At 65.8% G+C, this 56,438-nt stretch carries 51 protein-coding genes (2 of these 51 cut by a window edge); 19 read left to right on the plus strand and 32 right to left on the minus strand.

Features of this window, described 5'->3' with window-relative positions; translation table 11 throughout:
* From AC5Y3Z_RS17325 to AC5Y3Z_RS17345, 5 genes are all read right to left on the minus strand, one after another.
* Positions 1-305, minus strand: partial view of a hypothetical protein gene (locus AC5Y3Z_RS17325; protein WP_500001816.1) — the beginning only. The gene continues 1,750 nt to the left of window position 1, outside the view; 305 of the gene's 2,055 nt are visible here — the first part of the coding sequence; the start codon lies at positions 303-305; the stop codon falls past the left edge of the window.
* A complete protein-coding gene (locus AC5Y3Z_RS17330; protein WP_499919635.1) occupies positions 302-3,295 on the minus strand; it encodes an ATP-binding protein in 2,994 nt (997 codons plus the stop codon). The genes AC5Y3Z_RS17325 and AC5Y3Z_RS17330 overlap by 4 nt, the downstream gene beginning before the upstream one ends.
* Before the next feature lie 94 nt (positions 3,296-3,389).
* Positions 3,390-3,677, minus strand: a complete 288-nt coding sequence (locus AC5Y3Z_RS17335; protein WP_054585968.1) for a hypothetical protein — start codon at positions 3,675-3,677, stop codon at positions 3,390-3,392.
* Positions 3,678-3,715: 38 nt separating this feature from the next.
* The gene (locus AC5Y3Z_RS17340) at positions 3,716-4,645 is read right to left on the minus strand and encodes a conjugal transfer protein (protein WP_463828161.1); all 930 of its coding nucleotides are present in this window, start codon (positions 4,643-4,645) and stop codon (positions 3,716-3,718) included.
* A 14-nt stretch (positions 4,646-4,659) separates the two neighbouring features.
* Complete coding sequence (locus AC5Y3Z_RS17345) at positions 4,660-5,943, minus strand: hypothetical protein (protein ID WP_463828162.1); 1,284 nt, start codon at positions 5,941-5,943, stop codon at positions 4,660-4,662.
* A gap of 250 nt (positions 5,944-6,193) precedes the next feature.
* On the opposite strand from AC5Y3Z_RS17345, the gene AC5Y3Z_RS17350 reads away from it, so the two are divergent.
* The 8 genes from AC5Y3Z_RS17350 to AC5Y3Z_RS17385 all read left to right on the plus strand — a co-directional run bounded on the left by AC5Y3Z_RS17350 (position 6,194) and on the right by AC5Y3Z_RS17385 (position 10,340).
* Entirely contained in the window at positions 6,194-6,628 is a 435-nt protein-coding gene (locus AC5Y3Z_RS17350) for a hypothetical protein (protein ID WP_463828163.1), read from the plus strand.
* Between the two features lie 214 nt (positions 6,629-6,842).
* Positions 6,843-7,271: a hypothetical protein gene (locus AC5Y3Z_RS17355; protein WP_463828164.1), complete on the plus strand. Its 429-nt coding sequence runs from the start codon at positions 6,843-6,845 to the stop codon at positions 7,269-7,271.
* Positions 7,271-8,677: a type IV secretory system conjugative DNA transfer family protein gene (locus tag AC5Y3Z_RS17360; protein WP_463828165.1), complete on the plus strand. Its 1,407-nt coding sequence runs from the start codon at positions 7,271-7,273 to the stop codon at positions 8,675-8,677. Before AC5Y3Z_RS17355 ends, AC5Y3Z_RS17360 begins: the two co-directional genes overlap by 1 nt.
* Positions 8,674-8,940: a hypothetical protein gene (locus tag AC5Y3Z_RS17365; protein ID WP_463828166.1), complete on the plus strand. Its 267-nt coding sequence runs from the start codon at positions 8,674-8,676 to the stop codon at positions 8,938-8,940. Before AC5Y3Z_RS17360 ends, AC5Y3Z_RS17365 begins: the two co-directional genes overlap by 4 nt.
* Positions 8,937-9,131 (plus strand): hypothetical protein, encoded by a 195-nt coding sequence (locus AC5Y3Z_RS17370; protein WP_463828167.1) that lies wholly within the window; start codon positions 8,937-8,939, stop codon positions 9,129-9,131. Before AC5Y3Z_RS17365 ends, AC5Y3Z_RS17370 begins: the two co-directional genes overlap by 4 nt.
* Before the next feature lie 44 nt (positions 9,132-9,175).
* Positions 9,176-9,523: a hypothetical protein gene (locus AC5Y3Z_RS17375; RefSeq protein ID WP_463828168.1), complete on the plus strand. Its 348-nt coding sequence runs from the start codon at positions 9,176-9,178 to the stop codon at positions 9,521-9,523.
* On the plus strand, positions 9,520-10,209 hold the full coding sequence (locus AC5Y3Z_RS17380) for a hypothetical protein (protein WP_463828169.1): 690 nt from the start codon (positions 9,520-9,522) through the stop codon (positions 10,207-10,209). The genes AC5Y3Z_RS17375 and AC5Y3Z_RS17380 overlap by 4 nt, the downstream gene beginning before the upstream one ends.
* Positions 10,209-10,340 carry a hypothetical protein gene (locus AC5Y3Z_RS17385; protein ID WP_306255950.1) on the plus strand — a complete coding sequence of 44 codons (132 nt, stop codon included), beginning with the start codon at positions 10,209-10,211 and terminating at the stop codon, positions 10,338-10,340. Before AC5Y3Z_RS17380 ends, AC5Y3Z_RS17385 begins: the two co-directional genes overlap by 1 nt.
* A 4-nt stretch (positions 10,341-10,344) precedes the next feature.
* Here AC5Y3Z_RS17385 and AC5Y3Z_RS17390 read toward each other — a convergent pair whose 3' ends face one another.
* The 4 genes from AC5Y3Z_RS17390 to mobF all read right to left on the minus strand — a co-directional run bounded on the left by AC5Y3Z_RS17390 (position 10,345) and on the right by mobF (position 18,535).
* The gene (locus tag AC5Y3Z_RS17390; RefSeq protein WP_500001817.1) at positions 10,345-11,097 is read right to left on the minus strand and encodes a hypothetical protein; all 753 of its coding nucleotides are present in this window, start codon (positions 11,095-11,097) and stop codon (positions 10,345-10,347) included.
* A 67-nt stretch (positions 11,098-11,164) separates the two neighbouring features.
* Positions 11,165-11,389 (minus strand): DUF2188 domain-containing protein, encoded by a 225-nt coding sequence (locus AC5Y3Z_RS17395; RefSeq protein ID WP_463828171.1) that lies wholly within the window; start codon positions 11,387-11,389, stop codon positions 11,165-11,167.
* 82 nt (positions 11,390-11,471) lie between these two features.
* Positions 11,472-12,473 (minus strand): alpha/beta hydrolase, encoded by a 1,002-nt coding sequence (locus tag AC5Y3Z_RS17400; RefSeq protein ID WP_463828172.1) that lies wholly within the window; start codon positions 12,471-12,473, stop codon positions 11,472-11,474.
* 221 nt (positions 12,474-12,694) lie between these two features.
* Complete coding sequence (gene mobF / locus AC5Y3Z_RS17405) at positions 12,695-18,535, minus strand: MobF family relaxase (protein WP_500001818.1); 5,841 nt, start codon at positions 18,533-18,535, stop codon at positions 12,695-12,697.
* 244 nt (positions 18,536-18,779) lie between these two features.
* Here mobF and AC5Y3Z_RS17410 point away from each other — a divergent pair, with 244 nt between their 5' ends.
* Both AC5Y3Z_RS17410 and AC5Y3Z_RS17415 read left to right on the plus strand, forming a co-directional pair.
* Entirely contained in the window at positions 18,780-19,310 is a 531-nt protein-coding gene (locus tag AC5Y3Z_RS17410) for a hypothetical protein (protein WP_463828174.1), read from the plus strand.
* A gap of 85 nt (positions 19,311-19,395) precedes the next feature.
* Positions 19,396-19,920 carry a hypothetical protein gene (locus AC5Y3Z_RS17415; protein WP_463828175.1) on the plus strand — a complete coding sequence of 175 codons (525 nt, stop codon included), beginning with the start codon at positions 19,396-19,398 and terminating at the stop codon, positions 19,918-19,920.
* Between the two features lie 77 nt (positions 19,921-19,997).
* On the opposite strand, the gene AC5Y3Z_RS17420 is transcribed toward AC5Y3Z_RS17415, so the two are convergent.
* The 9 genes from AC5Y3Z_RS17420 to AC5Y3Z_RS17460 form a co-directional block, all read right to left on the minus strand.
* Positions 19,998-20,534, minus strand: coding sequence for a hypothetical protein (locus tag AC5Y3Z_RS17420; protein ID WP_463828176.1), 537 nt, complete (start codon positions 20,532-20,534; stop codon positions 19,998-20,000).
* Positions 20,535-20,562: 28 nt separating this feature from the next.
* Complete coding sequence (locus tag AC5Y3Z_RS17425; protein ID WP_463828177.1) at positions 20,563-20,904, minus strand: hypothetical protein; 342 nt, start codon at positions 20,902-20,904, stop codon at positions 20,563-20,565.
* A 379-nt stretch (positions 20,905-21,283) separates the two neighbouring features.
* Positions 21,284-22,327, minus strand: coding sequence for a DUF932 domain-containing protein (locus AC5Y3Z_RS17430; RefSeq protein WP_463828178.1), 1,044 nt, complete (start codon positions 22,325-22,327; stop codon positions 21,284-21,286).
* Positions 22,328-22,750: 423 nt separating this feature from the next.
* Positions 22,751-23,062, minus strand: a complete 312-nt coding sequence (locus tag AC5Y3Z_RS17435; RefSeq protein ID WP_463828179.1) for a hypothetical protein — start codon at positions 23,060-23,062, stop codon at positions 22,751-22,753.
* A 90-nt stretch (positions 23,063-23,152) separates the two neighbouring features.
* On the minus strand, positions 23,153-23,638 hold the full coding sequence (locus AC5Y3Z_RS17440) for a hypothetical protein (RefSeq protein ID WP_463828180.1): 486 nt from the start codon (positions 23,636-23,638) through the stop codon (positions 23,153-23,155).
* Between the two features lie 392 nt (positions 23,639-24,030).
* On the minus strand, positions 24,031-24,999 hold the full coding sequence (locus tag AC5Y3Z_RS17445; RefSeq protein WP_463828181.1) for a DUF4192 domain-containing protein: 969 nt from the start codon (positions 24,997-24,999) through the stop codon (positions 24,031-24,033).
* A gap of 392 nt (positions 25,000-25,391) precedes the next feature.
* Positions 25,392-25,931, minus strand: a complete 540-nt coding sequence (locus tag AC5Y3Z_RS17450; RefSeq protein WP_463828182.1) for a hypothetical protein — start codon at positions 25,929-25,931, stop codon at positions 25,392-25,394.
* A gap of 389 nt (positions 25,932-26,320) precedes the next feature.
* Complete coding sequence (locus tag AC5Y3Z_RS17455; RefSeq protein WP_463828183.1) at positions 26,321-26,665, minus strand: hypothetical protein; 345 nt, start codon at positions 26,663-26,665, stop codon at positions 26,321-26,323.
* Between the two features lie 27 nt (positions 26,666-26,692).
* A complete protein-coding gene (locus AC5Y3Z_RS17460; RefSeq protein ID WP_463828184.1) occupies positions 26,693-27,034 on the minus strand; it encodes a hypothetical protein in 342 nt (113 codons plus the stop codon).
* A 335-nt stretch (positions 27,035-27,369) separates the two neighbouring features.
* On the opposite strand from AC5Y3Z_RS17460, the gene AC5Y3Z_RS17465 reads away from it, so the two are divergent.
* A complete protein-coding gene (locus AC5Y3Z_RS17465) occupies positions 27,370-27,687 on the plus strand; it encodes a helix-turn-helix domain-containing protein (protein WP_463828185.1) in 318 nt (105 codons plus the stop codon).
* A gap of 116 nt (positions 27,688-27,803) precedes the next feature.
* Positions 27,804-28,112 carry a hypothetical protein gene (locus AC5Y3Z_RS17470; RefSeq protein WP_463828186.1) on the plus strand — a complete coding sequence of 103 codons (309 nt, stop codon included), beginning with the start codon at positions 27,804-27,806 and terminating at the stop codon, positions 28,110-28,112.
* Between the two features lie 425 nt (positions 28,113-28,537).
* On the opposite strand, the gene AC5Y3Z_RS17475 is transcribed toward AC5Y3Z_RS17470, so the two are convergent.
* The 7 genes from AC5Y3Z_RS17475 to AC5Y3Z_RS17505 form a co-directional block, all read right to left on the minus strand.
* The gene (locus AC5Y3Z_RS17475; protein WP_463828187.1) at positions 28,538-29,212 is read right to left on the minus strand and encodes a chymotrypsin family serine protease; all 675 of its coding nucleotides are present in this window, start codon (positions 29,210-29,212) and stop codon (positions 28,538-28,540) included.
* Positions 29,213-29,218: 6 nt separating this feature from the next.
* The gene (locus AC5Y3Z_RS17480; RefSeq protein WP_463828188.1) at positions 29,219-29,401 is read right to left on the minus strand and encodes an amidohydrolase; all 183 of its coding nucleotides are present in this window, start codon (positions 29,399-29,401) and stop codon (positions 29,219-29,221) included.
* Positions 29,398-30,648 (minus strand): hypothetical protein, encoded by a 1,251-nt coding sequence (locus AC5Y3Z_RS17485; RefSeq protein WP_463828189.1) that lies wholly within the window; start codon positions 30,646-30,648, stop codon positions 29,398-29,400. The genes AC5Y3Z_RS17480 and AC5Y3Z_RS17485 overlap by 4 nt, the downstream gene beginning before the upstream one ends.
* Positions 30,645-30,941, minus strand: a complete 297-nt coding sequence (locus AC5Y3Z_RS17490) for a hypothetical protein (protein ID WP_306255929.1) — start codon at positions 30,939-30,941, stop codon at positions 30,645-30,647. Before AC5Y3Z_RS17490 ends, AC5Y3Z_RS17485 begins: the two co-directional genes overlap by 4 nt.
* A 28-nt stretch (positions 30,942-30,969) precedes the next feature.
* Entirely contained in the window at positions 30,970-31,197 is a 228-nt protein-coding gene (nrdH, locus tag AC5Y3Z_RS17495) for a glutaredoxin-like protein NrdH (protein ID WP_054586055.1), read from the minus strand.
* Positions 31,198-31,894: 697 nt separating this feature from the next.
* Positions 31,895-33,544 (minus strand): ParB/RepB/Spo0J family partition protein, encoded by a 1,650-nt coding sequence (locus tag AC5Y3Z_RS17500; RefSeq protein WP_463828190.1) that lies wholly within the window; start codon positions 33,542-33,544, stop codon positions 31,895-31,897.
* A 331-nt stretch (positions 33,545-33,875) separates the two neighbouring features.
* Positions 33,876-35,000 (minus strand): helix-turn-helix domain-containing protein, encoded by a 1,125-nt coding sequence (locus AC5Y3Z_RS17505; RefSeq protein WP_463828191.1) that lies wholly within the window; start codon positions 34,998-35,000, stop codon positions 33,876-33,878.
* 346 nt (positions 35,001-35,346) lie between these two features.
* On the opposite strand from AC5Y3Z_RS17505, the gene AC5Y3Z_RS17510 reads away from it, so the two are divergent.
* The 3 genes from AC5Y3Z_RS17510 to AC5Y3Z_RS17520 all read left to right on the plus strand — a co-directional run bounded on the left by AC5Y3Z_RS17510 (position 35,347) and on the right by AC5Y3Z_RS17520 (position 39,076).
* Positions 35,347-36,534 (plus strand): tyrosine-type recombinase/integrase, encoded by a 1,188-nt coding sequence (locus tag AC5Y3Z_RS17510; RefSeq protein ID WP_500001819.1) that lies wholly within the window; start codon positions 35,347-35,349, stop codon positions 36,532-36,534.
* Positions 36,531-36,857 (plus strand): helix-turn-helix domain-containing protein, encoded by a 327-nt coding sequence (locus tag AC5Y3Z_RS17515; RefSeq protein WP_463829069.1) that lies wholly within the window; start codon positions 36,531-36,533, stop codon positions 36,855-36,857. Before AC5Y3Z_RS17510 ends, AC5Y3Z_RS17515 begins: the two co-directional genes overlap by 4 nt.
* Before the next feature lie 1,055 nt (positions 36,858-37,912).
* A complete protein-coding gene (locus AC5Y3Z_RS17520; protein WP_463829070.1) occupies positions 37,913-39,076 on the plus strand; it encodes a site-specific integrase in 1,164 nt (387 codons plus the stop codon).
* A gap of 532 nt (positions 39,077-39,608) precedes the next feature.
* Here the strand turns inward: AC5Y3Z_RS17520 and AC5Y3Z_RS17525 are convergent.
* The 3 genes from AC5Y3Z_RS17525 to AC5Y3Z_RS17535 are packed head-to-tail and all read right to left on the minus strand — an operon-like array spanning position 39,609 to position 41,613.
* Entirely contained in the window at positions 39,609-40,787 is a 1,179-nt protein-coding gene (locus AC5Y3Z_RS17525) for an NAD(P)/FAD-dependent oxidoreductase (RefSeq protein WP_463829071.1), read from the minus strand.
* A 28-nt stretch (positions 40,788-40,815) separates the two neighbouring features.
* Complete coding sequence (locus AC5Y3Z_RS17530; protein WP_499918666.1) at positions 40,816-40,974, minus strand: DUF8730 family Cys-rich protein; 159 nt, start codon at positions 40,972-40,974, stop codon at positions 40,816-40,818.
* Between the two features lie 24 nt (positions 40,975-40,998).
* Entirely contained in the window at positions 40,999-41,613 is a 615-nt protein-coding gene (locus tag AC5Y3Z_RS17535; protein ID WP_463829072.1) for a mycothiol-dependent nitroreductase Rv2466c family protein, read from the minus strand.
* 834 nt (positions 41,614-42,447) lie between these two features.
* Between AC5Y3Z_RS17535 and AC5Y3Z_RS17540 the strand changes: the two genes are divergently transcribed.
* Positions 42,448-43,479, plus strand: coding sequence for a TQO small subunit DoxD (locus AC5Y3Z_RS17540; RefSeq protein WP_463829073.1), 1,032 nt, complete (start codon positions 42,448-42,450; stop codon positions 43,477-43,479).
* A 210-nt stretch (positions 43,480-43,689) separates the two neighbouring features.
* Here the strand turns inward: AC5Y3Z_RS17540 and ctaD are convergent, their stop codons facing one another.
* Positions 43,690-45,435 (minus strand): aa3-type cytochrome oxidase subunit I, encoded by a 1,746-nt coding sequence (ctaD, locus tag AC5Y3Z_RS17545; RefSeq protein WP_463829074.1) that lies wholly within the window; start codon positions 45,433-45,435, stop codon positions 43,690-43,692.
* A 794-nt stretch (positions 45,436-46,229) separates the two neighbouring features.
* On the opposite strand from ctaD, the gene AC5Y3Z_RS17550 reads away from it, so the two are divergent.
* From AC5Y3Z_RS17550 to AC5Y3Z_RS17560, 3 genes are all read left to right on the plus strand, one after another.
* Positions 46,230-46,661, plus strand: a complete 432-nt coding sequence (locus tag AC5Y3Z_RS17550) for an MmpS family transport accessory protein (RefSeq protein WP_463829075.1) — start codon at positions 46,230-46,232, stop codon at positions 46,659-46,661.
* Between the two features lie 29 nt (positions 46,662-46,690).
* Positions 46,691-49,543, plus strand: a complete 2,853-nt coding sequence (locus AC5Y3Z_RS17555) for an MMPL/RND family transporter (protein WP_463829076.1) — start codon at positions 46,691-46,693, stop codon at positions 49,541-49,543.
* 152 nt (positions 49,544-49,695) lie between these two features.
* Positions 49,696-49,944, plus strand: coding sequence for a metal-sensitive transcriptional regulator (locus AC5Y3Z_RS17560; protein ID WP_463829077.1), 249 nt, complete (start codon positions 49,696-49,698; stop codon positions 49,942-49,944).
* A 390-nt stretch (positions 49,945-50,334) separates the two neighbouring features.
* Here AC5Y3Z_RS17560 and AC5Y3Z_RS17565 read toward each other — a convergent pair whose 3' ends face one another.
* From AC5Y3Z_RS17565 to AC5Y3Z_RS17575, 3 genes are all read right to left on the minus strand, one after another.
* Entirely contained in the window at positions 50,335-50,772 is a 438-nt protein-coding gene (locus AC5Y3Z_RS17565) for a hypothetical protein (RefSeq protein ID WP_463828032.1), read from the minus strand.
* Between the two features lie 56 nt (positions 50,773-50,828).
* Positions 50,829-51,893, minus strand: a complete 1,065-nt coding sequence (locus AC5Y3Z_RS17570; protein WP_463828033.1) for a site-specific integrase — start codon at positions 51,891-51,893, stop codon at positions 50,829-50,831.
* Between the two features lie 211 nt (positions 51,894-52,104).
* Positions 52,105-56,438 carry the 3' portion of a phosphorylase family protein gene (locus AC5Y3Z_RS17575; protein WP_499918669.1) on the minus strand. It continues 223 nt past the right edge of the window, so 4,334 of the gene's 4,557 nt are visible here — the last part of the coding sequence; the start codon falls outside the window, past its right edge — the gene reads right to left on this strand; its stop codon occupies positions 52,105-52,107.

A 56,438-nucleotide genomic window follows, 5' to 3' on the forward strand; every position in this document is an offset into this window, starting at 1 on the left:
CTGGACGGGTCGGCGGACAGGCCGGGGCCGGCTTTGGTGATCGCTTCGCTGGTGGACACCACCGACAGGTAGTAGTTGCCGACGGGCACGCCGTAGCTGTCGGTGATGCCGGTCCAGTTCAGGGCTCCGCCGATGGTGGACGCCGCGGCCGGCGGCGCGGCCTCCACCGACCAGCTGGCCAGCCAGTGCAGGGTGAACCACACGGTGGCCGCGCGGCGCAGCCGGGGCCGGGTGGCCAGCTGGTAGCCGAGGTATTCGGCGGCGCGCCCGGCGACGGTGATCGGTGCGGCGGGTGTGGTGTTCATGCGGCTTGACCTGGGGTGGTGTCGTAGGCGCTGTGCACGTCCGCGTCGGGTTCGCTGGCGACCCAGATGGGGGATTTGCGGCGGAACTCGTCGACGAAGAATCCGTAGCCTTGCCGCTGGCCGCGGTGGGCGTCGCCGGGGGTGGTGGTGTTCTCGTCGTGGTTGTCGAAGGCCGTGGGGTCGCGCATTTCGTGGGCGGAGGGTTGGGCAAGGAAAAATTCTTCGATGTCGCCGTAGTCGTCGGCGCGGATGCCGACTTTGCCGGCGACTTGTCGTGCCAGGTCGTCGTTTTCGAACGGCATGATCAGTTGTTGGGTGATGAATTCGTCGCCCATCAGGGCGAGGTCTTTGATGGGGTTCTGGGTGATGATCAGCAACCCGGTGTAGTGCTTGCGAGCCCGGCGGCTGATCAGGTGGGCGTCGTCGGCGCCGGCGCGGCTGTTGAGCAGACCGGCGGCTTCCTCGAGGACGATGAGCCCGAAGCGTTGCGGGTCGGCGAAGAACGTGACCCGCGCCAGGCGCACCAGCATGCCGTAGATGGCGACCGAGGCCCGCTTGCGGTCTGACAGGTTGGCGGCCAGGTGGGGGGTGTTCATTTCCTCGGCGGTGGGTAGGTCCAGGCTGCCGGTGAGCCACACCGTGACATCCAGGGCGGTCAGGTCGGGCACGGGCAGGGTGTCATCGAAGATGGCGCGGGTGAAGTCGTAGGTGGCCCAGGATTGCAGGGCGGCCAGGACGGGGGCCAAGTCTTGGGCCAGTGTGACGACTGCTGGTAGGCGGGTGTCGGCGCCCTCGGGTGGGGCGATGGCCGCGAGATAGGTCATCAGGGCGGCGGTGCTGGTGATGTCGAGGCGCCCTCGGGCGCCGGGGGCCAGCAGGGTGCGCAGGCGGCGCACGGCGACGCTGCGGGGGTCCAGGCTCATCATCGGGATCATGTAGTCCAGCCAGTAGGCGCCGGCAACATGGTCTGGGAAGGTGCGCAGCGGGTCGCAGCTGAACTGATCCCCGGCCATGTCGATGACGGCTTTGTTGGGGACGTCGGCGAGGGCTCTTTCCCATTCGGTGCCGGGGTCAATGATGAATGCTTGTGCACCGCGCTGGATTTCGGCGCGGGTGATGCGTTTGGCGGCATAGGATTTGCCGTAGCCCAGGGCGCCGCTGCAGACCAGGCACGGGTTGCGGTTGCGGCGCGCGGTGCCGGGCAGGTCAAGCAGGACCGCGCTGCCCATCGCGTTGTGCCGGGTGAATCCGAGCAGCATTCCGGCGCTGTTGCCGACCATCGAAGAGGTGATCGGCACGAAGCGTGACCATTTGCCGGTGGTGGTGGGTTCGCTGAACTGGTCGGCGCCGGTTTTGTGGTGGGGTACGCCGGGGTTGAAGGCGGCCCATAGCCGGGTTTGGGCGCCGCGGTAGTGGCGGATGGCGATTTGACCGGAGCCGGTGAGTTCTTCGCGCAGCCGTTTGACGCTGTAGTCCAGGGTGGCTTGGTCGGGGGCGCCGACGGCGATCAGGAAGGCGGCTTGCAGGGGCCGTTCGTCGATGTTGGCATCGAGCTGGCGGCGGTATTCGGCGAGTTGGTTTGCGGTGGTGAGCAGTTGAGCGTCGCCGTTGGCGACGTCGCGGCGCTGGGTGAACTGGTCGTCGAGGTTGCCTTTGGCGCGGTCGTTGCGCACCGATTCCATTTCGCGGCTGAGCGTGACGAGATTGACGGCGAAGTCGAAGACCGCACCGGTGTCCAGGTCGTCGAGGGCTTGCAGGAATTCTGATCCGGGGAACACGATGCCGGCTATGGGCATGTCGACGACCGGCAGGATGGCTTGGTAGCTGTCGCGGTAGAGGCCATCGGGGCTGGCGACGCGCAGGGTTTTCACCGTCGACGGGATGCGGCGAACACCAGCGGCCCAGGCGCCGGCGGCGGCCAGGGCCACGGGGGCGGTGATCGCGGCCAGTGCGGGCAGTCCAGCCATTGCGCAGACCGCGGTGGCCACACCCAGGATCGCCGCGCCCAGGTGCAGCGGAAGTGGGCGGCCACGGTGGTGGTATTGGTCGCCGGTGTCGAAGACGGCCTTCGGAAGTGTGGTGCCCTCGAGGCGACTGATTGCGTGGTGGTGGCGCGGCATGGGGTTGTCGAACACCCCGCGCCAGGCGTTGTGCCGCCAGAACCAGTTGCTCATATCTTCAGTGGCCGGCAGGGGGGTGAATTCTTCGGGCAGGGCGGTGATGACGTCGTGGGCCACGCGCTGGTAGGCGGCCACCGAGTTGTCAGAGTCTTTGTCACGTCCGATCGCCCAGTCGCGCAGTTTGGCGGCGTGCCCCATGGGGCTGTGCCCGGCGCGGCCGGCATCGACGGGGATGGCCAGCCAGAAGATGCGGGTGCGGGGGTGTTGGTCGGCGAGGACGGGCGCCATCTGTTGGCAGGCGGTGATCCAGTGCGGTTTGTCGCGGTGCCCGGCGAGCATGGCGCGCAGCAGCTGGCGTTGGCTTTGGGGCACCGACAGGCCGTAGATCCATGTGCCGGCGGGGATTTCGCGGGCCAGGGTTTGGTGGCGGTCAGCGACGCCGGTGCGGCGTTTGGTCGATTGCAGGTAGTAGGGCAGGCCGGACAGCAGGTAGTGGGCGTAGACGCCGTGGCGGGTGAAGCTGAGGTTGCCGATGACGGTGTGCGGGGGGGCCAGCAGCGGGTCGCCGGTGCTTGTGGCTTGGCGCGGGCACACGGTGCGCCACAGGCTGTGCAGGCGAAAACCCAGGCTGGGCCGCCCGCGCGGTACCAGTGCGGCGCCACCGGCGGCCGTGGCGGTGATCAGTGCCCCGCCGATCAGGGTGGCGCGGGCGTGCCCGGTGTCGAGCATGGCTACGGTGAGCGCCACGGTCAGCACGGCGCCGCCGTAGAGGCTGATGGCCACCGGCAGCCGCAGCGGTTTGTTGAACAAGATGTTGGTGTACACGGGGATGTCGTGTACACCTTTGAACAGCTGCGCTGATTCGGTCACGGGAAGACTCCTGCCGGGTGCGGTGTGCTGGGCGGGGCCCAGCGGTCCGCCGAACGCCGGGATACGTGTCGGGTGTTGGGTAGGGGCCGCGGGTTTACTGGCCGAATTGGCCGGTGGTGATGCCGGTGCGGTCGGTGGTGCGTTTGGCCGAGGTGTAGATGGCGTAGCCCGAGCCCACGACGACGGCGACGACGACGGCGACCAGGGCCCAGGCGACGGTTTCGCCGATGCGTCCGCCGAAGAAGGCGCCGGCGGCGCGGGTGCCCCCGGCGAGCAGGATCAAGATGACCAGGACGCCGACACCGATGGTGTAGAGCGAGTGGCTGCCAGAGACCAGGTCGGTGGCCGCCAGCAGGGTCGGGGTGGTGGTAGCGAGAAACATTGGTCGATTTCCTTTCGTGGGTGGGGAATTGGGTCGTCTTAGCGCGGCGCGGCGGCCGCCGCGGTGGGGATGACGGGGGTCAGTTCGGCGTCGGCGGCGAGCAGCGGTGCGTAATCCAGGCCGGTGACGCTCCAGCGGCCGGCGGTGACTTTCAGCGCGATCGGGTAGTCGAGTTGCACGGGGGCGAATTGGGCGGTGACGGCGCTGACGGTGGCCAGCACGTGCAAGGTGGTGCCATCGGCGGGCACGGTGTCCTCGGGTGCGGAGTGGTTGGCAACGAGTTTGGTGACTTGGGCCGAGCGGTAGTCCGCGGCGGCCAGAAGTCCGGAGTCGGGGGTGACGTAGCGTTCCAGCCCTGGCGCGGCGGTGAGGAAGCTGGTCAGAAAACCGCTGATGGTGACGAAGGCCGGGGAGGTCGCGGCCAGGGCGCTGGGGTAGCCCAGGGGTGCGTCCGCGCCGACGCCGGGGCCGTTGATGCGGGCGGGAAGGGCGCTGGCCCGCACTCCGTAGCGGGTGTAGAGGACGGGCAGCCGGTAGTAGGTGGTGTGGGGTGTGGCGGCTTCGAAGGGCCGTTCGGCCACGGTGATGACCACGCTCCATTGCTGGGTGGTGTCGTTGTCGCTGACCAGGGTGACCGCCGAGACCGCGGGGGAGCTGACGAGGACGGCCGGGGTGGTGGGCAGGCGCAGCGGTTCGTGCAGGGACCAGCAGTCGTGCAGGGACTGCTGGCGGGCGGCGGTGGCGGTGAGCCAGCGGGTCACGCAGTCCTGGGCGTAGGAGCCGACCAGGGCGGTGCGGTTGACCGCGCTGCGGGCGGGCCCGTCGACGTCGATCGGGTCGTCGGTGATCCAGCCCCAGATGGTGGAGAGGGCCACGACGCTGCAGGCGCTCAAGCCCACGGCAGCCACGGCGCGGCGCACGCCGGTGCCGCCGGCCTCGAGTCGTTGACGCCAAGTATTGGTCAGCATGGCGGTGAGCCTTCCTATTGGGGCGGGTGGCCGAAGATCTTGATCGAGGAGATGGCAAACGAGTTGTCGGCGGGGTCGGTGCGGGCGGGCTCGCCGGTGAAGCCGGGGAGGACGGCGGGACTGCCCGTCGGTGGCGGCTCGGTAGCGGCCGGGCCGAGGACATCGCCGAACAGTCCGCCGGAACCGGGTGCGGGGCTGGTGGTGGGGGCGGCGTCGGCGGGAGCGCGGCCGGTTTCCTGGATGAGCAGGATGACGCGGGAGGCCAGCACGCCGGGCTCGGGCAGGGCTTTGGTGGCTTCGCCATGCACGCTGCCGGTGTCGTGGGAGATCGCGGTGGGTGGGCTGTCGTTAAAGCTCCATTGCACGCGGGTGGCCACACGGTGTTGGTGCCACTGGTCAACCCCGGAACTGTCGGCGCCGACCCAGCCCGGCGTCAGCGAGACGGCGGTGATGAGCATGCTGCGCCCGAGGTTGAGCACGACGAATTCGCCGGCGTTGCCGCCGGTCACGCACACCCAGGCCTGGGTGGGGTCAGGGCTGGCCGCGGCCTGGGCGGCCGTGGACCCGGGAAGGCAGCCCACCGAGGTCGCCGTAAACGGGATCGTCGCGTCATGCTCGCCGGCCCCGGCGGTGGTGGTGGGGGCGGCAACGACACTGAGGTGGGTGGTGGGCCCGCCGGCCTGGCCGGTCGCGGCGACGTGCGGCTCGGTGCGCATGGCCATCAGCGCTCCGCTGGCGACCAGGGCCGCGACCGCGGTGGCCCCGACGAAGCCGGCGGCGATCTTCTTGTTGTAACGCGCCGCAGCCGGGGCCGCGGTGTCTTGGGTGTCGCTCACCGCGAGGTCGTCGCCGGTGGGCTGCGCCGCGCGCGCGTCGGGGGTGTCGAGCGCGTCGGGCGCCGCGTCTGCGTCGGCGTCCCTTTTGTTGGGGTCGCTGTCGGTGTCGATGTCGTTGTCGGGCTCGGGTGAATCCAGATCGACGGGGGCCAGATCGACTGTGCTGGAATCGCTTTCCTGCGGCAGATCATCGACGTGGTCGTGCCCCGTGTGGGTGGTTGCGCCGGTACCGGTGGGCGATGAACCGCGCGGCGTCGCACCCGAGTCTGCAAAGCCGGTCGGAGTCTGGTCACCGGGGTCCTCGCCGGGTCCGGCGTCGTCGATGTCGGGCGGGTCGAGGACCCCGGGATCGTCAGGGTGCGCCAGGACACCGACTCCGGAGTCGTCAACCTCAAGATCACTGAGGAAGTCTTGAGACCGGCCCACGAAGTGGACATCGTCGTCGGTGGATGGCGCGGTCATCGCCGGTGCCCGATCGGCATCGTCTCGGCGCACGCCGAGGCGATCACTGTTGCTACAGCAAACTTTCGTGGGGCGATGCGCAGGACGCGAAGCCCCAGACGGCATCCGCACATCGTGGCGAAACCGACACCCCTTAGAACATTGCGCACCATCGGCCGTATCCCTTTCTTCTTGGCTCAGCCTAAGGGATGCACTAACTCATATTCGACAGTTGTAGCGAAATACTTTGTCGGGTTGTTACGGTCTTTCTGTGAAAGCAATACCTGCCGACGGGATCGAGCGGTTGATGTTTTTTCTGGAGGACCGTCTGGCACAGCTGCGATGGACCCGCCAGGACCTGGCTGCCGCCGGCGGCCCAGCCCCCTCGACGCTGCGCAAAGCGCGGCTGCGCGAGGGCCTGTTTGCGCCGCGCACGTTGGCGCAACTGGACTTCGCCCTGGGCTGGCAAGAAGGCTCCGCGGAAGCCATCATGGCCGGCGCTAGCCCCGCGGTGCGGGTATCGGACCTGGTCAACTCGTGTTCTGCTGGCATGGAGGCGGCGTTGGCCGATAGCGAACGCTACCTGGTGGGGCGGTATGCGATGGAGTTGAAAAAGTTCCTCGACGATGTCGCGTTAAGGCTGAGCGCCTTTTACACTGAACCTGTACCCACCGCGGAGGGCGGCCACGATGACCGTTCCCGCTGACAGGTTCGACGAGATCCGCCGCAAGTGGATCGCCCGTAACCAACGGACATTTATATTCCAGAAAAGGCGCGCCGAATTGTTGGCGCGTCAAATTAGGGACCGCGATACAAAACGTACCGGCGCCCGTGTCGATACTGCCGATGATGACGTTATTCATCCGTGGTATGTGCGGCCGGTAAAAACACCGTACGCAATGCTGGATTGGGCTATTTTGATGACCGGTGCGGTAGTGGCCCCGATCGGATGGCCGGTCGGTAAGGCCGTATCCACAGCCATCGTGCAGCTAATCCCCGACGAGCTGCGGTCCTACCCGGTGGCGGCGTTGCTGTGGGCGGCGGCGCTTATCGGTGCCCCGATGCCGCTGATCTATGAGCCGGGGGAGTCGTTGTCCTCGGCGGTGCTGGCGCCGTGGCTGGCCGCCCAGATCCCGGCCGTACTGCTCATTGCCGGGCTCTACGGCATCGCCGAAGGCTGGCTGGCTGTCGACGGGGCCCGGGACTGGTGGCCGATGAGCCCGGCCGAGGAAGCCGAGGAGATCGATTTTGGGTTCACCGGACCCGACGACATGACCGGGCCCGGGATCTTCCCGACCGACCCCGACGACCCGCCCGGTGACCCCAGCCCACCACGGCGCAGGCAGTGATGGCGCGCTCACCCTCGCCGTATTGCGGGTTTCACCGCCACTCCGACAGCAACAAACTGTCCCTGGCCGCCGGCGCGGCACACCATCTGGTGTCTGCGCCCACCGAGTCCGGAAAGACCCGCGCCGTGCTGGCCCCGGCCGCCGTGCTGTGGGGCGGTCCGGCGGTCTGCGTGTCCTCCAAAGACGACCTGATGTGGTTGGTGTGCCAACGCCGTTGGGGGCCAAAACAAGTCATCGATCTACGCCCGGACTACTCCCCGTCCTACCCCCCGGATGTGCAGGTGCGCTCGTTTGATCCGACCGCGCTGATCACCACACCCGATGAGGCGGTGACGCTCGGCAACACGATGATGCAGATGGCCGCGGTCGGTACCGGCTCGGGCATCGATCAGGTCTCCGATGGCGGGATCTGGGAAAACAACACCGAAGCCCCCCTGGCGGCGATGCTCTACGCGGCCTCACCGTGCGGCAACGGCAAGGGCATCAGCTGGGTGCTGCTGGCCACCGACAACATGGAAAAAGACGACAAGAACCCCAATGAGCCGGGCTGGCACGCCGCCGCCCGCCAGGTCGAGGACCTCCCGCTGCTGCGCAACGGGTTGAAGCGCACGCTGGATATGGATGTGCGCATGCGCGATAGCATCGCGCTGACCATGCGCAAAGCGGTCACGCCGTGGATGCGCCTGGCGCTGCGCGGCAACACCGGGTCTTGTTTCGATGACACCTTCCTCGATCAGCCTGATGCCACGCTGTTCATCCTCGCCCCGGCCGAAGGCGCGATCGCCGGCGCCGCCGTGACCTTGCTCGAGCATCTGGTGCGCCGCTGGCGCGGCAAAACCGCGCGCAAAGAGATGCTGCACCGGCTGTTGATCACCGTCGACGAGGCCGCCAACGTCGCCCCCATGCCCGCGCTGCGCCGACACGTCTCCGAAGGCCGCGGCCTGGGGGTGAATCTGCTGCTCTCGGTGCAGGCCTCGTGTCAGTTCGACACCGTCTACGGCAGTGCCTACGCCCGCGAGCTGCGCGCCACCTTCCCCGCGGCACTGATCATGTACGGGGCCGATGAGATGGAGATGCTGCAACGCGCCGAACAGTGGTCACGCGAAACCACCCGCCGCCAAGAATCCTTCGATCAGGCCAGCGGCGCCAAAACCCTGTCCTCGCACCTGGGCCCGAGTCTGGACTACCGCAGGTTGCTCCCGCAAAACCTCGGCCACGCACGGTTGCTGCACCGCGGCACCGCCGGCATCGCCACCGAACTACCGGACTGGCCCGAATTTGTGCGCCGCTACGACCACGCCGTGGGCACCTTGCTTAAAAGCATTGCCCCAGCGGATAAACCACAAACACCGTGGGAATGGGCGGTAGCGCGGCATCGGCGCGCTAAACAGGCGGGGCAGCGGTGAACGCGACCCAGCTGCGCGCAGCACTGATCGAGGTCCTGGCCGCCACGCACGAGCCTATGACGACCAGCGCGGCGCGTATCGCGCTGAGCCAACGAGCCGGCGACCGCGTGCGGCCGGTGGTGGCCGAAGAGGTCTACCGGGCGCTACTGGTCCTGCAACGCCACGGCGCAGTACGCCGCGTGCATGACCAGCCGGGCCGGCTGGCCCACTGGGAGCTGACACAGAGTGCGCGGCCTCCTGCACAGCACGGACAACGGCAATGAGCACCCGCGTCGGCGCCGCTGCGGCCACATCCACTGCTGTTGCGGGAGAGGCCATGTGGGTCGTCGCCGTCGACGCCCTGGTGGTTGTGGTGTTGACGCTGGTTTTCAGCTGCATCGGCGCTGGTGAGAACGAACTGACGACATGGCCGATGCCCTCGGGACAGATCTGCGGGGCCCGCCGGTGCGCGTAGCTGTGTTGTCGCGGCGGGGATTTTGATCAACACGGAGGGATGTCGTGAACGATAGAACAGAGACAATCGGTGACGCCGGCTTGGGCGCGCTCGTCGGGGCAGAGACCATCAAGCCGCAGCGGTATATCGCGACCGTCGAAGCCGAAGCGCTTCAATTGACCTCGGCGTCCGCAGCGACCATCGTCGAATGGCTGGGACTTGCTGACCGGTGCTGTTTTCCGGCCGGGGTCAATCCGATCACCGGCGCCGACGAGCCGGGCTATCTGCTGATTCCGACGCCGATCGGTGACGTACGGGCCGATCTGGGCGACTACGTCGTGCTGCTCTCGGGCGGGGCGGCCTGGCCCTGCAAGCCCGAGGTGTTCACTGCGGCCTACCGACGGCAACCATGACCTGCCCGCACACCGGCACACCTGCGCAGGCCACGGAGCATCTGCCGCTGCTGCTGATCGGACTGCGGTGGCTGCTGGACACCGAACAACCCGCCGGAGCGCTGATCTGCCCGCACGGGCAGACGTTGAACTCTGTCGGTAACCGCAGACTGCGCTTCGCCCCGGAAGGGTTCGATAACCGCCCGGCGGTGGTCGTCGAGGTCGGCGACGTTGACCGGCACTCCACCCGTAATCCGCGTAACACATTGGGCGATAGTGAGATTGACGATTTGGCGTTTGTCCTCAGCGATTGCGGCGAACATGTCGGCGCAGCGTGGCGCAACGACGATCACCGCAGTGCCGCGTTCGCGCTGGCCGCCCCCGCGCCGTCGTCGTTGCTGTCGGCCGCGGCGCGGTATCGGCAGGGCTGTCCAACCCACGGCGGCAGTGCGCCGTGGTGCTGTGGCTGGTATCGGGACGGATGGCAGGGCGCCATCAGCATCCACGATGTGCACCGCGCGGCGGTGCAGGGCTCGCCGTCCGAAGTGGCCCACGGTGAGTCAGACCTCACCGCTGCGGTGAGGATTGCGCGCCAGCCCGTGCACCCGCCACGACCGCGCGGGTCAAGGCGCAGCGCCGGAAGCCGCGCGGGAGGGCGCCCGATGGTGTACTCGGATCGATGTGTACTGCGAGGCAAAGGATTATGATGAACGACGCACGCAGGTTCCCCTGGCTGAGTGGGTTGATCGCCGCCGCGGTGATAGCTCTGTGGTTGCTCTACGTTGTCCTGCACGGCGTGGTGACGATGAGCGTGGGTGTTGCGGCCATCGACGGATGAGTCGTCAAGGGTTAAGGGTGTCGTCGAAGGGCGCGTCGGGGGCGATCGGCAGGACTTCGATCGCTGCGGAGGCGCACAGCTCGTTGATCAGCGCGGTGGTGCCGCCGATGATGGTGGAGTCGTCATCGATCTCGGTGGCCACACACCAGGTATGGTCGGCCGGCCACATGAAGTGCGGTGACTGGGCGGTGAAGAATGCTGCGTTGTCCCAACGGCCGATGTGGACGGCCTGCTCGGCAGCACCTTCGAACAGGTAGTAGCGGTCGCGGCCGGGCAGGGTGAAGGTGGGACCGGTCAGGTCAAGTTTCCAGTGCGCCGGCGCGAGCGGCGGTGGTGACAGGTCAGGCAGCACGCCGTTGACGGGGCGGTAGGCGGTCAGTGTCACGCCGCTGCCGGCATGCAGTGCCCCGCATCCTTGCCAGACCGCGAAAAAACAGTGCTGCGGGTTGGCGGTGTGGCGGGCCAGGACCGTGCACAGCGCGCCGAGCGCGCGGGGGCTCAGGTGTCCCCAGCGCGGCTCGCCCGGGTGCCCACGGCCTCGCTGGGCGTGCTCGGTGGTGAACGGGGCGGGTGCACTGATGTGTGCCCACTGCGCTGAGGGGTGCATGATGCGGTTGTTGAACCGGGCGATGTCGGCCCAGCGCAGCGCCCCCGGGTAGTCGTCGAGAGGGTGGAAGAGCCGGGCGTAGGCCTCGAATCCGGGGCCTACGACGTTGGTGACCCAGTGCGGGCCCCACAGATCCACGCGGGCGCTCAACCAGTCAGCCGGCGCAGGGGAGTCGGCCGGCCGGGGAGGGAGAGGTTCCAGCAACGCGGCGTGGCCGTTAGCCGCGCGGCGGGTTGGGGTCGTTGCCGTAGGAGTTCCTCTGGCGGATCGTTCCGTCGAGGTTGCGGATGGTGTGCTCAACCTTGCGGTCCTGCGCCATTTTTCGGCCGATCGCGGTCTGCTCGGCTTTGGTGCCGCCGGTGTGGGCGGCGCGGCGGCTGCCCTCCACTTTCGACTTCCACACCCCGTCTTCGTTGTAGGTGGTGATGTCACCTTTGGGCATGTGGTCCTCCTCGGCTACGGGGGTTTGCGTGTGCAACATTGTGTCAACCGAACGCGGCCTTGTCTTGCCTCGCTATCGGGGGTCAACATAACAATGTGCGGGTCACCGGGTTTGGGTTGTTGAGAGCGTCGCGCAGGATGGTGTGAACATCGGTGTTGGCGCGGTGTGCGGTGTCGAGTTGATCGGCCAGGTTGTAGAAGCCGTGAAACATGCCCGGGTAGCAGCGCGCGGTAGTCGGCACGCCGGCGGCGCGCAGCTGGCGGGCGAACTGTTCACCGGCGGCGCGCTGCGGGTCGGCATAAGCGAGAACCAGATGCGCGGGCGGCAGTGTGCTCAGCTCGGCAAGCAACGGTGAGGCCAGCGGATTGAGCCGGTCCTGCTCGCCGGCGAGATATTGGTCGCTGAACCAGTGCAGGTGTTGGGCGGTGACGACCGCCGCCTGCGGCGGGGTGGGGGCGGGCGCGGGTGGGTGGCGCTGGTCGACGAGGGGACAGATCAGGAGTTGGAAGGCGATGGGTGGTCCGTTGCGGTCGCGGGCCAGCAGGCACACACCGATCGCGAGGTTGGCGCCGGCGCCTTCTCCGGCTACCGCCACCCGGTGCGGATCGCAGCCGATCTGCTCGGCGATGTCGGCTACCCGTCGGGTCGCTGCCCAGGCGTCCTCGAGCGCGGCGGGAAAGGGGTTCTGGGGGGCCAGGCGGTAGTCGACCGCCACGACGACCGCACCGACGCCGTTGGCCAGGCGACGACAATCGGCATCACGTGACACGGAGTCACGCAGGACGAAACCGCCGCCGTGAAAGTAGACGATCAGCGCGGGACGGGAGTTGGCTCCCGGCGCGGTGTGAGTGCTCAGCGGTTCATAGATGTGCACCGGGATATCGCCGTGGCCATCGGGGCCGCAAGCCCGCCGACAGTGCACGCGCGCGACTTGGACGTGCCTGTGGGGCGTGCAATTGCCGTGCAGGTGCTGGCGGAGCTCGAACGCATCGCTGCTGTGGTCGAATATCAGCGCCCACCGCTCGGACAACCGGTCCACGAAAGGCGTTTCCGCGGGTTCGGAGGGGCCGGCCGTACGGGTCATCGGCGATGTCCATGGGGGCACTGCAGCGGTTGATCTGTCCGGCTACCGGCTGCCTCGGCACCCGGGGCGGGCTCGCGGTTGGGGGCGTTGATCGACGCATGGCAGGGCGCCGGACCGCACGGCCGTGAAGGCACTAGCGGCTGGGTCAGCATGACCCGGAATCGTATCGCCCGCCCCCTGGTGGCGGTCGCCTTTGAGGGGACTTCATGGCACGTTCTTGGTCAGAGGTCGATGCCGTAGCCGCGGTCGATGTGGCGGTCTGGGGTGGTGAGGTTGTCGATGTGGGCGGCGGCGTCAGCGATGTCGCGCAGGCGGTCGACGATCTGGGTGCGCTGGCGTAGTAATTCGACGCCTTGGTCGCGGGCGGTGCTGGTTGCGCTGGTGGTGGCGAGGTGGTGTTCGGCGCGTTCGATGGCGGTGCGCGGGGCCGGGTCCGGGTCGGGTTCGGGGGTGCCGAGGTGGTGGGCGGCGGTGGAGTTGTGGTGCAGCGCGGCGATCAGAGCGCGGGCGGGTCGGCGGTGGTGGTCACCGGTGGTGATGAGGATGAGTTTGGTGTTGGTGGCGGTGGCGGCCGCGGTGAGCCAGTGCAGGTTGTCGGTGCTGAGGTGGTCGGCGTCGTCGACGACGATCAGACTGCCCAGAGGCAGTTTCAGGGGGCGGTTACCGAGGGTGGTGCGGGCGCTGTCGATGTGGCCGCCGGCATCGGCGTAGCGGTGTTGGGCGGCGTAGTCGCGGGCCGCCGGGCTGGCGGTCAGGGCGAGCACCCGGTGCTTTTGGTCGTGTGCGGTTGCCACGAGCGCGGCCAGTGCACCGTGCTTGTCGGCGCCGGGGTGTAGGTGCAGTGCTTGCACGGTGTGGATGTTGGCGGTGATCGCGGTAACGACGCGGCGGTGGGTGCCGTCGAGATCAGCGAGCGCGGTCTCGGATGGGTAGTACAGGGCTGCGGGGCTGACGGTGCTGGCGGCCTGCAGGAAAGCGACCTCGGCGCGCAGCGCCTCGAGGTCGGCGGCCAGATCGTAGGCGCGGGTGGGGCGCTGCGCCAGAGCGCGGGCCGCCGCGGCTTCAGCCCGGCAGAGCTGTTCATCCAGGGCGCGGGCCGCACCGCGGGCCTCATTGAGGGTGGCGGTGTCGGTGGCCATGACCTCGGCGCGGCGAGTCTGGATGTGGTGTTCGGTGACGATGGCTGCGGGGCCGCCAGCGGCGTCCAGCAGGGCGGTGTGGGCGTCATCGAGGCGGGCGCGTGCGGTGTGCAGCGCAGCGTTGATGCGCTCGGTGTTTCCGGTGACCTGGTCGCGGTGAGCACGGTAGCGGGCGACGGCAGCGTCATCGGCGCGGCCGGTCGCCGCGGTGATCGCCGCGTCGAGCTGGTCGAGCAGCGTGGCGTGCAGCGCGGCGGCGTCTTCGGCGTGCACCCACCGGGTGTGGGCGTGGGCCAAGGCCTGGTGCAGGGGCCGCTGCTGGTGGTGGCGGCGGCGCAGGTCGGCGAGCTCGTCGGCGGCGGCGTGTTCGGCGGGTCCACCGGCCCCGCCCAGGATGGCTTTTTCCAGATGGCGCAGGTGGCGGTAGGCGGCGTCGCGGTCCGCGCGCAACGCCGGGATATCAGTGTTCTCGGCGCGCGCAGCACCCAGTGGCCGGTGGTGAGGGAGGTCGTCGAAGTCCAGGCCGGCGAGGTCCTGCTCGGCGAAGCTGTAGGGGTAGTCGGTGGGGTCGGGTGGCGGCTCGCCCAGGTCCTCCTCGAGGCCGTAGTCGCCGGTGGTGTCGAAGTCGAGCTGGCCGGCGGCCGCAGGGCTGTGGGGGGCCTCGGCGGGGTGCGGGATATCGGGGTCGAGGGTGGCGGCGTGGTGGGTGAGCAGCTCGACGCGGTAGGTCAGCAGGCGCGCGTACTGGTCGGGGCGCAAAGGCTTTTCGGCGTGGATGTCGCGCAGGTGTTCCGCGGCGGCGGCGAGCAGATCAGCCGGGGGCCAGTCCGAGGCGGTGACCGCAGCGACCAGTGCGGGCCAGGCGTGGTCGGTGATGATCGCTTCGGCGACGACCGTGCCGAACAGGCCGTGCAGCTGCGGGGCCCAGGCCGGTCGCAGCGCGGTGTCGGCGCGATCCAAAGAGGGCGGGGCCAGCGTGCCGGCCAGGCGCCACCACAGGGCGGCCGCGGGCATCTCGGACGGGAGTGGGCCGTACGCGGCCAGGGCGTCGCGCAGCAACGTGTCGATGTCGGCGCCGGCCTGGGCGGCGTCGTTGAAGTGGGTGGCCAGACGCGGCCAGAACGGATCCGCGGTGATATTTCGGTCGTGGTTTTCGGCGAGCTGGCGCCAGCGGGCGGCGTCGGTGTTGGCGCGAGTTAGGGCCGCGTCGAGGCGGGCATGGATCAGGTGCTGAAACACCTTGGAGCGGTTGGGGTGTTGTTCGGGGCCGGTGATGCGGGTGTCGGCGGGATCAACGCCGTGGGCGGCCCGGAACACCGCAATTTCGGCCATCAGACGGTTGCGCTGACCGAGCAGCGGACGCGCCCACGCCGGGGCGCTGCGTTGCTCCCACCCGCGGGCACTCTCACGCACCGCGTCGGCGAGTTCGGTCACCAGTTCAGCCCGCGCGCGCAGGCACGGACCCCACATGTCATCGCTACTCAGGACCGCCGGTATGGGGTTCAGCCAGTGCAGCGGGGCAGGTTGTGGCGCAACCGATTCACCGCAGATAGGCAGGCGCCAGTCCAGTACGGCGGCAGGATCGGCAGCATCACCGAGTCCGGTGGCCGCGGCGTCATGTAGGGCGGCGACGGGGTCAGCACCGTGTAGGGCGAGCAGGGCCAGGTTGCGGCGCAGCACCGGCCAGGCCGGGGCATCGGTGACGCGGGTTCCGAGGCTGGCGGCGGCCTCGTCGATGGCGGCCATGACGGTGGCGCCGGCGCGGTGTTCGGCGCCCGCGGACAGCGCATCGGCATACATCGCGGCCGCTTGGTGTAACCGGGTGAACGGGTCGGCGTCGAGTGCGGCGGCGGTGTGAGCGGAGATTTGTGCGCCGTCGCGGCCCAGGATGGTCGTGAGGACGTCGACAGCGGTCGGGGGGTGGGTGGCTTTGGGCGCCAGGATGCGGTGCGGGTCGGATTCGGCGGTGGATCCGTAGAAATGGTTTTCGGTGCAACCACGGGTGCCGGCGACGTAGAACTGCTGGCGGGTCAGCCGATCGGAAATGACGGTGTGGCAGGTGCCTTCGACGTCGCGGCCGCCCGCGGTCATGCCTTGGGCGGCGTTGATGGTCGAGGCGTAGCCCAGGGTCGTGTTGGTGGTGACGTAGCGGGCGGGTAGCCGTACCGGGGTGGCCGCTCCGCGCAGCGGGACGACGGTCAACGAGCCGTCGTCGTGCACGGTGCGAATGGTCCAGCGGTGCCCGTTTTTGACCCAGCCGCCGCGGCTGGTGGTCCGTATCCAGCGGGCATTCTTGCGGGTGGCGATAGTGTCGCCGGCTGAGGCGGTCAAGCCGTCGGCCAACGTGACGGTCGCTGCGGCTGCGGGTGCGCTCGCGTCGGCGCCGGCGGCGGTGAGACGGTCCAGTCGGGCACGTTCGTTGAGGTGGGCGACCAGCTCGTTGGTGGGAGCCAACAGGATGGAGTCGCGCCCGGTGGCGCGGTCAGCCGCCCACGCGTCGTAGGCCATGTCGGCAGCGTGTTGATCGGCTCCGACATGCACCCGGTGATGGTCGATGTAAAAGCCGATCCCGGAGGGGTCACCGTTGCGGATCGCCAGGCTGGCAGCGGCCTCGGCCTTCCCGGTTTCGGCGTGGGTGAAGCGCACGACGGTGCTCAAGGTGACCGTGTTGTAGCGGTCGGCCAGATCCCGCAGCACGCCGCCGGCGGAGATCGACGCCAACTGCTGATCATCGCCGATCAGGCGCACGCTGGAACCGCACGCCAGGGCATGGGTGATGAGGGTGTCCAGGTCGGCGGTGGAGGCCATACCGGCCTCGTCGACGATGAGCAGGGTTGCAGAATCGATGCGGTCGAACCACTGTCGCGCCGGATCATCAGCTGGGGCCGGTGATCCGCTTCCGGCGCCTATGAGCTGCACCAGTTTGGCGAGGGTGTCGGTGGTCGAACCGAGGTCTTCGGCGAGGACTTCGGCCGCTCCGGCGGTGGGGGCCAGGCCGATCACGGTGCCACCACTGGTACGCCACGCTGCGGCCAGTGCGGCCATGGCGGCGGTTTTTCCGGTGCCGGCCGGGGCGAGCGCGAGCTGGACCCGCGCCCCGGAGGTGGCCATTTCGCGGAGCAGTGCGATTTGTCCGTCGTTGAGGGATAGGCCGGTGTTGGCGTGGGCTTCCAGCAGCGCCAGGCCGATGCTGTCGGCGTCGACGACACGGCCGTCGGTGCGGTCGGCGGCGGCCAGGATGCGCCGCTCAGCGGCCAGGATGGCTTCGCTGGTGTAGAGGGTGCAGTCGTGGCGGGTATAGACACTGGCGCCGGCGGCGCGGCGCAGTGCGGCGGGTTCGTTTTTGTCGGTGTCGGCGTGGCTGGTCAACGCCAGACTGTGCCCGTCGAGTGCGGCGGTGACGATGCGGTCAACCAGCTCGGGTCCGCCGGGGTGATCGGCGTAGCGCAGCTGGCGGTGGGCTTCGGCGCGGACATGGTTGATGGTCCAGGTGGCCCGGTGCTCGCAGACAGTGTCGATGACGCGAGCAGCCCGCTGGTACACCCAGGTCTCCGTGACGGGGACCTGGTGTGCCGGTGCGTGATTGGTGACCGCGGCGACCATGTTGCTCAGCGCGCGCTGGCTGCCCAGGACCTCCACAGCCTGCACGCGCCAGGTGTGGCGCTGCTCGGCCAGACAGCGGGGTTCGTGTTTGGCTTGCCGGGTTTCCAGGGTGGCTTGCTGGGTCAGGGCGAGCAACTCCACCGCGGTGGGTTCGCGGCCGTGTTCGGTGTGGAATCCTTTGGCCAGCTCGCCCACCCGGTGGTCGATCGCGGCGCTGCGTGAGGAGTATTTCTCGTTCAATTCGGCGGGGATGCCGTCGATTTCACGGACCGGACGCTTACCCCGTTTACGTGGTGACTCGACGAACCGAACACGTAGTTTGTCGACCAGCAACGCTTCGATGCGGGTGTTGTAGAACTCCGAGGCCGCGACCGCGGCGCGGTGCAGAGTGGCGCCGTCCAGCGCCCGCCAGCGCCCTATCCCGTCGGGGCCGATGACGTGGACCTTGTTGCTGAGGGCGGCGTGGGTGTGCAGGTTGGGGTCCCCGGCCCGGGAGTCGCGGTGATCGAAGGCGGCCACAATCAAACCGGTGGTGTCGACCTGGGCGATGCCACCGGCTCCCATACGGGAGAACGCGGCGTTGGCTTCCAGGAATTGCAGGGTCTCCTCCACCGCCTGGCGGTGGCAGTCCTCGATCGCGGCGGCGATCGGCGGTGCCCCGATAGCCCACAGTGTGGAGACCGATTTGACCGGGGTGAAGGTGAGGTCATAGCCGGCCACCGCGGTGGATGCCGAACGGGAATTGGCGGCGATGAACCCGGACAGTTCCCGCGCGTCCGCCGGTGGGCGAGCGTAGGTTTCGGCGAACAATTCCTGCCCGACGGCGGTGCGCAGCCGCGCCCGGATGTCCGGGTCGATATTGGCCGAGACCTCGGCGCCGATGGTGAGGTTGTAGTCGCGGTAGGTCTCGCGCAACCGGGTCAGGAAACGGTTTTCGGTGCCGTGAACATGAAACGGCCTGCCCAGCCGCGCGGCCATACTGGCCCCGGCCGCACCGGCGCCCAGGGTGGTCAGAAGACGGGTGATCTGTGCGGCGTTGGGGTGCAGGCCCTCACCGAAGAGCGCCTTCATCTGCTCTTCGCTGACCTGCGAGCCAGCCTGCACGCCCCAGTATTTGGCGACCAGCGGATCACAGGCGTAGCGGGCCAGCGGCGTGGCCAGTGCCGCTAGGCCGCGGCCCATCCACCGACCCGGGGATTCCCCCTTTTCGGTGTAGTACTGCGCCAGGGTGGGGCGGCCACGCTCGGTGGCGTCAGAGGCGGCGACTTGGCGGATCAAATAGAGATAGCCGTCGCCGGCGGTCAATTTGTGTAAGCCCATCACTGCGTCATCACCTGAAGCTGAAACTAGGGGCGGCCCCGTCCCCAGATAACGGCCGTTACCAATCTGTGACCCTGAGTGCAAGAGGTGTGATGTGCGGCGGTAGGGAAAAGTTAGGGCACCCTAAGTGCCGTTCGGGGCGGCGGTGAGTGATCGGGTGCGAAGCCCGGTGATGGGTGCGGTCGGAAAGATTTTTGGCTTGCGTTGCGGCGCTGGGGGGTTGGTGGGGCTTAGCGTGTGATCCATGGCGAACACAGTGATCAGCAAGCAGGCCCGCCGCGCCGCGCGCGAGGCCGCCAGCGCCGCCCAGGACGACGTGGTGCGCCGCACCCGGGCCAACGTCGAGGACCTGGGACGGTATTTCTCGGCCCGCGAGCGAGTCGAGTCCGTCGACGGCTGGCTTGAGGCGCGCCAGCAGGTGTTGCGCGAGGATGCCGATCGCCGCCGCGGCGCGCAGCGACTGGTGTGCGGGCAGGCGCTGGCGGCGATGCGCGACCGGGGGGAGCCCCTGCGTGAGATCGCGCGGATGGCCAAGCTCTCCGAAAAGCAAGCCCGCGAACTGATTCGGGAAGCCGAGGCTGCCGCGCAGAATGCCACGCCGCCGGCCGCGGACGAGTCGGCAACGGCGGCGCAGCCGCCGGCCGGTGACGACGCGGCGGCACAACCGCTCGCTAACCCCGCGGGCGGTGCCATCGAGGCGAACGGGGCGACGGGGACCGCCATCCGAAGCGGGGCCGCTGTAAAGGCGCTGGCGCCGTCAGCGGCGACGGCCTAAGAAGCTTCGATGTCGGTGCACTCGGTGATGATGGGTGCGGGTGCGGCAACCGGGCCGCGCGCAGGCATCGAAAAGCAGTGGGGTCATGGGACGTTCGCAACCGCTACAGCTGGTCGTTGATCCGGTCGCGCATGCCGAGGAGTTGGCGCGCTTTGCCGCGCACGTGGTGCGCGGCCCCGCAGCGGAGGATTGCGCGATCTGGACCGGCGCGGTGGGAACCGACGGCTACGGCAGGTTCTGGGTCGGCCGCGGGTCGGACCGGATCATGGTGCGCCCGAACCGATATGCGCTGGCGGCCGCACTGGAAGGCGAACCGTTGGCACCGTGGGTGCGCGCCCTGCACGGCTGCGACAACCCGGCGTGCGTGCGGGTGAGCCTGCCCGGCGAGGTCGGCCTGCTGCACATCGTGGGCGGCACCCAGCGCGACAACATGGTGATGATGGCGCGGGCAGGCCGCGGCGGCGGGCGGGTGCCGATCCGCCAGGGCGACAACGGGCTTCGCGCGCGCCGCGAGCGGGCGGTGGCGCTACGCGAAGCGGTGCGCCACGGGTGGGACGGCGAGGCGGTGAGCGCGGCGCTGCTGGGGTCGGGTGACCCGACGCTGTGGTGAGGTTTGGTCGGAGCACCTCCCACGAGGGGTGCCCGACCATTTCGGCGGGGAGTCGATCGGGCACCCACCCTCAGAGCCTAGTGGCGCGGGGCCCAGCCGGGACCGGGGTGCTGGCGGCGGTAGTCGAGGCGGTCGCGCGCCCAGGCCCCGAAGTTCTGCGAATCAGGTGTGGTGCGTTCGGATTCCACGGTCAGCGAAGGCAGCGGTGTGCGCCGCCACCCGGTGTGGTCGGCGGGGAGATCGGTGTGAGCGAGGTATTCGCGCGTGTCGAGGTTGCACAGATAACCCACGGCGGCCGACGCGGCCGCCTGGCCCAGCGGTCTGTTCGGTGCTACGCCGTCGGCCACGAGTCCGTCGAACCGCACGAAATGGCGGTCCTCGACAAGGAAGTACAGAGCGGCCTGGTGGCCGGGGTCGGGGTCGGCGCAGTCACCGGCCCAGACCAGGCGCAGACCGCCGTCGAGAGCCAGCAGCGTCAGCACCGCAGCCATGAGCGGGGCGTCCGCGCGGCTGTGCCCGGCCAGCTTGAGGCCCGAACCGTAGTCGGCGGGGTCCAGGGCGCAGACGATGTGTCCGGCGGTATTGAGAAAGATCGGGGTGAAGTACTCGCCCATGAGTTCGGCTCCTTTTGGTGTCGGGGGGTCAGCGGACGATGCCGGCGGACAGGGCGGCGGCGGAGACAGGGTTCCATCCGACGGGTTCGACGGCCCAGGCGGTTTCGCCGGTAACGACGACGTCGCCGACGGACAAACTGCGGTGCCCGGCCAAGCGGTAGCGCAGCGCCCAGATGTGTTCGGGCTTGTCGATGTTGAGCTGTTCGAACACGATCTCGCGGGCGGCCTCGATGAGCGCCTGGCCGTGCAGGTGCTCGGCGAGCTCGAGGTCGAAGCTTTCGGCCATGCGCAGTTGCGCGGTGGTCTCGTTGAATCCGACGAAGCGGGCGTAGGCGTTGTTGAGGTAGACAGTGGTCCGCAGAGTAGTCATGGGAAAGTCCTTTCGTGGAAGGTTGGTGTGCCGGTCGGCACGGGGTGTGGACAAGCGGGTGAGGGTGGGCTGTCAACCCCGAAGAGTCCGGCGGTGGGGCCGGCGGATTTGTCGCCCGCGAGCGTCAGCGAGCTGGTAGGGCGGCAAATGTCCTCCGCCGCCGGCGCCAGCACCGGGCGTGGGTGGACAGCTCGGGCCCCCGCCCGGTTAGCGTGTGCGCCCCGTCGACCGGCAAATCAAGGTGAGTGGCTACGGAGGTGGCCGCCGCTGAGGCGGCCGCCCGCGCGCCGTCAGGCGCGGGCGGTGAGGCCGGAAGAAAAAAGGGGGGCCCGGCCAACCCCGGTGTGTGGGGAGCTGGCCGGGCCCGGGGCGGGTCGGGTTAGAGCGTCTGCAGCATCCGGAAAGCTTGGGCTTTGAGCGAACTGGTGCTGGCCGCGCTGGCGATGTTGCGCAGCGCGCGGGCGGTGGCCGCGTCACTGCTGGTGCGGGCACCTCGGACCGGGACGTGATGGTCGAGGTATTCGGTGACGGCGTTGTAGGCCGCCCACCGGGTTCCGGCGATCGGGGTGAGGGTCGGCGAGGACGTCCACAGCTTCACGATGCCGCCCGCCCGTTCGCGGCGGTGCCGGCGGGTGGCGGTGCTGGTCGCGGCGTCGACCTCGAACAGTTGGTGGGCGAAGTCGCGGACCTGATCGGTGTCCATCGCGCGGGCATACAGCGCAGCGGCTTCGGCCTCGAACGCCTGGGTGTAGCGCCAGGTCAGTTTGAGTGCGTTGCGGGCCTCCAAGATGGCCGCCCTGGCCCCTCCGGTGTGCCGGATTCCCCAGCTGGCTTTGGCATCCCGCAATGCGGCCGATTGGGTGTTGGCGCACACGATGCGGATCGGGGTGATGAGGAAGGTGAACTTCGAGGACCCGTCGTGGGAATTGAGCGCTGCCAGATAGAGCTCGGTGCGGTCTTTGGTGCCGTCGCGGCCGTCGAACACGATCGTTTCGGGCAGCTTCATGGTGACGAAGGTTTCCCGTCCGCCGCGCAACGCGCCGGCGGTCTCGAAGTGCGCCCCGCTTTCGTCGACGAGGGCGTCGAGCAGATCGCACGACGCCTCGTTTTGGACGGGCTCGTACTTGCTGCCCACGACGCCGAGGATGTCCAGGCGCCCGTTGATGGGGTTGGTGCGCACGGTGGCGTAGAAATCGGGCACCGCCAGGGGTTCGGGTGCGGTGACGCCGTGTACGTCGATGACGGGGGCCTGGGGCACCTGCAAGGCCATCTTGCGGACGTTCCAGCCGGCCAGGTGGGCGGCGTCGAGGGCTTCGCGTGCGGTCATGGTGTGGCCGACGGTCTGGCCCAGCCGGTGCCAGTGGTCGCTGCGGGAGTTGGCGAAGGAGGCGATGCCGCCGGTGATGTCGAGTTCGTGTGCCATGAGAGGTGTTCCTTTCGGGAAACGGTGTTGTGGTGCGCCGGTCGGCGCAGGGGTGCTTGCAAGCGGGTGGGGGTGGACGGTCAACCCCGACGAGTCCGCGGCGGGTGCTCGCCGGGTTTTCGGCCCGCGCCCGCCCGGCGCGCAGCGACACGGGGCGGGCTGGCATAGGGCCGAAAACGGTCACTCGGGACGGCGATGCCGACCGTGGGCGTGGGTTGAGCGGACGGGCCCCCACCCGGTTACCATTGGCGCCCTGCTGACAGGCAAAGAAGGTGAGTAGCTACGGATTACGCGACGCCACGGGCGGCAGCGACAGGGGTTTCCTACGGCTGCTGGCCGGTGGTGGGCCGGAAGAAAAAAGGGGCCCGGCCGACCCCCGGTGTGAAGGGTGCTGGCCGGGCCCGCGGGTAGATCGGGTTCAGGTCAGGCCTGCGGCGGCCAGGGCACGCCGGATGGCGGTGAGGTCGGCGATGGTGTCGTTGATGATGCCCAGGTTTGCCAACCGTGCAGGGCGGCGTCGACGTCGGCGTGTGCGACGCGGGGGCGGGTGAGTGCTTGGGTGCGGCCGTGGTCGGGGCGGCGGGTGTCGTCGATGACGGCGACGAGTTGGCCGGTCCCGTCGAACAGCCGCGGGTCGCCGGGGGGTGCCCAGTTGAGTTGGAACCGGAGCTGGCGGGCGATGTTGTCGGCGGGGTCGATGAATTCCAGGGCCAGTCCGTAGTCGATGTCGGGCATGAGAGATCTCCTTGAAGGGGTTGGGGTACGGGAAACCCGGCCCGCCGAGTAGTGGCCGGGCCGGGCTGTGAGGTCGTCGGTGGGTACGCTTTAGGCGGCGCGGCGGCGGTGGTGGTCGACCAGGGTGTCGATGGCGTCGTCGAGGGCGTCGTGGTCGGTCGGGCGGTGGTCGTCGATGGTGGTGGTCCACAGCGGGTCGTCGGCGTCGTCGAGTTCGTCGCCGGTGGCGGCGGCCAGGCGGTAGGTGTGGCCGGCGGCGGCCGCGGACCAGGCCCACTTGTTTTTGGGCAGGGCGTGGAAGGTGAGGTCGCCGGCGCGGACTTTGAGGATCCGGGTCACCGGGGGTGTGTGCAGGTCCGGTGCGGTGGCTTCGACGGCGGCGAGTTGGCCGTGGTCGTCGGTGGCCAGCAGGATTAAGCGGTGGCCACCGGCGGGGGTGCGTTCGTGCACGGTGGTCAACGCGATGTCACCGTGGTTGTGGGCGGCGATGTGGGTGATTCCGTAGGCTTGCTCGGCGATGCGGCCCGCGGCCTCGTCGCACAGGTTGAAGGCGTGTTCGAATTCTGAGGTCTCCATGGTTGTGTTCTCCGTTCGCTCAACGTGATTGGCTGCGCCGGTCAGCGCTAGGGGTGCGGTCAATCGGTCGAGGGTGGGCTGTCAACCCCGAAGAGTCCGGTGGTGGCGCCGGCGGATTTACGGCCCGCGAGCGGCAGCGAGCTTGGTAGGGCCGGAAATGTCCTCCGCCGCCGGCGCCGCCACCGGGCGTGGGTTGACCGCTCGGGCCCCCGGCCGATTAGGCTGCGCCCCCTTGCTGACGGCAAGAAAGGTGAGCGGCTACGGATTACGCGACGCCACCGGCGGGCGTGACCGCCACTGCGCGCAGCAGCCAGCCTGCTTCCGGGCCGGTACAAAAAAGGGACCGGCCAACCCCGTGCGGGGGGAGCTGGCCGGTCCAGGCTGGGTGGTGGTCAGTCGGTGTCGGGAGTGCGGGGTTCGGTAGCGGCGATGAGCGCTTGGCTGATCTTTTCCGGTGAGAGCCCGGCACGCAGCGCGGCCGAGAGCAGACCGGCCAGCCGCGGCTCGGGTGTGTGGCTGGAGTGGGCTTCGTCGAACGCGGCGTCGAGGGCGATGCCGGCGCGCACGGTGTCCCCGATCAGGCACAGGCAGGCCGCCGCGACGGTGAGGGCTTCGGCGCGGGGTGCTCCGCGCAGTCGGCGGGCGATGTGGGTCCACAGCTCCGCGGCGTACTCGGGGGTGTCGATGGCCAGCCCGATCATCGCGTCGCGCAGGGCGGGGTGTGCGGTGATCAGGATGCCCGCGCGGGTGGCCAAGGTGGGGTTGGTGATGGGCCCGCCGGCCAGGGCGGCAGTGATCTCCCCGACGGTGGCCTCGACGAGGCGGGCGTGGTTGCCGATCTGGGCCAGGGGTGCAGGGGGCAGCGGGCTGAATTCGTCCTCGATGTCGCTGCGGTGGGCGCGGATGGTGTGGCCGCTGTGGACGAGTTGGGCGGTGAGCACAGCGTCGGTGTAGGGGTAGGTGGGTCCGTACTGGCCGGTGTCGATGTCGAGCCACTGGCCGGTCTCGGTGACGTCGCGGGTATGCAGGCAGCGCAACACCTCGATGTTGATGGTGCGCAGGGACTCTCGGGTGGCCTCGAGCAGGTGGCGGGCGTGGATGTCGTGGGGTTGGTCGCAGATCGCGAGGATGATCGCGGCGGCGAAGTTCCCGGCGCGCAGGTTGCAGGTGGCGGGGAAGTTGGTGGCTTGCTCGGTGCTGTTGGTGATATCGAAGCGGGCCGCGCAGCGTACGCCAAGACCGGTGGTGGGGTGCTGGGCGAGCAGGTAGACCACGATGCTATTAGTGGGAACGAATCCGAGCAGGCCTGGTGCGGCGGCGACGATGTCGGCGGGGGTGCGCAGTGCGTTGAAGTTTTCCATGGTGTTCTCCGTTCGGTGAAGGTGATTGGCTGCGCCGGTCGGCGCTGGGGGTGGGCGTCAATCGGGTGGGGGTGGGCGGTCAACCCCGGAGAGTCCGGTGGTGGGGCCGGCGGATTTTCGGCCCGCGAGCGGCAGCGAGCTGGGTAGGGCCGAAAATGTCTTCCGCCGCCGGCGCCGACGCCGGGCGTGGGTTGACCGCTCGGGCCCCCGGCCGATTACGCTGTGCCCCCAAGCTGGCGGCAATTAGGTTGAGCGGCTACGGATTACGCGGCGCCACGGGCGGGCAGCAGCGCAGTCGGGCGGCAGCCGGCGGGGTTGTGAGCCGGAAGAAAAATGGGGGGGCCTGGCCAGCCCTGCGTGTGGCGGGGGGCTGGCCAGGCCGACCTGCGCGGTTAGGCGATCCGGTAGTCGCAGCTGGTGGGGTCTGCGTCGTATTGCCGGCCGTCGGCGAAGATCGCGATCGCGGTCTGATGTGTGCGGCGCAGCAGTTCGATCATGGACAGCAGTCCGGCCTGGTCGCGAAGCTGCCAGGTCAGTGGGCCGGTGTAGAGGTCGATCCAGTTGACGTTCGCGGTCTTTATCCGGTTGAGCGCGGATTGGGTGACGGCGGCGTAGGTGGGTCGGCGCGTCCACTCGACGCTGAGCGCCACACGGGCCTCGATCTCGTGCGGGTCGCGCCGCAGTGTCGGAATGTGGTGGGGAATGCCCAGCATCTGTGTGCGGGCGGCGGTGAAGGCCTCGAGCAGCCCCTGCACGGCATGGCAGCTGTAGAAGATCATGTGAATACCAGCACACGTCAGAGAGATTCGGGCGTCCGGGGTGCGCGCGTGGTGGGCGGAGACCTCGGCGTGCTGTTGGCCTTTGATGGTGACGATGCTGTGGGTGATGGTCGCGGCTGGGGTGAGGTTGTTGGGCTTGGACGAGGTGGTCATGGGTGTTCTCCGTTCTCCTGTGGTGATTGGCTGCGCCGGTCAGCGCTAGGGGTGGGCGTCAATCGGGTGAGGGTGGGCGGTCAACCCCGAAGAGTCCGGTGGTCGGGGCCGGCGGATTTTCGGCCCGCGAGCGGCAGCGAGCTTGGTAGGGCCGAAAATGTCTTCCGCCGCCGGCGCCGACGCCGGGCGTGGGTTGAGCGCTCGGGCCCCCGGCCGATTACGCTGTGCCCCCTTGCTGACGGCAATAAAGTTGAGCGGCTACGGATTACGCGGCGCCACGGGCGGGCACCAGCGCAGTCGGCTGGCAGCCGGCGGGGTTGTGAGCCGGAAGAAAAAAGGGGGACCCGGCCAACCCTCGGTGTGGTGGGGGGTTGGCCGGGCCCAGGGTGTTAGAACAGGCGCCCGGCGCGGTGCGGGTCGTTGTGGCAGGGGCAGCCACAGCGCCAGCAGAAACCGGGCAGGGACAGCTTGAGCAAAATGCCGCCTTCGTGCGGGCCGCCGAGGCGATGCCCGCACTGATCGTGGCGGCCCTGGTCGCACGTTTTGGTCGGTGCGTTCTCGGGCATCTCGACGATGACTGGGGCGCCGTTGATTTCATCGGGGAAGGTGATCCAGCGGCGCCGAATGACCAGGCCGAGGTGGCGTTCTTCGCGGAAGGCCACCGTGGCGCGGCGTTTGAGGCACTGGATCGGTGCGGCGGCCGTGGCGGCCCATTGTTCCCAGAACTCGCTCATGATTGGTCCTTTCGGAGTGTGGCCGGGTCAGGACCGGTCGGTGACGTGTTGGGTCAGGGCGTAGGCGGCGCGGGTGAGCCGCAGGCTTTCGGTGATGAACGCGGCCACGTCCTCGCCGCTCGTACCTTCGCTGAACTCGACGTCGTAGACCTGGTCACTGAGCAGGGCGCTGACCGCTGCGTGGGCTCCGGTGAGTGCGCTCAGGGCGGTGTTGAGGCTGGTGACGAGTTGGGCGCGGTAGTGTTCGATTTCCAGATCCCAGTCGGCGTAGAGGTTTTCGGCATCGGCGTCGCTGCCGGCAGCGGGCGGCTGGTGCGGGTCGTGGTCGGTGCTGGTCCACGGGTCGATGGTGTGCTCGATGGTGTTCATGGTCAGGATTCCTTTGCGGTAGTGGTGATCTGCGCCTGGTGGCGCGGGCTTGGGGGGACCGGTGGGGTGGCGGTGTCAACCCCGCAGAGGCCGGCGGATCAGCAGGAGGCGGCTATGCCGCCGGTGCCGCACGGGCGCAGCGGGAGCCCGCCCGTCAGGGCGGCGGGAGCGTAGAACGGGCGAGCCCGCCAGGTGTGGGTTGACAGCGACAGGGCCCTCACCGGTCATACTTGCTGCCCGCTGACAGGTAAAAGTTGGTGAGAGGCTACGGATTTCGCAGTGCTGTGCTCGCGCAGACGCCGCGATCGCCCAATGGGAACGAGAGGTGCAACGAGATGGCTAGGGACAGGAGTAATCAACGCCTGCAGAACATGCGCGCCGACCCGGCGCGGGTGGCCGCGATCCGCGAGGGGATGCGCGAGATGGACCGCCAGTACGCCGTCAATCTCGCGGCCATCCGCAAAGCTGCCGCGTTGACACAGACCGACCTGGCCGCACGGTTGGGGATCAGCCAAGGCTCGGTGTCAAAGATTGAGGGCCAGCAGGACTGGCTGTTGTCGACCCTGGCGGATTACATGCGCGCAGCAGGTGTCGAGAACGCTCGTCTGGCGGTGACTGTCAACGGCGAGGACATGGAGTTCACCCTCACCTAGCGCGCGGTCGGGCGTCGGTGGTGGTGGAGCTGGTGGTGCTCTGGCCGTGCGAGCAGGGCACGTCTCGTCCCGGCAGGTGCGGAGGTCTGTCGTATAGCTACGTCATGATGGGAGCTATGAGCACCGACAGTTGCTACCCCCCGACAATCGTTTCCGTACCGCAGGGGCTTACAGCGATCGATGCGGACGGCAAGGTTCTGCCGATCGTCGCGCTGCGCGTCGACTACAACCCGGCTGCCCCTGCTGGCTACGGCGAGCCCGCGACGAAGATCACCCCGCTTTACCTTGCCGAAGGAGGGTCAATCGGTGCGGTCTTCAACGAAGCGACAATTGGTTTGAGCGAGGCCTGGACGCCTGCCTCTTTCGTCGGCTACATCGAGACAGCACTATCGATGGACGATCCGGGCCCTTTCCGTTGTGGTTGAAAACGCGTGGCGGTGAATGTCATTGTCGCAGTAATCTGGTGGCGTGATCGAGACGGCGTTGTGGCGGTTGATGGTGGATTCACCGGGTCCGGTGCCGGTTGCGCTGGCGGCGTGGGTAATGACCGGTGAGTGGCCAGCCCACCAACGGCGTTGCGACGTCGCAGTGTGCGAGTTGCCGTACTAAGTTGTGGCGCGCCTGTCCTCAGGTGGCTGTTGGCGGGCGGTACAGGTAGGGCGTTCCCGCATCGGGGCACCTCGCTCCGAGGAACTGCACCCGGCATGAACAGCGCCGTAATGCCAGGATCTCGCTATCTACGGTGATGAACTCGACCCCGACACGACGGTGTCGCGTGGTGGGAATGCCCACGTCGCCATCGCCATCGGCGGGCGGGAACACAGAGGGTGGCAAGGGTCGATTCCTCGGATCAGTTCAGCAGTTGCAGGCCGTCGGCCAGGGAGGCGAAGCGGCCGTGTTCTTGGCCGTTGGTGGTGGTTTTTTCGCCGAGCCAGATGCCGATAATTTCGGCGGATCCGGTTGCGGTGGTGAGCCAGACGGGGCCGCCGGAGTCGCCTGGGATGCTGGCCGGCATGCCGGTGGTGAGGTATTGGTTTTTGCCGGCGTATCCGGTGATGGCTCCGCAGTGTTGGCCGCTGGAGACTCCGGTGCGGCAGACTTGCTGGCCTTTTTCGGGTTGGGGGTGACGGTTGGTGGTGGGGGTGTCGCCGATGTAGGCCAGCGGCAGTGATCGGATACCGAAGTCGATCAGGCCGTAGTCGGGGCCGCCCTGGTAGGGCGGTTCGACGATGGCGCGGGTGAAGTCTCCGGTCAATCCGGTGCGGGTGGCGCGGGCGTAGCCCGCGGTCTTGCCTCGGCAGTGTCCGGCGGTGACGGCGTAGGTGTGCAGGTCGCTGCCGGTGTAGACGTAGCCGATGGTGCAGAACATGGTGACATCGGCGGCGGCACTGAGGTATTCGATGCGGTCACCGGGGCTGACCGTGGGTATGTCGGCTCGGGCCGGTGCTGATCCGGCCACGGCGATGACCGCAAGAGCAAGAGACAGGGCGGTCGCGGCGGCACGGGTTCGGCGGGTGATGTGCATGGGTTCCTACCTCGAGGAGTGGGGGCGGTGTGGGCGGAGGTGTCGTTCGGAGCGCAGTTGGGCGCGCGCGCCCAGACCGTCGATCCAGGCGCGGGCGGTGTGGGCGGCCGGGCCGCCGGTGCGGCCTGCGGCCGCGGTGATGGCGGTGGCGACTTGTGCGGTGATGAGGGTGTCGATTCCGGTGTTCATGCGGACTCCTGCAGGCGGGGCTCGGCGGTGGCGCTGCGGCGGTAGTCGGCGGCGGCGCGGGTGCGCAGTGCGGTGACGGTGCGCAGGGCCGTCTCGGCGGTTGCTGAACGTTTGTGGCGCACGATCTTGGTCAGCTGCTGGTGTTGGTGGTGTACGGCGCGCAGTTGGCGGGCGGCTTCGGCCAGCCACCGGCGGTGGGTGTGCGCTTGGGTGACGGTGGCGCGTGCTTCGGCTAGCGCGGTCGCGCATTGGTCGGCGGCCGTGGCGGCGGTGGCGGCCAGGGCCAGGGCGTGCAGTTCGTCGAGGCTGACCACGGTGAGCCCGCCGAAGGGTTCGCCCGGTTGCCACAGGCCGGCGGCGAGGTGATCGGTGATGTCGGATTTGTCGGTCTGCAGCGCTGCGAGCACGATGACAACCTGCGCGGCGCGTCGGCGCAGCCGGGTGTGCAGGTCCAGGGCGCGCCGGTAGCCGGCCAGATCCCGGTCGGCGGCGATGACCACCTTGAGCCCGTCGAAGTGCGCGAGCAGATCGTCGGTGAAGTGGGCGGCTCCTTGGGCGTTGGTGGTGGCCAGACGGCCTGCGCGGGTGAGGGTGTCGGCGTCTTTTTCGCCTTCGGTGATCCAGATCCACTCGTCGGTGGTGGCGGCGGTGCCGATTGCGCTACTGCGGTAGAGCACGGGGGTGAATCCTTCGGGTTTGCGGTACACCCAGCGGCGGCCGTCGCGGTAGCGTTGCTGAAATCGTTTGTGCCGGTTGCCGTTGCATCCGCATTCTTGGCGCAGCACTTGCTGGTGGGGCAGTCCGCGGTCGGTGGTGTAGGTGTAGACGCGCACCGTTGTCCACTGGTGATCGGAAGGGTCGGCGGTTCGGGTGATCCGCGCAGGCAGTGGACCTGAGACGAGCGCGGGCCGCGCTGCGGCGCTGCGACGGTGCCTGGTGGGGTGATTGGTGGGAGCCGGTGCGGGGGCGTCGAACAGCTCGGCCACCCGCAAGCCGAGGGCTGCGGCGAGGTCGGCAATGCTGGCCTGGCAGCTAAAGCAGTGCATCAGGACCGCGCCCCCCTGGTCGCCGCGCCCGGTGGGCCGCCAGGTGACTGACAGCGACGGGCTGTAGTCGGTGTGTAGCGGGCAACTTGCCATGAAGGCATCGGTCCCCCGGGGGCGGATGAGGTGACCGGCAGCCTCGAACGCCTGGTGGACGTGCTCGAATGCATCACGCGGTCGCCAGGTGTGGTGTGCGGAGCTCATCGCGGGACCCCGTTGTCGATGACGGCGTGCACAACGGCGTAGGTGGCGCGAGCGTTGCGGATGGTTTCGTCCAGGAACGCGGCGACGTCGCGGCCGTCACGGCCGTCGATGAAGTCGGCGTCGTAAACGATGTTGCTGCACAACCGATCCAGGGTGTCGGCGGCGCTTTGCAGGGCTTCGATGCCGGCCGCGATGTGGGCCAGCAGTTGAGCGCGGGTTTCACCGATGCGTTCGAGATGGTCAAGTTCACCGATGTCGTGCAGGTCGTGGTCCAGGGCGGCAAAAGTAGGCATGGCAGTCGTCCTTTCGATGGAAGGCGGCCTAGGCGGCCAGCGCTTTGATGCGGTCGGGGCGGAAGCCCCCCCAGTGCGTGTCCTCGGCGACCACCACGGGTGCTTGCAGGTAGCCCAGCGCCATCACATAGTCGCGGGCCTCGGCGTCGGTGGTGATGTCGATTGTCTGGTAGTGCACGCCTGCTTTATCGAGGGCGCGGAATGTGGCGGTGCATTGCACACATGCGGGTTTGGTGTAGACGGTGAGAGTAGACATTGGTAGCCCCTGAAATAAATGCGGGATGGGTTGTTGATAATTCAATATTACTGCGCCAATTAGGCTGGCGCTACATCGGTGAGAAACAAATTTGTTGATCTTTTGTCACGGATTCTCTTTGCGTATCAGACGCCGGAATCACTCCACTTCACCACAGGCTCGATGCAGGTAGTCCAGTTGTTCGACAGCACATTTCGCTTGGGCCGGGTCTCCTGTCTGGGCCAGCGTGCAGCGCGGCAGCGTCGCCCTGATTCTCGCGCGGAGTGACCCGGCGAAGAAATACATTCTCTGACGGATTCCGCGCATCCAGTAACCAAGATTGATTGTCGTAATTTATTCGCTGATGCGTTCCCCTTCCTGAACACTCATTTGATTCCCGTCCGTCTGCGACATCTATTCTTTTTGCCCTTCTGGCAGCACGATCTAGACCGGGTTACGGGCGGCGGAGCGCAAGGCCCGGGCGTGAAAGTTTTTCCAGGGAGCCCGTTGTGTGGGCGAGCGGCTCGGGGAAAAGTTCGCGAGCCCGCCAGGGCCCGGAGCAACGCGCAGGCCGGTGCCTTGCGTGCAGCCGATCCGGCCGGTCACGATCGACAAGCCAGAAGGCAACATGCAGTGTGCTTGTTGCACAACGGGGTTGGGCCGGTCAGATGGGAGTGGGGGCCAGCGCCGAAGCCCTGACCCCCACCAGCCGCCGAAGTTACTGCTTCCCGGCGTCGGACAGATACTCGCTGTAGACGGTCTCGGCATCGGTTGTGCCGGTGATGATTTCCTCGACCGCTGCCAGCGGATAGTCGTTAGAGGCCAGCCACCGCAGGTAGACCGCGCTGCCGACACGAGCGCCGTAGCCGTGTGCGGCGCCGCGCCAGGCGTCCTTGGGGGTCGCTGATTCCAGCGCTCCCAACACCAGAGCCAACGTGATCACCTGAGCACGATTGTCACCGCCTGCACCGAGCTCGCTGGCCTGCTTGGCCACGGCGGCGCGCTCGATGCCGAGCAGCTCGGCGGTCGTCTCCACCGCGTTGTGATGAGTCAGCAGGTACGGGTCGCCCGCCAGGCAGGTGGCGACGAAGATCGCCGCACCCTTGGGTGGGGTCTTGCGCGCCAATAGCTTGGTCAGGAAATCGCGGCGCACGCCCATCGCGGCATCACCGAGCTTGTTCAGCGCCAACACCTTGCGGCGTTCCCGCTTGTCGGCCTCGGCCCGCTCGGCTTCGGCCCGCTCACGTTGAGCCTGCAACCCTTCGGCGTCGAGATCGACGGTGGACTCACCGGTGCCGGTGTCCTCGGCCAGCCCGGCGCGGCGGACGAACCACGGCTCCGGCGTCAGACCAGCGGCGCGGAAGTCCAGGCAGAAGTACTGCAGGACGTATCCGGTCGCATCGGTGACGGTGTCGGCGTGGCGCAATCCCTCGGCGGGGGTGGCCTCGGGCTGGTCCTGGGTGTCCCAATCCACGTCGTCCTCATCGACGGCCTCGCCGGTCTCGGCATCAACCACGATCTCGGTTTCGTACAGCAGCACCGCCCACTGGGCCGGGTCAGTCACCGCCTGCTCGTCGGCCTCGGCACCGTCTGCGGTGCGCAGGTGATGCAAGGCGATGCAGCCAGGATCTGAGGCCTCCGGGCGCTGCTGTAGCCAGGTGAACCCCCGCTCCACGTAGGCTTGGGCGGCGTGGGCTTCGGCCTCGGCGGTGGCGCGTTCCTGGCGCAGTTGGGCCACGACGTGCTCAAAACTGCGCGTGCCCGCCACCTGCATCAGCCGGTTGATCGCACCGGGCAAGTCCTCGAACTCGGTGAGCGCCGCCGCCTCGCTCAAGCTCAGCTGCCCCTCGGCCAACCCCTGCATCGCCGCCTGCGACTTCGCCGCCGCCGCCGCTGCCTTCACGGTGTCCTTGCCTACTGACAACTTCTTGGCAACCCTGGTGATCGACACCCCGGCGTCGATCATCTGCTGGATGCCACGGGTGCGCTGCAGCTCGGTGAGCTGCGCGCGCTGGTCGTTCTCCACGATCTGCTCCGACACCCGTTCCACGAGTTGGGCTTTGTCGTCCTCACCGGCGGTTGCGGTACGGACATAGACCGGCACGCTCGCCAGTCCGGCTTCGCGTGCTGCCAGAGTGCGGCGCTGCCCGGAACGCACCCGCAGCTGGCCGTCGCGATCGCGCACGGCGGCAATCGGCGTGAGCACGCCATGCTCTTTGATGCTAGCCACGAACTGCGCGCCGAGGGTGGCCTCGTCGCGGACGTTGGAGTCCAGGACCAGGCTGTGCGGGTCGATGTGCTCGATGACACCCAGCGCGGGGTGCTCACCGGAGTTCTGCTCGGCCTCGGTGGTGATGGTGTCGGTCATGGGTGGAACCTTTCTCGGTTGACAGCGCCCCTTGCGGGCCGCCCGCTTTTTTTGCCTTCTGGCAGCCAAGATTTGGGCCGGCACCAGGGCCGCGAGAGTGCAAGGTCCGGGCGCAAAGTGTCGAAGGTGCGAGCCTGCGAGCAGCGCGAGAGACTTTGCGAGCCTTGTGCCCGTAGCGCAGCGCAGGCCGTGGCCTTGCGCGAAGCGAAGCGCCGGCCATAATCGAAGGCCAGAAGGCAAAAACGTCACCGTCACCGCATTCGCGCGCACGGTCCACGCTGTGCTTTGCGAATGGAAAACCTTGACGCGGCTTACGTGCAGGCGTCGACGATCAGCGTGGCAACGGGTCGAGCAGGTCACGCAGGCGCGCCGTGTCGATATAGACCCGGCGCGGCCCGACCCGGCGAAACGGCAGCTCATCGCGGGCGATCAACCGATACACAGTGTGAGGACTGATTCCCAACAACGGTGCCGCATCGGCAACCGGAAGCAGCGGCGGCAGCGCCTCCCACCGGCGCTCCGCGGCGACACCGCAGGCCCGCGCCCGCCGGGAAGGAACGCCGCGGGCTGACCGAGCCGCTGTGGCCGGACCTCGAAGGCGTTGCGCAGGGGCGCAATTGAGGTGATATCGACTGGGCAGGCGAGCCCCGTCAGCGTCGAATTGCGATCGCCGGCTCAGCAACCCCCGCTCCTCTAAATCGTTGAGAGCACGCAACACCGTGCTCCGCGCGGCCCCAGACTGATCGACCAGGGCGCGAAGGGAGATACACGCAGTGCGGTCGTCCTTCGCTGCGTCGGCTAACACCACGAGAATCATTCGTGCCAAGGGAGATCCGACCGCAGCGCTACGCGCCCAGGCGTGGACATCGGAAGCGGGCTGCTGTCGCATACTTTCGTGGATAAGCCCTTGTGATGGTTTACTGCGACGCCCGGGGCTCACCAATTCTCCTGAAGGCCAGTTTGTCCACACGTCTACGAATTGCCTTGCGAAGGCGGCTAGTTCGTAGGCTGCGCCAGTTTCGGCGTCGGCGTCGCCTGATGGCGCCGCGACGGCGAACCGTCTTTGCGCCACATCGAACGCCGTGATATAGCGGTCGAGAGTTGCTAACGTCGCCTCGGTCACCTCGTCTGACCGCTGCCGGTGTCGCAGCTCGATAGCTTCTGATTTGGGGTGCTGCGCCGCGTCGACGGCAGCGTTGAAATCAGCCTCCGTGGGATCGCCGAGGAAACGCCAGAAGACGTCGCGGCAGTCGCCGCCGCGGCGGAGGCGCTCCACGATGCCCAGCCGGTCAAGGGCGCATAGTTGCGGATAGATTCGGTAGCCGGTCTCGTCGTATCGGTGCGCGCCGAGGAGCTCGCACACGCGACGCGTCGATATCGGCAACGGGCTCTCCGCGCGGAGCGCGGCCAGTATCTGGTCACGCAGCGCAACGGTCCGGGCTGATGGGCTACCCATCACCGATCCGATCAGTTCGCATACTTGCGAGGCTAAGCCCCGCCAATGGCCCAGCGCGACGGCCGCGGCTCACCAATTTTCTGACAGTGCCGATGGCTAGCATGAGCCGAATGCGCCTTCGGCAGACTCATCGCGGCTGGGAAGAAGTGGGGCCCTCGCACTGCCCGGCGTGCGGCGCCGGCTTAGGTGCCCACCAGGTACTTGTAGGCACCTCGCACTGCGCATGTGGATCGCTTCACCGTTCACACAGCTGCGTGGAACGAGCGGAATTGCATCCACCGCAACATAATTGCGCGAATCGAGGTCAGCATAATGCTTGGTGAGTTGCGCTCCAACACTGCATCGGTTGCTCATCACCGAGCCGCTACCAGGCAACTTATACCTGGCGCATCATTGTTGTATCTGTTACAACAGAGATGTGGACGGTCAGTTGCCGGGCTCAGCGGCTCCGTCGTTGAACTCCGAGGTCCTTCTGTTGGACTCAGAAGCTACGGTGTTCCGTGCGATGTTGTCAGGTTGGGCTGATCAGCAGCGCGCTCGCGTGTGCAGGACGGCGACCATTGAAGCACGTGCGAGTGTGGTGAGCCGCTTCGCGGAGTTCACCGGAACGTATCCCTGGCAGTGGCGAGCCGACGACGCCGACGCGTTTTTCTCTCATCTGCTGTCGGGCACCGCACCGAAGTCTGATTCGACGGTGCGGGGATATCAAAACGCGTTGCGGCTGTTCTGCGGCTTCCTCACTGATCAGCGATATGGGTGGACATCGTTGTGCGCGGAGCGATTCGGGCAGACTCCCGCGCAAATTCTGCATGACTGGAACACGGTGAGCCACGTCAACGAGTTCGAGGGACGGTCGGGACGGCGCCCGCTGAGCTATGACGAGGTTCAAGAACTCTTCGATGCCGCTGACGGGTTGGTCGATCGGGCGCGACGTCACCATCGCAAGGGAGCATTATCGGCGTTGCGGGACTCAACGTTGCTGAAGGCCGTTTACGCCTATGGGCTACGTCGACAAGAAGCGGTGGGACTAGACCTCGTGGATCTCAGGTCGAACCCGAAGGTACCGTCCTACGGTCGCTTTGGCGGCGTGTTCGTACGATTCGGCAAGGCGACGCGAGGTAGTTCGCCGAAGCGGCGCGTCGTGCTGACGGTGCCAGAAATGGATTGGATCGTGACAGTCCTGGCCTGCTATCTGGATGAAGTTCGTCCGTGTTTTCGACCAGGCCGCCATCCCGCGTTGTGGGTGACCGAACGCTGCGGGCGACTGTCGAAACGCGCCGCCAATGAGGCCTTTACGGCGGCGCGCGATGCAGCGGGCTTGCCCGGGGACCTCGACTTGCACTCGCTGCGCCATTCCTACGTCACCCATCTGACCGAGTTCGATTACCCAGAACGCTTCGTGCAAGACCAGGTCGGACATTCCTACGCCAGCACTACGGCGATTTACAGTCACGTCTCCGATGAGTACCGCAACCGATTGCTTCGTGACGCGCTCACCAAACGCGGCATTGCTGTCAGGCAGGAACGGCAGTGATCAAGAAAATGGGCTATCAGTGGCGACTGCGTGCGCTGATGGCGCAGCGTGAGCTCTACCAAACAACCGACCTGGTTCCGCTATTGGCCGAACGTGGTGTAGTCCTGTCGAGGGAGCAGGTATTTCGCCTGGTTACTTCGCCTCCCCAACGGCTCTCCATGGATGTTCTCGCGGCGCTGTGCGACATCTTTGAATGCTCGCCCAACGACCTGATCGAAATCGAGACCGTCAATCAACCGGTCAAGAAGGTCGCGGGCGGCCAACCGCGAACACTGCCGACGGTGCGACGCACCACCGTGCGTCGCCCGGATCACAACTCATGAAAGGGTCCGCGAACTTCAACCCCGACGCGTGGCACCGGGTAGGCACTCACCTGGTCCACGCGCTTCCCGAGCTATCGGTTGCAGATGCCAACCGCCTCCTTCAAGATGCTCGAATAGACCGCCCCAAAACGCTGAACCAGGTCGACGCATATCTGGCCACTCATGGTGATGCGGTGCTCCACCCCGACGCGTCCTGCCCACGTGGGCTCATACGCCTGACGCGTGTGCTGCTGGCGGATGGCCGCACCTCGGTAGAGCCACCCGCCTGCACAAACTGTCAACAGCGTGCACCATTGACCGCGAGTGGTCCCACCGGTCGCATTTGCAGCCGCTGCCGAGATCGCAGTGAGCCGTTCACGTGCGCGCGATGCGCAAAGGCCTCTGTCAGCAGACGGGTCAAGCTTCTCGACGGGCTCGTTTGCACCAACTGTTACAGCCGAGACCCGTTGTCACGCAAACACTGCAGCAAGTGCGGACGGCTCGGTCGGCGAGCACGCCGACTCGCTGACGGCGGGGTGCTCTGTCCCACCTGCGCGCCGCCGCGCGTCGACATCTGTTGCAGATGCGGACAGCGTCGCCGCGCCCCGTACGTGACATCGGAAGGACGCATCTGCACTACCTGCTACGCCAGAGCCAACACGGTATGGGTATGCGGATTATGTGGGGTCACCCGGCGACGACAGAGCGGCAGTGTCCTGGGCCCGCACTTGTGCAGCACCTGCCGCGCTATCACGACGGCAACCTTTACCGGGATACGCTCATCACACTCGAAGTCGACCTGCGCGTTCTGCCAACAACGACGCAAAGTAGGACGCCATTGGCCGGCTGGACCCGTCTGCACGCCGTGCGTGCATAAAGCGAAAATGTACCCGTCACAATGCGCGTCCTGCGGCCGGCAGGCGGTTCTAATCGGATTTGACTCCAACGGCCGCCGGGTCTGCGGTCCGTGTTGTGGCTGCAAGCTTGATTACCGCTGCACCACTTGTGGCCAGCCGGGTATCCGCGCGTATAACCAATGCAGCCGCTGCCACACGGCCGAACTGCTGCGCAACGCCATGGCCGGGCCCGATGGTGCCATCCCGGGCCAACTAAAACCATTGGCGGATGCCCTTGCCAACGCCAATGATCCGCGCAGCGTAGCGGTTTGGCTCGGCAAGAGCGCCGCTGCCGAGCTCCTCACGAACCTGGCGTCGACCGGAACGACCATCACTCACGATGCACTCGACCAGCTCAGACCCGGCAGACACGTCAACTACGTACGTGAAATCCTGGTTCGCACAGAAATATTGCCGCCACGCAATGAATACCTCGAGCGGATCGAGCCATGGCTCAATCGATACCTCGCCAACCACGCCACCGAGCGCGCACAACTTGTCCGCAGCTACGCGATCTGGTACCTCCTGCACCGAGCCCGCCGAGCCAAACAACCACTAAGCATCGCCGGCGCGGCACGCATTCGCCGCCAGGTCTGTGTCGCATCGGAGTTCCTTGCCTGGCTCGAGACCCGCCGACGCACCCTTGCAACCATGAACCAGGCTGACATTGACACCTGGTTGGCACACGGCACCTGGCGACACCGAGAGGTCCGGCCCTTCCTGCGCTGGACCAACCAACGCCGCATCACTCACGGCGCCTCCGCCCCGGCTGTCCACCCCAGCCCGCCCTCAGTATTCATCGAGGAAGCCGAACACCTTGAGCAACTCCACCGATGCCTCAACGACGACACCATTGACATCGACCTTCGCGCCGGCGGTGCGCTCATCCTGCTGTACGGGATCAACACCAGCCGGGTACTTAGGCTGCGGCAGAACCAAATACACGTACAGGACGGCCACACCTACCTCACCCTGCGCGATCACCACATGGTCTTGCCTCCCAAACTCGCCCAACTGCTCGCTCAACTACCTCGTCCAACCCGGCGCTCCACCTTGCCTGAATCCTCGACAGCCGACCGGCTCCTGTTCCCCGGCCGCACCCCCGACCGCCCGGTCGACTCCGGCGGCTTCGGGAAGCGACTCAAAGACAGCGGCCTCACGATCCGAGGCGGCCGCAATACGGGCCTGATCGGGATGGCGGCAGACCTACCCGCCGCCGTCCTATCCGACCTGCTCGCCATCGATACCGTTACCGCCATGCGTTGGGCGGGGTATGCCAAACGCGACTGGAACGGCTTCGTCGCGGTACGTCGTACCGACGATCAACAGAGGACACTCGGATGAATACGGCGGCGCTCGGGAATGGACGGAGTTTCGGTTCGTGATGTTGACCGACCTGCGCAACCTAGGCGTGGGGCGAGTGTTCTCCTGGCCTGCGTCGACCACAGCGGACTAACCCATTGTGATCGGTCAGGTATGCGTGGCCGCCATCGACAGGCAATGCGGCAGTGGACGGGTGGCGCGTCATGCAGGCCAGGGATGATTCGACCCGCCAATATGGACACTGTGAGCGCAGTCACCCAACCCCGCGAGATAGGCCATGCCCGATGCGCGTGGCCGGCATTTGTGGACGAGAGTAACGCGAAGGCGATGACGATCGGGATTGGTGAGAGTCCGACTGATAGAGAAGGTACGGTCAGTCGGGCGACCAGCGTACTCAAACCCATCGACGCAGCAGCGCCTTTCGGATCGATTGCCGGGATCAACTGAATGCCTCTGCCGTTGTGGCGGCTAGCCGAAGTCCTCAGCGTCTATCCTTCCCCAAGGTCATCGGCACCGCTGTAGCAGCGCAAAGGTGTTTGGACGCGATCGTCGGTCAGTTTGCCTGTGAGTGAACGTCTTCCCATTCAGCGCGCCAGTCGCGTTCTTCGTTTTGTTTGTCGTGGTGCAGCTTTGGCGATGGCTGACTGAGGTGTATGGCGGGGTGGGGCATGGTGAAGAAATCGCCGCTCCCGAGGGCTGATTCGCCGTTGCCTGTGTCGATGTAGCAGTACCCCTCGCCGGAAAGTTGGGTGTGGGTGTCGGTCTTGCCCAGGTGCCGCAGTGCGTTGGCCGCAGCGGCTTTGGCGCCGTTTTTGGCGAAGATCGCGGCTTTGGGCAGCGGTCTGCCGGACGGGGAGGTGATGGCGGTCGTGTCGCCGATCGCGAAGATGCCGGAGTGCTTGGTCTCCATGGTGGTTGCGTCGACACTGATCCACTCTGAACCGTCCAAGGCCACGGCGGGTTCGTGCGGGGGCACGAACACCAGTAAGTCGAAAGAGGTAGTGACACCGTTCTCGAAGTGGATCTCCTGGTCGTCGGCGTCGATGCGGGCGACGGTATGTTCACCGAAAAACTCGATGTCATGCTCATTGAGCAGGCCGATCAGTTCGGGCCCGGCGAACGGTCCCGCTGACGGCATCGGGTGCTTTTCGGGGCTGTAGACTGAAATCTCTGTAACGTCACGGGATCCGTTGTCGCGCAGTAGATCTGACGCGAGAAGCGACCCTTCGTACGGTGCGACGGGGCACCGGTAGGGTTGCGAGGTCACCAGGAAGACCAGCTTTCCGCCGGAGAATGCCTGCAGTGCTAAGTGAGCTTGCGCGGCCGCCTCGGCGCTGTAGTAGTGCACCGCTGAACCAGAGTCGACTGCGGCGCGCAGTCCGGGGATGTTGTCGATGGCGTTGCGCGCGCCCGTCGCGATAACCAGGGCGTCAAAACCAAGCTCGGTCTTGTCGGCGAGTGTCACGGTTCGTGCCGCCGGGTCGATGGCACGAACCGTCCCAGTGACCCGATGGGCTCCGGCTAATGCCGTGGCGCTGGGTGTGATCGGGACGCTGTCGCGATCACGCCACCCACGCATCACCCACGGAAGGGTGAATCCCAGGAAATGCGAGAAGTCTTCATCGACCACCGTGACGGCGAGATCATCGAGGCTGACACCCGATTCAGCGAGTTCTTTGATGACGCTCAGACCACCGATACCGGCGCCGAGAATGAGTAGTTCTTTTGTCATGCCGTTTCCTTCCGTCTTTCCTGCTCGCCTATCGGATGCGAGTCCTTAATGGCTGCGCTGCGCCGTCGTCGGGGTGACCGCCACACCACTGCGCTGGATCCACCGCCCGTTTGACTGCTGCCACGTGCCGGCCGCATCCCGCCCAGGTCGTCTTGCCGCAAACACGGCAGCGTACGGGGTAACTCACGGCGATGGCCCGTCTCGGACGCTGCTAGTGCGTACGAGGACGGTTGAGTTGGCTGAATTCCGGTGCGCGCACCAACGTGGCAACGGCGTCGAACACAGCCAGCGTCTCGTCGGCGGCGGGAACGGCGGTGAAGACCGGCCCAAAAACGGTGCGGCCATCGATCGTGACCAGAGGACTGCCGCCGGTGTCCCCGAGCGCGTCCTGACTGCGCTGGTGGGACTTTGCGACTGCAGCATCGAGGGAGGAATCGCTCAGTGCTGCCACGCTGACATCTTGGGCACCGACCACCCGCAGGACATAATCGACGAGGTCTTCGTCCAGTGCCGCTGAGTGATCAAAGTACCGCTGGGCGAAGGCGAAGTACGCCTTGCTCATAACGTCGGATCCGAGTTCGTGCTGTAGCGCGGTCATGAGTCGCCCGACTTGTTGTGAGTCGTTCATGCGAGCCTGCTGCGGTGGCGGCAGTTCTTGGCCCGAATTGAGAATGGCGAGATTCATGAATTGCCAATCAATGTCAAATCCAGCCTTCTCGGCGGCGGCGGTCAGCCAACGAGCCGTTTTCCAGGAAAACGGACACACCGGGTCCAGCCATAGAGTGACCGTGTTCGTGCTCCGATCGGGTACCTGTATCTCGGTCAATGTTGCTCCCTCCTAGGACTTCCATTTCGCACTGATCCGTCTATTGCGGCGCTTAACGTCCCCTCGCCCTCAAGGCCATTGCCTAGCGCTTTCCGTGTGCGCGGGAAGTCAGCCCGCGGATCTCCACCTACGTCGGCGCGACCCCCTTGACGGCGACCCGATCTGCGCTTCGTCCTACGCGGCACCTCGGTGTTCACCGAGAAAAGGTGACAGTAGGTCGATTTTGCTCTCGCGCGGTCGTCATATGCTCGGGTCACGGCTATCTTCGCCTAGTTAGAGGGCTAATCACGGCTACCTACCAAATACCATACCCCCTAGTGTATCGGGCCGATCGGCGAGTGCTCGTTGACGGCATTGATTGGAGCGGCCGGCGCCTAGCGCAACGCCACGGTGGGCCGCGATGGCGGGCGGGCTCGGGTGCAGCGGTCCTGAATTGCATGGGAGAACTCGACGAGTCGCTTTGGATGCGACAGGTGTCAGCCTCGGCCTCAGGGGCAACATCTCGGCGTTTGGGACCGGTCTTGATGCGGTGTTCCGTCAATGACTATGCGCTGCAAGCGTTTCAGGCTATCGCTTTCCCGGGGGTGCACGAAGGGGTTCGGTCAGATGAATCGCCTTCGCGCGCGGGGCTAAGCCGGGGTGAGCGAACGCCTGCGGTATGCCGATGCGTCGCGTTCCGGTGTCTGGGTTACCGTGGGGGCGGGTCACCGGCGGCGGTGACTGCAGCCGATACCGGTCAGCCGCCGCTGTGCTGATGGGCGGGTCTGACGGGTGTGATCGGTATCCAGTGGCTGTTGCCGTCTCGGCCCTGTGTCGCCTGCGAAAGGGTATGCAATGCGTGACGAAGATGGACCTGCCGTGCGGTTGATCACGCGGGAGTTGTCGCCGGCTCTGGTGGTGCTGCCGCTGCGGCTCGTTGTCGGCTGGACGTATTTTTCTGCCTTTTGGCGCCGGGTGGTACTGGCCGACAAGCTAGATCCGCACTCGGTCGGTTATGTTGGCGAGAAGTTCAATAATTTCCTGCCTCAGGCAATGGTGATCAAGCCGGTTATCCATTGGCTGGTCATGCATCCCGACATCCTCAAGTGGTCCATGATCGGCTTCACGATGATGGAATCAGTGGTCGGTTTGTGTCTCATGGTTGGGCTTTTCACGAGGGCGGCGAGCGTGAGCGCTCTACTTCTAGCGCTGGGAATTCTGCTGGGCGCCGGATGGTTGGGGACGACCTGCCTGGATGAATGGCAGATCGGAATTCTGGGACTGGCGTCCGGATCGGCGCTGTTTTTCAGCGGTGGTGGCCTCTATTCGATCGACGCGGTGTTGCGGCACAAGAATCTTCGACTCACACGAAGCCGATGGTTCACCCGGCTGGGCTCCGGAGAGATGACCATTGGTAAATCGGCCGTCATCGCTGTCGCAGCGGTAGTGTTCGCCGTGGCGCTGATCACCAACCAATACTTTCACGGCGGCGTGTACGGGCCCTTGCGCAACAAATCGGTCAAGCCTGTGGTCGAGATCTCTGAGGCGATTATGGCGCAGGATTCTTTGCGGTTCACTGTTTATCGAACCGAGGGCGTCGATGTGTACGGCTCATTTTTGGTTAGTGTCGCTATCCTCGACGGTGATAAGACAATCTACAAAATTGCTGGACCTCAGTTGAGTGAACTTCCCGCCAACAACATCGTCAACTATCACGTGGCGAAGGTTCGAACGGGAACGTGCGGCCTCGTCATACCCTTGGGCGCCAAGGCGCAGATACTGATGAAGACCGGCAGCATAGCTGCCGACCCGAACCACCATTACACGCTACTGCTCACCGACGTCAGCGGCGTCCGCTGGCAACAGCAGATCACGGACAGTTTCTAACTTCGTTCGAACGCGATTGCGTTCGGCTACCGGTGCCCGTGGACGCGACTGCGCCTGAAACGGGAACCGAGGAAAACATCGCGCCTCACCACTTATGTCTTCTGCTTGCGTTTGGCGCGAACACCAGAACTGGTCGTCAGTACCGGCCGATGGTTACAGGCTGCCCCGCCCCTGCAGTTCGTTGCAAGTGGCGGCGTAGGCACTGAGACGTTAACTGCGCACTTCGACATCGTCGATGCGGGTCACATCGTGGCCCTCGTGGCCGTGAGCGCGGCCTACATGGGATTCGGCGCGCATCCGTTCGACCATGTGCGGGTAATGCAACTCGAACGCCGGGCGCTCTGACCGAATCCGGGGCAATTCGGTGAAGTTGTGCCGCGGCGGCGGGCAGCTGGTCGCCCACTCTAGCGAATTGCCGTAACCCCACGGGTCATCGACTGTCACCACCTCGCCGTAGCGCCAGCTCTTAAAGACATTCCAGACGAACGGAAACATCGACGCGCCCAAGATGAAGGCGCCGATAGTCGAGACGAGGTTGAGTACCTGAAAGTTATCGGTGGGCAGATAGTCGGCGTAGCGACGCGGCATACCCATGTCTCCGAGCCAGTGCTGAACCAGGAACGTGGTGTTGAACCCGATGAACGTTAGCCAGAAGTGCACTTTGCCTAGCCGCTCGTCGAGCAACCGGCCGGTCATTTTCGGGAACCAAAAGTAAGTGCCGGCGTAGGTGGCGAACACGATGGTGCCGAACAGCACGTAGTGGAAGTGGGCGACGACGAAGTAGCTGTCGGTGACGTGGAAATCCAATGGCGGGCTGGCCAGCAGTACACCGGTCAGACCGCCCAGCAGGAAAGTTACCAAGAAGCCGCAGGAGAACAGCATGGGTGTTTCGAACGTCAGCTGACCCTTCCACATCGTGCCGATCCAGTTGAAGAACTTGATTCCGGTCGGCACCGCGATCAGGTACGTCATGAACGAGAAGAAGGGCAGCAGCACCGCGCCGGTGGCGAACATGTGGTGCGCCCACACTGCGACCGACAGCGCCGCGATCGACAACGTGGCATAGACCAGGGTGGTGTAGCCGAAGATCGGCTTGCGCGCGAACACCGGAAAAATCTCTGTGGCGATCCCGAAGAACGGCAAAGCTACGATGTAGACCTCGGGGTGCCCGAAGAACCAGAACAGGTGCTGCCACAACAGAACTCCGCCGTTAGCCGGGTCATAAATGTGTGCACCGAGGTGCCGGTCGGCGGCCAGCCCAAACAACGCCGCCGTCAACAGCGGAAACGCGATCAACACCAGGATGGAGGTCACCAGGATGTTCCAGGTGAAGATCGGCATCCGGAACATCGTCATGCCGGGTGCCCGCATGCACACCACCGTGGTGATCATATTGACCGCCCCGAGGATGGTGCCCAAACCGGCGACAATCAGACCGGCAACCCATAGGTCCCCCCCAACTCCGGGCGAGTGGATGGCGTCGCTGAGCGGGGTGTACGCGGTCCAACCGAACTCGGCCGCGCCCCCCGGAGTGACGAAGCCCGCAATGGCGATCAACGCTCCAAATAAGAACAGCCAAAACGAAAAAGCGTTGAGCCGTGGGAAGGCGACGTCCGGCGCACCGATCTGCAGCGGCAGCACCAGGTTGGCAAACCCAAACACGATCGGAGTCGCATAGAGCAACAGCATGATCGTCCCATGCATGGTGAACAACTGGTTGTACTGCTCATTTGATAGGAACTGCAGGCCGGGGGCGGCCAGCTCCGCGCGCATCAGCAACGCCAGCAGCCCGCCGAGGAAGAACATGCCGAAGCAGGTAACGACATACATAATGCCGATCAGCTTGTGATCGGTCGTCGTGATCAGCTTGTAGACCAAGTTCCCCTTGGGCCCCAGTCGTGCGGGGTAGGGTCGACTGGCGACCAACGGGGGCGTTCGGGGTTCTGCAATAGACATGGCGATCAAGATTCCCTGGCTCATCGGCCCCAAACATCTGGCCGCACTGTCAAAACGTCACGAGAAGTCGTCCCGAACCATTTCCGTGATTGGCGGTGCGCGTCGACGAAACCGGTGACCAGGACTGCTTCCTTATGCCGCCGACGCTATTATGACTGTATACCCCGGCGGGTACCGTGACGCAATGCAACGGAAGCGAGAGGAATTCCTCCGTGACCGATGGACAGGACACCCGCATCAGGACTCAAATCCGCGGCGCCGCATCCGCTGCTTCCACGAGGACGTTGGCGGTATCGCCGGGATCAGTTAGGACGACCATCTTGCAGGCTTGAGGCCTAGTTCGGCGAGAAGATGGAAAGTCATCTGATCCTGGGTGCCTGCAATCCCCGTTGGCGGGCCTCAGCTTGTCGATGCACCGATGGGAAGTCTTGTCTACTAAGACGATCGCGGGATGTAATGAGCCATATGCGCGGCGGGTGGATTCCCACGGACTGAATATGTGATACGCGATCCCGGCTTGGATGCGGTCACATTTGTGAGCAGCAATTTGTTGATTTGTTGCTGACTTCATCTCCATGTGTCACGATGTACCCGTACCCGTACCCGTACCCGTACCCGTACCCGTACCCGCGAGCCGGTGAGTACCAGGCAAGGCCGATCCGCGCATACTCAGCCACAGGACGGGGTGCGTGCGCGGGGCGCTCCGTCGGGTGCAGTGCGTCCGCGACTCGTGAGCCGGTAACGCTCCGATTGCCGCGCACCGCGTTGGCCGACAAGTGAAGGGATTGCGCTTCTTGCTGAAATCTCTGAGGAAGCTGTGGGTGCCGCTGATTGTCCTGATTGCGTTGACTATTGGCGGGGTGTCGGTTGATCGGCTGCGCGGAGTGTTTGGCTCGGATGAGATCTTTTCTGCTACTGCCAGCAGCGCCGGACCGCTCGAAGCCTCGCATGTCAAACAGGTGGTATACGAGGTGTACGGACCTGGTGGAACTGCGGGAAGCATCAGCTATCTGAATAGGGACGCCCAGCCGAAACAAGCGTCGTTCACGGGTTTGCCGTGGTCATTTACGGTCACGACGACAGTGCCTGCGGTGATCGCTAGTTTGGTGGCTCAAGGCGATGGCGACGAAATCGGTTGCCGCATCACTGTCGACGGTGTCGTCAAGGACGAGCAATCTTCGACTGGACACCACGCGCAAACCTCCTGTTTGGTCAAGGCCGCGTGAGCACCGACACCGAGGGCCGTCCGGCATTCATGCGGTTCGTGCGGGCATTCGCCGTGCCGATACTGATCGCGTGGCTGCTGCTGACCGTCGCCTTGAATGTGCTTGTGCCGCCAATTGAGTCGGTGGCACGAAACCATGCGGTGACCATGTCCCCCCAAGACGCGCCCGCGATGATCGCCGCGAAACGTATTGGCGCGCAGTTCCACGAGTCGAATTCCGACAGCATCGCCATGATCGTCCTGGAAAGCGATCAACAACTCGGTGAGGCGGCGCATCGGTACTACGAGCGACTGGTCAATAGGCTGCGAGCCGACTCCAAGCACGTGCAGCACGTGCAGAACGTGTGGGGAGATCCGCTCACGGCCGCGGGCGTGCAGAGTCGCGACGGCAAAGCGGCTTACGTTCAAGTCAATCTCGCCGGTAACCAGGGCAGCACGTTGGGCAACGAATCCGTCAAAGCGGCACGGGAGATCATCGATGCGTCCCGGCCTCCGAGTGGTCTCAAGGTGTACCTCACTGGTCCAGCAGCGCTGAGTACGGACATGAATGAAGCCGCCGACAAGAGCATGCTGACCATGATGGGTGTGACCGGCGTCGTCATCATGATCATGCTGTTCCTGGCCTATCGCTCAGTCAGCACAGTGCTGTTGGTACTGCTCATGGTCGGTTTCGAGATGGGCACGGCCAGAGGGCTCGTCGCGCTCCTGGGCAACTACGATCTGTTGGGGTTTTCGACGTTCGTCGTGGCCATGCTGTCCTCGCTGGCGATCGCGGCGGGAACCGACTACGCCATCTTCCTGATCGGCCGTTATCAGGAGGCCCGCCAGGCCGGGCAGGATCGAGAAGCCGCCTACTACGCGATGTTCCGCGGGACCTGGCATATCATCCTGGGCTCGGGGCTCACGATCGCCGGGGCCACCTTCTGCCTACACCTGGCGCGACTCTCGTACTTCAAAGCACTCGGCATCCCGTCAGCCCTCGGACTGCTCGTCGTCGTCGTGGGAGCGCTCACCGCCGCGCCGGCCGTCGTCGCAGTGGCCGGCCGTTTCGGTTGGCTCGACCCCAAGCGGGCGGTGAAAGTCAGCGGCTGGCGGCGGATCGGGACCGCCACGGTGCGCTGGCCGGCCCCGGTGTTCGCCGCGTCACTGGTCATCGCCGTGGTCGGCATTTTGATCATGCCGAGCATGAAAATCAGCTACAACGACCGCTTCTATATCCCGGACACGCTGCCCTCCAGCGTCGGATATGCAGCCGCAGAGCGCCATTTCAGCGCCGCAACAATGAATCCCGACATACTGATGGTCGAAAGCGATCACGACATGCGCACCACCGGCGACATGATCATCCTGGACCGGATCGCCAAGGAAGTGTTCCGCTCACCGGGTATCGCCATGGTGCAAAGCATCACCCGACCCCTCGGTGGTCCCGTCCAGCACACGTCGATACCGTTCCAGATCAGCGCTCAATCAATTCCCATCCGCGAGAACCTGCAATTCATGCGCGACCGGGCCGCCGACATGCTCACCATGGGCGATGATCTCGGCGCCATGGTCACCTCGATGCAGAAAATCTATGCCGTGATGCGCGAGATGGCCACCACAACCCACCACATGCTCGGCGACATGGGTCAGATGAAAGCCACACTCGACGAAATCCGGAATCACCTCGCGGATTTCGACGACGTCGCGCGACCATTCCGGAGCTATCTGTACTTCGAACAGCACTGCTTCAACATCCCTGTCTGCTGGGGAGCCCGATCGGTGTTCGACGCGATCGACGGCGTCGACACATTCAGCAGCAACATGAACGCGTTGTTGAAAGACGTGGGGAATATCGATGCGCTCCTGCCGCAGCTGCTGCAGCAATTCCCGCCGATCATCGCCGTCGCACAATCGATGCGGGGCAGTCTGCTCACCATGCACAGCAGCTTCTCGGGCCTCGTCGAGCAGATCTCGCGGATGACAGACACAGCCAGTGCGATGGGCGAAGCGTTCGACTCCGCCAGAAGCGGCGACTACTTCTACCTGCCGCCGGAAGCCTTCACCAACGCCGATTTCCAGCGCGGCCTTCAGCTCTTCCTGTCACCGGACGGCAAAGCGGCGCGTTTCATCATCACTCACGACACCGACCCCGCCACACCGGCAGGCATCGACTCCGTCATCCCCGAACTCGACGCCGCACACCAAGCCGTTAAGGGAACCGCACTCACCGACGCAAAGTTCTACCTCGCCGGCACCGCCGCCATCTACCGAGACATCCAGTCGGGATCCCAATACGACCTACTGATCGTCGGAATCGCCGCCATGACACTTATTTTCATCGTGATGATAATTATCACCCGCGCCCTCGTGGCCTCACTGGTGATCGTCGGCACCGTCCTGTTGTCGCTGGGTGCCGCATTCGGACTGTCGGTCCTGGTCTGGCAACACCTGTTCGGTCTGGAATTGAACTGGATCGCACCAGTATTCGGCATGATCATCCTGCTCGCGGTCGGTTCGGACTACAACCTGCTCCTCGTGTCACGATTCCAAGAAGAAATCGGCGCAGGACTCAAGACCGGCATCATCCGCTCCATGGGGGAGACCGGAGGAGTCGTCACCGCGGCAGGCCTAGTGTTTGCGTTCACCATGATGTCCATGGTCGCCAGCGACCTGCGCTCAATTGGCCAGGCCGGCAGCACCATCGGCCTCGGTCTGTTGTTCGACACCCTCATCGTGCGCTCCCTGATGACGCCATCAATCGCAGCCCTCCTCGGACGTTGGTTCTGGTGGCCCCAAAGAGTGCGACCCCGACCCGTCAGTCCCTTCTCGTCGGATCATCGAGCGGCGCCACATGGTTCGCGCATTGGCACTAGTCGACAAATCGCCCCAGCAACGACCTAGGCCCATTAAGCGTTGGGGGCGACTTCACAGTGTTACTACACTCAACCTGCTTGTCCTCGCCAGGTCGTAACGCGCAAGGCCATACCCCCCCGGGTAGAATGGGTGATTACGCCGACCCTCATGGAGGACAAGTGATCGACGACATCGACCGTATGAACGATGTGCTCAGTAGATTGCGGCGCGCTCACGGCCAGCTTGGCGGCGTCATCACCATGATCGAGCAAGGGCGCGACTGCAAAGACGTGGTCACGCAACTCGCCGCAGTGTCGCGTGCGCTCGACCGCGCCGGCTTCAAAATCGTCGCCTCGGGTATGCGGCAATGCATCACCAACAAAGGGTCGGGGACTCAACCCCCCCTTACCGAAGACGAACTTGAGAAACTCTTTCTGTCACTGGCCTAGAAATATTCCGACCGGTTGTTTTCAGCCGCCGAGTGCGTATCGTCCTGCAGAGGCGAACTGCGGATTCCTCGGTTCTTGTTTTCGTCACCATCGATAATGGCCTTCGCGTCGTGTCGCGCGAGTGTTCGTAGTGCGGTCTGACAATGTCCAAGCGAAGGACTAGCTGTCGCAGGATAGCCGGCTAGTCAGCGGCGGAGTACCAACCCGACCTCTAGCTTCTGCATTAGGCGCACAATGTTCGCGGTAGAGGAATCGTGTCCTAACTTTCACAACGAATAGCGCACGTCCGGAATACGCGCACTCCGCCAGTAGCGTGCCAGCACACCGTCTTCACACCGGCGCGCGGGCCCCAGTGCCGATCACTGAATCTCGATGGGCGTTGAAACCCGGTCAGCAGGAAGTGCGGACGTAAATGTGCCGGCCGTGCTGGACGGCCTGGCGGAACAGCGGCTGCAGCAGCGCCATCACCTCCGCGAGCTCGCCGGCGGTGACTTGTCCGGCGAACTCTTCGATCTGCGACCAAGGCTGCAGTGCGGCGCCGAGTTGCTCGGGGCCGGCGGCCGCGATCAACGCGGTGGTGTTATCGGCGATCCGGTCGACGAACACGTTCCACGGCTCGTCGTCGTGGGCAACGACAACGCCGTGGTCGGGACGGTCCATCAACTGCGAGGTCGTTGTCTCGTGGCCAGACGAATTCATCAGCAGGGCTTCAAGACTGACTAACTCAGTGATCGGACACATCCCGATGACCCCGCGCTCAGCCGAGCCGAGCAGCAACGCCCCCTGCTCATCATCATCGCGCACGAAATATTCATGGACGACTCCCACAGAAACGCAGCCTATCTCCCCAACTGACCAGTGGGGCGCTGCGGTCCTTCGGCGAGCTAACGCTCATCCCCGGATGGGGGAGCGGCGTCGACGAGCTGATACAGCGGGTTTACTGCTGCAGCGGAACGGGTTTCGGCCCCTGCGGCGCTGACGTAGCGCTGGGATGTGGCCATGGATTCGTGTCCGAGAAGCCGCATGAGGGTGTAGACGCTGATGTTGGTGTTGGCCAGCTCGGTGGCGTAGGTGTGGCGCAGGGCGTGCACGAGGGCGCCGGGATTGCGGTGAGCGTCCGGGCCGGCCAATTTGAATGCGCGCAGGATCCGGTATTGCAGTTCCCCGCGAGTGATTCGTTGTCCGTTGACGCCGACGAACAGCGGTGCTGTGGCAGGCCAGCGGCGCAGAACCGGAACGTCGCCGGCCTGCCGGCGGCGGGTGGTGGCGGGGAATCGAGCGCCGCGACTGCCCAGGTAGTCACCTAAGACGTCGAGCAGCGCTGCTTCGATCGGGATAGCGCGGTCCTTATTACCCTTGCCGCGCACGTGGATCACCCCACCCTGGTCGGCGAGGCGGACATCGCCGATGTTGGCGGCGCGCAATTCGCCGGCGCGAAGACCCGTGAGCAGGGTGGTCAAAATGAGGGCGCGGTCGCGTTCGGGCCATTCGTTGCGCAGTTTCGTCTCACCGTGGTCGGCGACGGCATCTACGAGGGCCTTGGCGGCCGCGGCGGGAAGTGACTTCGGGAGATTTTTGGCGACCTTGGGTCTGCCCACGAATTGCATCGGGTTGGCCTCGAGGAGCTCGGCGGTAAACAGATAGCTGCACAGCGTGTTCCACGTCGACCAGCAGCGCCGGATAGACGCCGCCTCACGGGAGGCGGCGAACACCGCGAAGGCCTGGCGCATCGAGTCTTTGGTGATCGCGGCACAGTCCAGCGCGCCCAGGTGTTCGGGGCCGCCGGCCAACACGACGGCGATCGCATCGAAATCACGCCGATACGCCGCCACGGTGTGCGGCGAGGGCTTACGGGTGCTCCGGTCAGCCAGAAACGCACGAAACCACTCCGGGCGGTCGGCGTCAGTGCGGACCGGCGGACCTGGCGAGGGTAATTCAGCGGGTGACATAGTTCATGCATAATAGCGGTTATGCATGAGCTTCCTGCCGAATAGGGCCGGTCGATCGCTACATCGACCGGTCCCATCGCGGTCCGGCTGCCCTACACCGCGTTGACCGAACTGTGGCGTACCTCGTCGGCGGCGGCGGCGAAACGAACTGATCTCTGGCCTCGCCTACTCGACGGTTCCTTTCGGTCTTCCCGGACCACGCGCGTAAAGACTACGCTCTCGCTGATCGAATGTAGGCTGCGAAAACTCGTCGCCCGGTCTCGCGCTCAAGACGTTTTGCGAGGGCAGTGACGACACGACTTGTCGCTTCGGGCCCCACCGCTGCGAGCAACCCCCCGAACAGGACGTCGACGAGCTTCGCCAGCGCGTCGGCTGCGGGATAGTAATGCTGACCGAGGGCGTCGGCGACGGCGAAGACCTGCTCAGCGACCCTCCCTCCGTCTTTCGGCACGCCTTCGTCATCGATTGCCTCTGGGCGTTCGTGGACGGCGGCGAAGAAGGGGTCGGTGAAGGAGATGGTCCACGCCAGCAATGCGGAAACGACGGTCGGTCGCGCCGACGGATCGGTGGCCATTGCGAGTCCGTTGGCGGCGAGTTGCGCCCAACTGGCGATCGTCTGGGGATCCATCTCCCGAGGTCGCCCGCGAACGAGGGCACGGAACTGAGCGAAGGCCTCTGGAATGTCGTGCCAGGCGGCGGGTCGCGAGATCGCTAGGGCAAAGGAACTGTCGATCTTCCACTCGGCTTGTTCGGCAAGGCGGTGCCAAGATTGGTTTATCGGAAGGTCGACCACCTTGTTGTCACGGAATGCGTCAAGTGCAACGGAGAGTAGGGCTTGCTCGTCGAGGGCGCGAATGAGGTCGATCGATCCGAACGCGGGCACACCCATGGAACGGGCAAATCGGCGAAAGGCAACATCGTCAGCCCAGACTGGAACTCCGAGTCTTTGCGCCGCCACGATTGCGCTGAGCCATCGGTCGCGGTCGGTAACATCGGTGTCTGGTGCGACCTGTAGAAGTTGAGTGTCAGTCCAGACTTGCTCAGCGGCATCGGCAAACACTTGGGCCTGTTCGGCAGAAATCGTGCTGACCGCGAGGCGATTTGATCGGCTGTCCCAGCTCACCGTTGCGGTGGATTTCATTGCAAGGCTTGTGCGAGCTCGGGCGACGTCTGCGCGGAGTGTTGACGGGACGATCACGGCGTCGAAGTTTGCGGCAAGTCTTTTGAACGTCTGGCCGGTCCAGGTTGCTACCACAAGCGCGGTGACGTCCGCGACGACACGGCCGTCGAGTGTCTTGCGCGCTGTCTGTTCACCGATGCCGGCGTCGTCGTCAACCGCCATCACGTAGCCAAGGTCGCGTCGGATGAGGGTTTCGGTAGTGGTACGGCCTGCAGCCTCGGTAAGCACTGCGAGCGGAAAGAGGCCGGCGCGAACCTTGCCTTCTAGTTCTTCAAGTGCCATTCGGTTAGCGTGGCTGGCACGCAGGTACTCCTTTAGTGATTCGAAGTCGTCAGCTTCTATGCGTAGGCGCTTAATAGAGGCGTTGTCGCCATGCTGTTCGAAGTAGCTTCGCGCGTACTGACGGAGTTCAGCGACCTGCGCTTCAGTGAAGCTTGAGTCGGGTGCGATGAAAGCGACCGTCATGGCAGCGGCGGCTGCCTGTTCGTCGTGTGCCCAGTCCGCGGCCGCACGTGTGAACATCGCGTACAGGTTTGGGTTGCCGAGGTGAGCTCGGTTCGTGTCGAACCTGTTGACTGCCCGTGCGCGCTGCTCGTGGGCGGCGTGCCAGATGAGCGCGAAGAGCAGCTGCGCTCGCTCGCGTTGCGCGAAGCTGAGTGCTGGTGCGTCGAGCAGCACTTCGAGTGCCTTTTCGAACTTGTCTTGGAAGAAGAGTGCTTCGGCGAGTTGCCAGTATTGATTTTCAGGCACCGGAAGGTCATTGGTGTCGAGCTCTTCGACAAGTTGCTGGGTGCGCATCGCTACGTCCGGCCAGTTGGACTCATTCAGAGCTATGCGTTGGAGCGCGCGGAACGCCTGGAGCCGCATCGCCTTTCCGTCATTCCAGCCCAGCATCTCTAGTGCGATCTTGCGGCTGATTTCAAGCAGCCCATTGTCCATTGCCAGATCGAGTGCCTCTGCCATCAGCAGAACATCGCCGCGGGTCTTACCCTCTGCGAACACCATGGAAGCGGCTTCCTCGGCACGATTGGAGGCCACCAGCGCATCGGAATGTGCCTCTAGGACGAGCTCGTTGCGTTCCAAACCGCGCAGATGGCGCAGGGCTCCGCTGGCGTCGCCTTGACTCATGAGGACCCGGGCGCGCATGACCTCAGCGAGAACGGGATCGACTTGTCGGAGGGTCTCGATACGGTCGATCACGGTGGTCTGCTCGGCTTCATTGAGCGAGTTGAATCGCCGGGTCAACGCCATGAGTGCGCGGTAGTCGTCGTGGAAATCGCCCTTGGACAGCGTGAGCGCCGCGAAGAGCGCCTCCTTGGTCTCCTCGGCCATCTCCGGGTTCCTACCCAGCACCGCAGCTCGCATGAGCTGAGCCTCCACCAGGTTGGGATTCTTCGCCGCAAGCGCAAGCGCTAGGTGGTCATTACCGGCGAGTTGTGCGATGTAGGGGCCGAGGCGAATCACCTCCGGGTGACGGGCTTCCTGCTGTGACGCGATGCCATCGGGCGACGGCTGCAACATGCGCAGTGCGCCGTTGAAGTCGCCCTGGATGGACCTGGCCCGAGCGGCAACTGCTAACGCTCCTCCCGACTCGCCGTCCCAAACGCGCAGCAAATCACGTAGAACCATGGCGTCGGTCTCCACCGCCTTGGCCCGGCGTGCGACCTGTTCACCGGCGTCAGCCGCGGTGCGGCCAGCCATCGAGACCAGCACCGCGAGCGTTGTCTGTGCGAGTGTCAAGCGAGTGCCCTCAGCGAGGGGGCGCAACTCCACAGCCCATTGAGCGAGGTGCATGGCGTCGTCGGAGAGGTCGCGGGTTATTGGATTACCCCGCAGGGTCCGCGCCGCGAGCCCGGAGGCCACGCCCAGCTGATCCGCTGCGCCGGGGGCCAACATCAACTGCGCGACCTGGCGTAGCACGGTTGCGGCCAACAGGTCCCTTAACTCCAAATCGAATTCGATGGTCTCGTTGAAATGTAGCGGTCGCTGGAGCACTCCAGACGGGTCGATGAGCCCCAGGTAGGCGAGGGCTATCTCGGCGCGTGCCTTCGTTTTTGCGAGGTCGTGTTGCACGACCGCTCTGTAGACGTCAACAATCGGGCCCAGCCGGTTGAGGACCTCATCGTCGAAGTCGTCTAGCGGCGACGGGTCAGGCTGGTGCTGGTCACTGCCTTTGTTCGCGGCGGCATCCTTCGCGATCTGCTCGAGCCTTGCAGCCAACTTGAAGTAAGCGCTGGCATCTAGGTCGCCGGTAAGTCTCGCCGAGCGGGCAGCTTGATCGAAGGCTTTCCACGCGATCGTCGAACCAGACCACGCTGCCAGGGATCCGACAAGCGCCCAACCGTCGCCAGTGTCGTCCTCGCGAAGCCAAGCCGGAGGCCGATGAAGCGCTCGGTTCAACCAAGTAGCGGCGCTGACGCCAGTGCGTCGCAGTTCGGCGAGCGTATCCCTTGCGGCCGTGGCACGCGTGGGCGAATGGCGCGAGAGGCGGTCCATCCACATATGGATAGCGCCGGGTAGGGCTGCTTCCGGCGTCCGCCCGAGGTCGTCGGTCGGTTCGGGTGCTACGGGTGCGGCGCCCCGCTTGATGTCGTCGGGGTCGGCGAAGGTCAAGATCTCGCGAAGCAGGCCGGCGGCGTGCCCAGCGGCAAGCGGCTGCTGGTCATCATTACCGGAGACAGACTTGTCACCGATGAAGTCCGAGATGCCCCGGATTACAAGGACTGGGAGGTCGTGAACATCCGAGCCTGCCGCAAGCCCGAAAGACTCCATGTCCAATGCGGCAGCGTCCTGGAACCGGGCCCGGATCTCCCCCATTAGGGGACCGTCTGGGTCTGTCTGAACGGCATCGACGGCCACGATCGGCGCGACGAAAGCATGTGGGTGTCGCGGGTCGAAGTGCGGGCTACGGCTCGATGGGGTCCACGCGCTGTCGGCGACGCAGGCGTTCACGACCGAGATCAGCGGCGCTGCAACGACATAGGATTTGCTGCGGCCGAGTAGCGTCGAACCAGAGTCGGCGGGCACCTGCTTACCCGCATAGGGATTATGGATACTGCTAGCAACCACCACATCGAGATGCTGCTGGTCGCTCGGCTTCAGGCCAGCTGCGGTACCGACGAAGGCAACGAGATTTGCATGCATTTCACCGGCGGCAAGTCCGACTAGCGCCGCCGACGTTGCATTCCCCATCCCCGCGCACGCGAGGTAGACCTTCCAGTCGACGTGGGTACCGTGCACCTCACCGCGCAGCATCCAAAGGCCCTTCACCCGGACGCGCTCGACGTTCACCAGGCGGTTGCGGACCTCGGTATGTTCGAGGTCCACCGCGGTAACCACAAGCGCTACTCGCTCTTGATTTGGCC

Source organism: Mycobacterium sp. NGS61, assembly GCF_059812325.1.

Excerpts from the sequence above, each read along its gene's own strand:
- AC5Y3Z_RS17345 (WP_463828162.1), bottom strand. The coding sequence starts at position 5,943 with ATGACCGCGCCATCCACCGACGACGATGTCCACTTCGTGGGCCGGTCT.
- AC5Y3Z_RS17520 (WP_463829070.1), top strand. The coding sequence starts at position 37,913 with ATGGCCGGGCCCGATGGTGCCATCCCGGGCCAACTAAAACCATTGGCG.
- AC5Y3Z_RS17475 (WP_463828187.1), bottom strand. The coding sequence starts at position 29,212 with ATGCACATCACCCGCCGAACCCGTGCCGCCGCGACCGCCCTGTCTCTT.
- AC5Y3Z_RS17450 (WP_463828182.1), bottom strand. The coding sequence starts at position 25,931 with ATGACCACCTCGTCCAAGCCCAACAACCTCACCCCAGCCGCGACCATC.
- AC5Y3Z_RS17570 (WP_463828033.1), bottom strand. The coding sequence starts at position 51,893 with ATGTCACCCGCTGAATTACCCTCGCCAGGTCCGCCGGTCCGCACTGAC.
- AC5Y3Z_RS17480 (WP_463828188.1), bottom strand. The coding sequence starts at position 29,401 with ATGAACACCGGAATCGACACCCTCATCACCGCACAAGTCGCCACCGCC.
- AC5Y3Z_RS17440 (WP_463828180.1), bottom strand. The coding sequence starts at position 23,638 with ATGGAGACCTCAGAATTCGAACACGCCTTCAACCTGTGCGACGAGGCC.
- AC5Y3Z_RS17400 (WP_463828172.1), bottom strand. The coding sequence starts at position 12,473 with ATGACCCGTACGGCCGGCCCCTCCGAACCCGCGGAAACGCCTTTCGTG.
- AC5Y3Z_RS17445 (WP_463828181.1), bottom strand. The coding sequence starts at position 24,999 with ATGGAAAACTTCAACGCACTGCGCACCCCCGCCGACATCGTCGCCGCC.
- AC5Y3Z_RS17500 (WP_463828190.1), bottom strand. The coding sequence starts at position 33,544 with ATGACCGACACCATCACCACCGAGGCCGAGCAGAACTCCGGTGAGCAC.
- AC5Y3Z_RS17455 (WP_463828183.1), bottom strand. The coding sequence starts at position 26,665 with ATGAGCGAGTTCTGGGAACAATGGGCCGCCACGGCCGCCGCACCGATC.
- mobF (WP_500001818.1), bottom strand. The coding sequence starts at position 18,535 with ATGGGCTTACACAAATTGACCGCCGGCGACGGCTATCTCTATTTGATC.
- AC5Y3Z_RS17560 (WP_463829077.1), top strand. The coding sequence starts at position 49,696 with ATGAACGATGTGCTCAGTAGATTGCGGCGCGCTCACGGCCAGCTTGGC.
- AC5Y3Z_RS17470 (WP_463828186.1), top strand. The coding sequence starts at position 27,804 with ATGAGCACCGACAGTTGCTACCCCCCGACAATCGTTTCCGTACCGCAG.
- AC5Y3Z_RS17505 (WP_463828191.1), bottom strand. The coding sequence starts at position 35,000 with ATGGGTAGCCCATCAGCCCGGACCGTTGCGCTGCGTGACCAGATACTG.
- AC5Y3Z_RS17430 (WP_463828178.1), bottom strand. The coding sequence starts at position 22,327 with ATGGCACACGAACTCGACATCACCGGCGGCATCGCCTCCTTCGCCAAC.
- AC5Y3Z_RS17435 (WP_463828179.1), bottom strand. The coding sequence starts at position 23,062 with ATGCCCGACATCGACTACGGACTGGCCCTGGAATTCATCGACCCCGCC.
- AC5Y3Z_RS17335 (WP_054585968.1), bottom strand. The coding sequence starts at position 3,677 with ATGTTTCTCGCTACCACCACCCCGACCCTGCTGGCGGCCACCGACCTG.
- AC5Y3Z_RS17355 (WP_463828164.1), top strand. The coding sequence starts at position 6,843 with ATGACCGGTGCGGTAGTGGCCCCGATCGGATGGCCGGTCGGTAAGGCC.
- AC5Y3Z_RS17540 (WP_463829073.1), top strand. The coding sequence starts at position 42,448 with ATGCGTGACGAAGATGGACCTGCCGTGCGGTTGATCACGCGGGAGTTG.
- AC5Y3Z_RS17525 (WP_463829071.1), bottom strand. The coding sequence starts at position 40,787 with ATGACAAAAGAACTACTCATTCTCGGCGCCGGTATCGGTGGTCTGAGC.
- AC5Y3Z_RS17485 (WP_463828189.1), bottom strand. The coding sequence starts at position 30,648 with ATGAGCTCCGCACACCACACCTGGCGACCGCGTGATGCATTCGAGCAC.
- AC5Y3Z_RS17380 (WP_463828169.1), top strand. The coding sequence starts at position 9,520 with ATGACCTGCCCGCACACCGGCACACCTGCGCAGGCCACGGAGCATCTG.
- AC5Y3Z_RS17360 (WP_463828165.1), top strand. The coding sequence starts at position 7,271 with ATGGCGCGCTCACCCTCGCCGTATTGCGGGTTTCACCGCCACTCCGAC.
- AC5Y3Z_RS17340 (WP_463828161.1), bottom strand. The coding sequence starts at position 4,645 with ATGCTGACCAATACTTGGCGTCAACGACTCGAGGCCGGCGGCACCGGC.
- AC5Y3Z_RS17465 (WP_463828185.1), top strand. The coding sequence starts at position 27,370 with ATGGCTAGGGACAGGAGTAATCAACGCCTGCAGAACATGCGCGCCGAC.
- AC5Y3Z_RS17370 (WP_463828167.1), top strand. The coding sequence starts at position 8,937 with ATGAGCACCCGCGTCGGCGCCGCTGCGGCCACATCCACTGCTGTTGCG.
- AC5Y3Z_RS17385 (WP_306255950.1), top strand. The coding sequence starts at position 10,209 with ATGAACGACGCACGCAGGTTCCCCTGGCTGAGTGGGTTGATCGCCGCC.
- nrdH (WP_054586055.1), bottom strand. The coding sequence starts at position 31,197 with ATGTCTACTCTCACCGTCTACACCAAACCCGCATGTGTGCAATGCACC.
- AC5Y3Z_RS17395 (WP_463828171.1), bottom strand. The coding sequence starts at position 11,389 with ATGCCCAAAGGTGACATCACCACCTACAACGAAGACGGGGTGTGGAAG.
- AC5Y3Z_RS17490 (WP_306255929.1), bottom strand. The coding sequence starts at position 30,941 with ATGCCTACTTTTGCCGCCCTGGACCACGACCTGCACGACATCGGTGAA.
- AC5Y3Z_RS17420 (WP_463828176.1), bottom strand. The coding sequence starts at position 20,534 with ATGGGCGAGTACTTCACCCCGATCTTTCTCAATACCGCCGGACACATC.
- AC5Y3Z_RS17425 (WP_463828177.1), bottom strand. The coding sequence starts at position 20,904 with ATGACTACTCTGCGGACCACTGTCTACCTCAACAACGCCTACGCCCGC.
- AC5Y3Z_RS17555 (WP_463829076.1), top strand. The coding sequence starts at position 46,691 with ATGCGGTTCGTGCGGGCATTCGCCGTGCCGATACTGATCGCGTGGCTG.
- AC5Y3Z_RS17460 (WP_463828184.1), bottom strand. The coding sequence starts at position 27,034 with ATGAACACCATCGAGCACACCATCGACCCGTGGACCAGCACCGACCAC.
- AC5Y3Z_RS17415 (WP_463828175.1), top strand. The coding sequence starts at position 19,396 with ATGGGACGTTCGCAACCGCTACAGCTGGTCGTTGATCCGGTCGCGCAT.
- AC5Y3Z_RS17410 (WP_463828174.1), top strand. The coding sequence starts at position 18,780 with ATGGCGAACACAGTGATCAGCAAGCAGGCCCGCCGCGCCGCGCGCGAG.
- ctaD (WP_463829074.1), bottom strand. The coding sequence starts at position 45,435 with ATGTCTATTGCAGAACCCCGAACGCCCCCGTTGGTCGCCAGTCGACCC.